This window comes from Cellulomonas sp. P5_C5, assembly GCF_054049655.1.
This window is the reverse complement of record NZ_JBFULY010000011.1, coordinates 56,770-110,601: the sequence shown is the minus strand read 5'-3', so window position 1 is coordinate 110,601 and position 53,832 is coordinate 56,770. Positions and strand designations below refer to the sequence as shown.

Sequence of the window (53,832 nt, the reverse complement as noted above, 5' to 3'; positions counted from 1 at the left end):
GCGCAGGACCAGCGCGAGCAGCAGCACGATCAGCGCGTAGGAGATCCCGTGCTTCCACGGGTTGACCGGGTTGGGCGGCTCCACCACGGCGAGCCGGGCGATGATCCCGGCCGCGGCGGCGAGCCCGACCACCCGCAACGACAGCACCGTGCGCGCCCACAGGATCAGCCCGATGCTGCAGAAGCCCCCGATCATCAGCAGCGTCGTGGAGCGCACGACCAGCGGGTTCACGGCGTGGTCCGAGGACGCGACAGCGCTGAGCCACAGCCCCGACAGGAGCGCGAGCGCACCCAGCCCGATGAGCACCCGCGCGCCGACGAACTGCTTGGTCGCCCGCCACCACACGGGCGCCAGCGCGACGGACACCAGCGTCGCGCTGGTGATCGCGTCCTTGACCGGGAACGCGAGCGTGATCGCCGCGACCCCGCCGAACGCCAGGATCTGGCTCGACGTCCACCCGGCGCCCTGCGTCCGCGGTCGGTGCGCGACCGTGACGGGGGCGTCGGCGATGCTCATGGCCGCCAGGGGGCCGCAGGCACGACCTGGATGCGGTGCTCGACCTCGTCGGCCGCGTCACGCTCGTCGAGGGCCCGCTCCGGCTCCGCCGCCGGGTCGTGCCCGTCGAGGGTCGGCTCGGCGGCGGACGCGAGCGTCGCGTCGGAGTCGTCGGGCTCGAGGACGGCGACGGTCGCCGGTCGCGGCTCGTCGAGTGTGGCGGCACGGACGTGGTGACCCGTCGGTGCGGCCGGCTGGTCGAGCGCGACAGTCGCGTGCCCGGCTGTCCGAGCGGGTCCTTCGACGGGCTGTTCCGTCGGCACGGTGGCCTGCTCGGCGTCGGCCCGCTCGGCCACCGGCTCGGCGTCGGCGGGCTGGGCGTCGGCCGGGCGGGGCTCCTGAGCGGCTGCGGCGACCTCCCCGCCGGTCTCCACCGGGACGGTCGCCACGCTCGACGGCGAGACCACCCGTGCGGCGACGTGCGCGGCGAACTTCGACGACGCGCGCGACGCGTCGAGCTCGTCCACGTCCCCGGCGGGCTCCGCGCGCTCGACGGGAGCCGGTACCGGGGTGGGCGTGGCGGTGGCGACGGGGATGTCCTTCGGGAACACCGGGCTCGTCCCGACGGCGGTGACCTCGCCGCGGTTCGCGCGCGGGCGCCGGGACACGCGCTGGGGGCGCGCGTCCTTCCCGTGCGTGCGGGCCGTCGCGTGCGGGGTGGACCCGTAGACGTAGGTGGCGCCGACGTCCTTGCCGGACACGCGGTTGAAGACGAGGCCCAGGACGCGGCCCCCGGCTGTCGAGAGCGTGGCGAGACCGTCGGCGAGCTGGTGGCGGTGCACCCGCTTGGACCCGACGACGACGAGCGCGCCGTCGGTGAGCCGGGACAGGACCGCGGCGTCGGTGACGGGCAGCAGCGGGGCCGAGTCGAGGATGACGACGTCGTAGGACGCGGCGAGGTCCGCGAGCAGGTCGACCATCGTCGTCGAGTCGAGCAGCTCGCTCGGGTTCGGCGGCACCTGGCCGGACGGCAGGACGTCGAGCATGTCGCCCCACCGCTGCACGACGTCGGCCACCGTGGCCTCGCCGATGAGCACCGTGGTGAGCCCGACGGTGCCCTCGATCCCGAGGTGCCGGGCGATCGACGGCCGGCGCAGGTCGGCGTCGACGAGCAGGACGCGCGCCCCGCCCTCCGCCATCGCCCAGGCCAGGTTGATCGACGTCGTCGTCTTGCCCTCGGTGGGCAGGGAGGAGGTGACGACGATCGAGCGGTTCGGTCCGCGCAGGTTCAGGTAGCGCAGGTTGGTGCGCAGCCGGCGGTACGCCTCGGCCTGGTCGCCGAACGGCTGGCTGCGCATGACGGCCGCCTCGTGCGCCGACTTGCGGTCGTAGCGCACGGTGCTGAGCACGGCGACGTCGCTGACGCGGCGGATGTCCTTCTGGGTCCGCACGCGGGTGTCCAGGATGGTGCGGGCCAGGGCGAGCACGACGCCGATGGCCAGGCCGACGACGAGTCCCGTCGCCGCGTTGAGCTTGGTGTTGGGCGTGAACGCGAACGACGGCGCCGTGGCGGGGGAGATGACCGTCATCCCGACGTGCGGGGTCGTGTCGTCGTCGCTGCCGGCGCCCTCGATGCGCTCCACGGCCCGCGCGAGCTCGGTGCTGACGGTGTTCGCGATGTCCGCGGACTTCGCGGGGTTCCCGCTGACCGCGGAGATGTCGAGGATCAGGCTGTTGATCGGGCTGGTCGCCTCGACCGAGTGGGCGAGCGAGCGGGCCGTCGTGTCCAGGCCCAGCTCCTGGATGACCGGGTCCAGCACATAGGCCTTGGTGGCCAGCTGGGCGTAGGACTCGATGCGGTTCTGCGCGTACGTGGACCCCTGGAGCGACTCGCCGACCGTGGCGCCCGCCTGCTCGGAGACGAACAGCGAGGCCGTCGCGCGGTAGCTGGGCGGGATCGTCTGGGAGTAGGCGTAGCCGCCGACGAACCCGATCACGCCGAGCATGGCGATCATCAGCCAGTGCTTGCGCAGCAGAGCGAGGTACTCGCTCGGTTCCATGGTCACCCCTCCTCGATCACGGACGGGATCGATGGTTCACGGCACCGGTATGGGCCCGGATCGATTGTCCAGGATGTGCCGACGCCATGGTGAGGGCGGATGGGGGCGATATGTGGAGATACGAGGTAATTCACCCGACCAGTGGAACGCCTGTTCACCAGCACCGACGTGCCCGTTGGGCCATCCGTGGACTTCGGGTGAAGTACGCCACGAACTATCCCCTTTGTCCGACTTGCACCCCTATCGTGAACGGGGTCGGGCCAGGTCGGTCGGACGTCCAGAAGAGCGGAGGCGACACGTGGCGCGAATCGTCGGGTACGCCCCGGGGGCGTACGACCTCTTCCACGTCGGTCACCTCAACATCCTCAAGCACGCCAAGCGGCGCTGCGACTACCTGATCGCCGGTGTCGTCGCGGACGACATGCTGGAGCTGACCAAGGGTCGCCGCCCGATCGTCCCGCTCGCGGAGCGCATGGAGATCGTCCGGCACATCTCCTACGTCGACGAGGTCGTCGCGGAGGTCGTGCCCGACAAGGTCGAGACCTGGCGGTCGGTCGGCTTCGACGTGATCTTCAAGGGCGACGACTGGCGCGGCACCCCGAAGGGCGACCGGCTGGAGCGCGACTTCGCGGCCGTCGGCGTCGAGGTCATCTACTTCCCGTACACGATGCACACGTCCAGCACGGCGCTGCGGCGGGCCCTGGCCGTCTTCGACGACGCGGAGCTGGTCGAGTCCGAGGTCGGCTGACCCGCACCCGGCAGGACCGCGGCGGCGGCCGCTCGCCCCGACGGGACCGTCGTCGGCGGTGCTGCGCACGCGCCGCTGCCCGTGTCGGTGGGGCGCCCTAGACTGACGACGCACCCCGGGTCCACTGGATCTGGGGCATTCGCGTTGCTCGGACGGTCCCGTGCGACGCCGACTGCTGCTCGCCGTCCTGTGCGCTACCGAAGGACCCCATGGACCTCACCGGCCTCCTGCCCGCCCTGCTCTCCGACCCCGCCGCCGCCGCTGCCGTCGAGAACGTCCGCGCGCGCGGCGAGCTCGACGTCGTCGGACCCGCGGGCGTGCGTCCGCCGCTGCTGGCCGCGCTCGCCGCACGACGACCGCTCGTCGTCGTGACCGCGACCGGCCGGGACGCGGACGAGCTGGCCGCCGCGATCCGGTGCTACGTGCCGGCCGACGACGTCGCGGTGCTGCCGTCGTGGGAGACGCTGCCGCACGAGCGGCTGTCGCCGCGCAGCGACACCGTGGCGCGGCGCCTCGCCGTCTTCCGCCGGCTCGCGCACCCGGAGACCGAGGGGCACGCGGGGCCGGTCCGGGTGCTCGTCATGCCCGTGCGGGCGCTGCTGCAGCCGGTGGTCGAGGGCCTCGGGGAGCTGGCGCCCGTCGCGATCAGCACGGGTGACCGGGTAGACCTGGCGGACCTCGCGGAGCGGCTGGTCGCTGCGGCGTACACGCGCGTGGACATGGTGGAGAAGCGCGGCGAGTTCGCGGTGCGCGGCGGGATCATCGACGTGTTCCCGCCCACCGAGGACCACCCGCTGCGCGTGGAGCTGTGGGGCGAGGACGTCGAGGAGATCCGCTGGTTCTCCATCGCGGACCAGCGCAGCCTCGAGGTGGCCGACCACGGCGTGTGGGCGCCGCCGTGCCGCGAGATCCTGCTCACGGACGCGGTCCGGGCGCGCGCCGCCGAGCTGGTGCCGCAGCTGCCCGGTGCGGTCGACATGCTGGACAAGCTCGCGGCCGGCATCGCGGTCGAGGGGATGGAGTCGCTGGCGCCCGCGCTGGTCGAGTCGATGGTGCCCGTGCTCGACCTGGTGGGCGACGACAGCCTGCTCGTGCTGGTGGACCCGGAGCGGGTGCGCCGCCGCGCGCACGACCTGGTGGCCACCACGCAGGAGTTCCTCGAGGCGGCGTGGACGTCAGCGGCGGCCGGTGCGGCGACGCCCCTGGACCTGTCGGCGGCGAGCTTCGCGTCGTTCGCGGAGGTCCGTGCGCTCGCGGCCGTGCGCGGCCTCGGCTGGTGGACGCTGTCGCCGTTCTCGCTGGACGTCGACGCGACCGAGGCAGCGAAGCCCGACGACTTCTACGAGGGCGACACGGGCACCGGCCACACCGCGGCACGCAATCTCGCACCTCATGAGCACCGCATGGCCGACGACCTGGCCGCGACCGCGCAGACCCTCGTGATCGCCGCCCGGGACGTCGAGCGCTACCGCGGTGAGGTCGCCCGGGCGGTCGCCGACGTGCGCGTCCTGCAGCAGGCCGGCTGGCGGCTGGTGCTGGCGACCGAGGGGCACGGACCGGCGCAGCGCATGGTCGAGCAGCTGAAGGCCGCCGAGGTTCCGGCGCGGCTCGTCGGCACCATCACCGAGGAGCCCGAGGGCGGGGTCGTGCTCGTCGTGCCCGCCCCCGTCGGCCCCGGCTTCGTCGCCGAGCCGCTGCACCTCGCCGTGTTCTCCGAGTCGGACCTCACCGGCCGCGCCGGGACGTCGACCCGGGACATGCGCAGGATGCCGAGCCGGCGTCGCAACGTGGTCGACCCGCTCCAGCTGCGCCCGCACGACTACGTGGTGCACGAGCAGCACGGCGTCGGGCGGTTCGTGGAGCTGGTGCAGCGGACCATCGGCTCGGGCGCCACCGCGGCGACGCGCGAGTACCTGGTGATCGAGTACGCGTCGAGCAAGCGCGGGCAGCCGGGGGACCGCCTCTTCGTGCCCAGCGACCAGCTCGACCAGGTCACCAAGTACGTGGGCGGCGAGGCGCCGACGCTGTCCAAGATGGGCGGCGGCGACTGGGCCAAGACCAAGGGCCGCGCCAAGAAGGCCGTCAAGGAGATCGCCGCGGAGCTCATCCGGCTGTACTCCGCGCGCATGGCGACCGCGGGGCACGCGTTCGGCCCGGACACCCCGTGGCAGCGCGAGCTCGAGGACGCGTTCGCGTACGTCGAGACGCCGGACCAGGCGGCGACCATCGACGAGGTCAAGGCCGACATGGAGAAGCCGATCCCGATGGACCGGCTGGTCTGCGGGGACGTCGGCTACGGCAAGACGGAGATCGCGGTGCGCGCCGCGTTCAAGGCGGTGCAGGACGGCAAGCAGGTGGCGATCCTGGTGCCGACGACGCTCCTGGTGCAGCAGCACCTCGACACGTTCAGCGAGCGGTACAGCGCGTTCCCGGTGACGGTGAAGGCGCTGAGCCGGTTCCAGTCACCGAAGGAGTCGAAGGAGGTCGTCGCCGGGCTGTCCGACGGTACGGTCGACGTGGTCATCGGCACCCACCGGCTCATCACGGGCGAGGTGCGGTTCAAGGACCTCGGGCTCGTGGTGATCGACGAGGAGCAGCGGTTCGGCGTCGAGCACAAGGAGACGCTCAAGGCCCTGCGCACCAACGTCGACGTGCTGGCGATGAGCGCGACCCCGATCCCGCGCACCCTGGAGATGGCGGTCACGGGCATCCGCGAGATGTCGACGCTGGCCACCCCGCCCGAGGAGCGGCACCCGGTCCTGACGTTCGTCGGCGCGTACGACGAGAAGCAGATCAGCGCGGCCATCCGGCGCGAGCTCCTGCGCGAGGGCCAGGTGTTCTTCGTGCACAACAAGGTCGACTCGATCGAGCGGACCGCGTCGCGGCTCATGGAGCTGGTACCCGAGGCCCGGGTCGCGGTGGCGCACGGGAAGATGAACGAGCACCAGCTCGAGCAGGTCATCGTCGACTTCTGGGAGAAGCGGTTCGACGTCCTGGTCTGCACGACGATCGTGGAGACCGGCCTGGACATCTCCAACGCGAACACGCTCATCCTCGAGCGCGCGGACCTGCTGGGCCTGTCGCAGCTGCACCAGCTGCGCGGCCGTGTCGGTCGTGGGCGTGAGCGCGCGTACTCCTACTTCCTGTACCCGCCGGAGAAGCCGCTGACGGAGACCGCGCACGACCGGCTGCAGACGATCGCCGCGAACACCGACCTCGGGGCCGGCATGGCGGTCGCCATGAAGGACCTGGAGATCCGCGGCGCGGGCAACCTGCTGGGCGGCGAGCAGTCGGGGCACATCGAGGGCGTCGGGTTCGACCTGTACATCCGCATGGTCGGCGAGGCCGTGGCCAACTTCCGGGGCGACGTCGAGGAGGAGCTGCCCGACGTCACCATCGAGCTGCCCGTCGACGCCCACATCCCGCACGACTACATCGCGCACGAGCGCCTCCGGCTGGAGGCGTACCGCAAGATCGCGGCTTCGCCGGACGCGGCGGCCCTCGGGGAGGTCCGGGCGGAGCTGGTGGACCGGTACGGCGCGGTGCCGGCGGCGGTCGACAACCTGTTCGAGGTCGCGGAGTTCCGCCAGCACGTGCGCGCGTCGGGACTGTCCGACGTCACCGCGCAGGGCAAGTTCGTCCGCTTCGCACCCGTCGACCTGCCCGAGTCCGCCCAGCTGCGGCTCAAGCGGCTGTACCCGGGCGCGGTCCTCAAGCCGGCCACGCGGACCGTCCTGGTGCCGTGGCCGATGACGGCGCGGCTGGGCGGCAAGCCGGTGCAGGGCCGCGAGGTCATGCTCTGGGCCCGGCAGTTCATCGACGCGGTCGTGCGCGGCGACGTGGCGGCGGCCGCCGCCGTGGGGACGGTGGGCACCGCACGCAGGTGAGGGCCCTACGATGACCCCGATCGACGAGCGACGACGCGGGAGGTCCGGCGGTGGCGGTGCGGTGGCGTGCGAGGGTGCGAGCAGCGGGAGTGCTGGTCGCACTGACGACGACGGCTGGTCTGGTGGGCTGCACGGGTCAGCCCGGGGCGGCGGCGGTGGTCGACGGCACGGCCATCCCCACGGCGGACGTCGAGGCCGCCCTGACGGAGCTCTCGCCGTACTACTCGGGCGCCACGACGACGAACCTGCTGGCCATCCTCGTGCAGGAGCCCACGGTCGTCGACCTGGCCGAGGAGAAGGGCGTCGGGGTCTCCGACGAGGACGCCCAGGCCCTGCTGGACCAGGTGGTCCAGCAGAAGGTCGAGGGCGGCACCGCCACGTTCACGGAGCCGTCGCTGGCGGTGGCCCGCTACTCGATCGCGTACACGAACCTCGAGGGTCTCCCGGACGCGGCCGAGATGGGTGAGGAGATCGACGCCCGGCTGCGCGACCTCGACATCGAGGTCAACCCGCGGTTCGCGTCGCTGGAGGACGGCTTCCAGGTCGCCGAGCCCGCGCCGTTCCCGTGGATCGTCGCCCCGCCGGAGGGCTCGACCGCCGACGACGGCAGCACCGAGCCGGCCCCGACCCCGGCGCCGACACCGACCGCGAAGTGACCTCGTCGCAGCCGGACGCCCTGCGCGCTCTGGTGAGCGTGATGGACCGGCTGCGCTCGCCGGGCGGCTGCCCGTGGGACGCCCAGCAGACGCACGAGTCGCTGGTGCCGTACGCGCTCGAGGAGGCCCACGAGCTGGCCGAGGCGATCGAGACGGGTGACCGGGCAGGGCTGCGCGAGGAGCTCGGGGACCTGCTGCTGCAGGTGGTGTTCCATGCGCGCATCGCCACCGAGCACCCGAGCGACCCGTTCGACGTCGACGACGTGGCGGCCGACCTCGTCGCCAAGCTGGTGCGCCGGCACCCGCACGTCTTCGAGGAGGCCGCGCTCGAGGGGGACGTGCACGTGCAGTGGGACCGCCTGAAGAACGCCGAGAAGCAGCGCGCGTCGGCGCTCGACGGCGTGCCGCTGGCCCTGGGTGCGCTGGCGCGGGCGCAGAAGATCGCCGGGCGGGCGGGCCGCGCAGGGCTGACGGCGCCGGTCCCCGCCGGGGACGGTCTGGGGGAACGGCTGCTCGCGCTGGTCCTGGAGGCCGACGCCGCCGGGGTCGATGCCGAGGGGGCGCTGCGCCGGTCGGCGGCCGGGTGGGAGGCCGACCTGCGAGCCCAGGAGATGTTCTGAGAATCCTCCGCAGGACGGAAGGAAAGCGCTTGCCGCGGACGTATCGGACCCCGTAGCCTGCCCGTGCCCGCCATGATGAGCGCGACACCGACCACTGGACGACGGAGGAACGCAGCGATGCGCATCGGCATCCCGATCGAGAGCCGGCCCGGCGAGCGGCTCGTCGCTGCGACGCCGAAGACGGTCGGCCAGCTCGTCGGCCTCGGCTATGAGGTGGTCGTCGAGAGCGGTGCCGGCGACTCGGCGACGTTCCGGGACGAGGCCTACGCGGCCGCGGGCGCGACGGTCGGGAGCGTCGCCGACGTCTGGCACAGCGACGTCGTCGCCAAGGTCAACCCGCCGACGGAGGCCGAGGTCGCCTCCCTGCGCGCGGGCGCCACGCTGGTCGCGATGCTCGCGCCCGCGGCCAGCCCGGGGCTCGTCGAGGACCTGCACGCCCGCGGCGTGACCGCGCTGGCGCTCGACGCGGTGCCGCGCATCTCCCGCGCCCAGGCGCTCGACGTGCTGAGCACCATGTCGAACGTGGCCGGCTACCGCGCGGTCGTGGAGGCCGCCGAGGTCTACGGCGGCATGTTCACCGGGCAGGTGACCGCCGCAGGCAAGACGCCGCCGGCCCGCGTGTTCGTCATCGGCGCAGGCGTGGCCGGGCTGGCGGCGATCGGCGCCGCGGGCTCGATGGGTGCCCGCGTCCGCGCGTTCGACGTCCGGCCCGAGGTCGGCGAGCAGATCGAGTCGATGGGCGCGGCGTTCGTGCAGGCCGAGGACGCGCAGCAGGCGGTCAGCAGCGACGGCTACGCCAGCGCGCTCACGCAGGAGCAGGAACGGCTGACCCAGGAGATGTACACCGCCGAGACGGCGGACGCGGACATCGTCATCACCACCGCGCTCGTGCGCGGGCACGCGCCGACCACCATCACCGCGGCGATGGTCGCCGGGATGCGGCCCGGCAGCGTGATCATCGACCTCGCGGCCTCCGGCGGCGGCAACTGCGAGCTCACCGTCCCCGGCCGGTCCGTGGTGACGGAGAACGGCGTGACGATCGTCGGCTACACCGACCTGACCAGTCGGATGCCGCAGCACACGTCCCAGCTGTTCGGCACCAACATCGTGCACCTGCTCCAGCTGCTCACCCCCGGCAAGGACGGTCGGCTGGTGCTCGACCTCGACGACCCCGTGCAGCGCGGGATGGTGGTGACGCGCGACGGCGAGGTGCTGTGGCCACCGCCACCGGTCCAGGTCTCCGCCGCGCCGGCCGCGGCAGCCGGGCCGACCGCGGAGGAGCGGGCCCTGGCGGCCACCGCCCTCGCGCAGGACAAGGCGCGGCGTCGGCAGCGCCGGTCGGTCGTCCTGGCCCTGCTCGCCGTCGTGGCGCTGTTCGCGATCTCGTTCGCGCCGGCCGTCATCCTCGGGCACTTCACGGTGTTCGTGCTCGCGGTGATCGTCGGCTACTACGTGATCTCCAACGTGAGCCACTCGCTGCACACGCCCCTGATGGCCCAGACCAACGCGATCTCCGGGATCATCCTGGTCGGCGCGCTCCTGCAGATCGGCGACGACAGCTGGCTCGTGACCGTGCTCGCGGTCATCGCCGCGTCGGTGGCCAGCATCAACGTCTTCGGCGGGTTCCTCGTCGCCAACCGCATGATCCGCATGTTCCGGAAGGACGCCTGACCCCGTGCTGACCTCCGTGGCCCAGGCTGTCTACCTCGCCGCCGCCGTCCTGTTCATCCTCAGCCTCGCCGGACTCTCGAAGCAGGAGACCGCCCGGCGCGGCAACCTCGCGGGCATGGTGGGCATGGCCCTCGCGCTCGTCGCGACCGTCGCGCTCGCGCTGGAGGGCTCCGAGCGGCCCGTCGAGGTCACCGCGTCGCTGATCCTCGTCGTGTTCCTCGTCGGGGCGACCGTCGGGACGTGGCAGGCGCGTCGCGTCGAGATGACGCAGATGCCCGAGCTCATCGCGATCCTGCACTCGTTCGTCGGGCTCGCGGCCGTGCTCGTCGGGTACAACTCGTTCCTCACCGAACCGGCCGACCCTGCGCACCTGGTCGAGGTGTTCCTCGGCGTGCTCATCGGCGCCGTGACGTTCACCGGCTCGATCGTCGCGTACCTCAAGCTGTCGACGAAGATCAGCTCCGCGCCTATGGTGCTGCCCGGCCGGAACTGGCTGAACCTGGGCATGGTCGTGGCGTCCGGGGTGCTGCTGGCCTGGTTCCTCGGCACGGGGAGCGTCTGGCCCCTGCTGCTCATGACGGTCGTCGCGCTCGCGCTCGGCTGGCACCTGGTGGCGTCCATCGGTGGCGGCGACATGCCCGTCGTCGTCTCGATGCTCAACTCGTACTCCGGGTGGGCCGCCGCCGCTGCGGGCTTCATGCTCAGCAACGACCTGCTCATCGTCACCGGCGCCCTCGTCGGCTCCTCCGGTGCGATCCTCAGCTACCTCATGTGCACCGCCATGAACCGGTCGTTCGTCAGCGTCATCCTCGGCGGGTACGGCACGGCCGGCGTGACCGTGGCGGCAGCGGACACCGAGCTCGGGGAGTTCCACGAGATCAAGCCGCCGGAGGCCGCGGAGCTGCTCGCCGACGCCCGTCGCGTGGTCATCACGCCGGGCTACGGCATGGCCGTCGCCAAGGCGCAGTACCCGGTCGCGGAGCTCGTCGCCAAGCTACGCGCCCGTGGCGTGGACGTCCGGTTCGGCGTGCACCCCGTCGCGGGGCGGCTGCCGGGGCACATGAACGTGCTCCTCGCCGAGGCCAAGGTGCCGTACGACATCGTGCTCGAGATGGACGAGATCAACGGCGACCTGGCGGACACCGACGTCGTGCTCGTCATCGGCGCCAACGACACCGTGAACCCAGCGGCACTCGACGACCCGTCGTCGCCCATCGCCGGGATGCCCGTGCTCGAGGTCTGGAAGGCCGCCCGCGTCATCGTGTTCAAGCGGTCCATGGCCACCGGGTACGCGGGGGTGCAGAACCCGCTGTTCTTCCGCGAGAACACCTCGATGCTGTTCGGCGACGCGAAGGAGCAGACGGAGCGGATCGTGGAGGCGCTCCACCAGGCCTGACCTGCACGTCCGCGCACCGGCGGCCGCGGACGGGATCGGCTCCTAACCGATTCGCCAGTGGCACGGCAGTGCGCCGCCTCCCTAGCGTCCGGCACGAGTCCAGGCGGTTCAGGCGCCGGGTCCCGTCGCGAAGGAGCGTCGTCATGCCTCGTCCTGCCCCTACGACAGCAGCGAGGCGCGCCCCGCTCGCCGTGAGCGTCCTGGCGGCACTGCTCGTCACCGTCCTGACGGCGCTCGTGCTGACCGCGACCCCGTTCGCCGGGCCGGCGCGCGCCGCGTCGCCCGCCGTCGTCGTGCAGGCCGACTTCGAGGACGGTCTCGACGGCTGGGTGGCCCGCGGGCCGGCGCCCACGGTCGCGCTGTCCACCGAGACGCCGCGCGGCACCCAGAGCCTGCTCGTCACCGGCCGCACGTCCACCTGGCACGGCGCCGGGATCGACGTCACCGACGCGTTCGAGCCGGGTGTGACCCACACGATCGGGCTCTGGCTGCGGCTGCCGTCCACCGGCACGGGCTACGCCGACCTGCGCGTGTCCGTGCAGCGCGACGTCGGTGGTGCCTCGTCGTACGACACCGTCGCGACCGCCACCGGCGTCACCAACGGTGCGTGGACGCAGGTCGTGGCCAGCTACACGCCGGGTCCGTTCGACACCGCGCTGCTGTATGTCGAGTCGACGTCGTCGCTCACCGACATCCTGATCGACGACGTCGTGGTCAGCGCGACGCGCGTGACGCCGGACCTCGCGCTGCCGCAGCTCGACCAGACGCTCGCGCCGTGGTTCACCTTCGGCCTCGCGGTCGAGCCGGCCGACGTGCTCGCCGGCCGCGGCGACCTCGTCGCCCACCACGCCGCGCAGATCACGCCCGGCAACCAGATGAAGCCGGACGCCATCCAGCCCACCGAGGGGACGTTCCGGTTCGGCGACGCCGACCTGCTGGTCGACTTCGCGCTGGCGCACGGTCAGCGCGTGTACGGGCACACGCTCCTGTGGCACCAGCAGACACCCGCGTGGTTCTTCCAGCGGGACGGCGCCGCGCTCACGACGAGCTCCGCCGACCAGGCGCTGCTGCGCTCGCGGCTGCAGACCCACATCGAGGCGATCGCCGACCACTACCGCACCGCGTACGGCGAGTTCGGCACGGCCGGCAACCCGATCTTCGCGTTCGACGTGGTCAACGAGGTGATCGACGAGAGCCAGTCCGACGGGCTGCGGCGCAGCGAGTGGTACCGGATCCTGGGACCGTCCTACATCGCCGACGCGTTCCGGTACGCCCGCGCGGCGTTCGGTCCCGAGGTCGAGCTGTTCATCAACGATTACAACAGCGAGTACCCCAACAAGCGCACGCCGTACGTCGCACTCGTCCGGTCGCTGCTGGCCGAGGGTGTCCCGGTGGACGGCGTCGGTCACCAGCTGCACGTCGAGGTCGGCCGGTCGTTGAGCTATGTCGAGGCGACGATCGCCGCGTTCGAGGCGCTCGGCGTGCGGCAGGCCGTCACCGAGCTGGACGTCTCGACGTACCTGAACGGTGGCGAGAGCTGGACGACGCCGCCGGCCGACCGGCTGCTGCAGCAGGCGCTGTACTACCGCGACCTGTTCACGGTCCTCAAGCGGCACGCGGCGTCGTTCGAGTCCGTGACGATCTGGGGTGTCGACGACTCGCGGACGTGGCTGCGGGCCGGTGCCGCGCCGCTGCTCTTCGACGGTGCGCTGCAGGCCAAGCCGGCTTTCTGGGGGATCGTCGACCCGTCCCGGATCGGCGTGACCCCGACGCCCACGCCGACCCCGACGCCCACGCCGACCGCGACGCCCACGCCGACGCCGACGCCGACGCCGACCGCGACGCCCACGCCGACCCCGACACCTACGCCCACGCCGACCCCCACCAGCGGTCCGGCCGCGTGCGCCGTCCGGTGGACGACGAACGCGTGGAACACCGGCCTCACGGCGAACGTCCGCGTCACGAACACCGGCACGACGACGGTCGACGGCTGGACGCTGACGTTCACGTTCTCCGGGGGGCAGCAGGTCACGCAGGGCTGGAGCGCGCAGTGGTCGCAGTCCGGCACGGTCGTCGCTGCATCCAGCGCGTCCTGGAACGGCCGGCTGGCCCCCGGCGCGAGCACGGAGATCGGCTTCAACGCCTCGCACCCCGGCGCGCCCACCGCTCCGAGCAACTTCCGGCTCAACGGCGCCGCGTGCGCCTCGTCCTGACCTGAGGTGACGCCGCGGCCGACCGCCCTGCATCGTGGGGCGGTCGGCCGTTGCGGTGTCGGGAACCCGCGCGACCGTCGTCGCCGGGCCGTCGTGCGGCACCCTCGACGGGTGTCCAGCGGACGAAGGTCCCGGTACGCCCCTCGTCGGACGCCACTAGGGTGAGGTCGTAAACCCACCCGCTTCCAAAGGAGCACCCATGGCCAGCATCGAGGCCGTCGGCGCCCGCGAGATCCTGGACTCGCGCGGCAACCCCACTGTCGAGGTCGAGGTCGCACTCGACGACGGCACCATCGCCCGCGCCGCCGTTCCCTCCGGCGCGTCGACCGGCGCGTTCGAGGCCGTCGAGCGCCGTGACGGCGACTCCGCCCGCTACCTGGGCAAGGGTGTCGAGGAGGCCGTCAGCGCCGTCATCGACGAGATCGCCCCCGAGCTCATCGGCTTCGAGGCCACCGAGCAGCGCCTGATCGACGGTGCGCTGATCGACCTCGACGGCACAGCCAACAAGGGCAAGCTCGGCGCCAACGCGATCCTCGGCGTCTCGCTCGCCGTCGCCAAGGCCGCCGCCGACTCGGCCGACCTGCCGCTGTTCCGCTACCTCGGCGGCCCGAACGCGCACGTGCTGCCGGTCCCGATGATGAACATCCTCAACGGTGGGTCGCACGCCGACTCCAACGTCGACATCCAGGAGTTCATGGTCGCGCCCATCGGTGCGTCCACGTACCGCGAGGCGCTGCGCACCGGCGTCGAGGTCTACCACTCGCTGAAGTCCGTGCTGAAGAGCAAGGGCCTGTCGACGGGCCTCGGCGACGAGGGTGGCTTCGCCCCGAACCTGGGCAGCAACCGCGAGGCGCTCGACCTGATCCTGGTCGCCATCGAGAAGGCCGGCTTCACGCCCGGTGTCGACCTGGGCCTCGCGCTCGACGTCGCCGCCACCGAGTTCTTCAAAGACGGCGCCTACCAGTTCGAGGGTCGCGCGCACTCCCCGCAGGAGATGATCACGTACTACGAGCAGCTGGTGCGTGACTACCCGCTGGTCTCCATCGAGGACCCGCTGTCCGAGGACGAGTGGGAGTCCTGGTCGCAGCTCGTGGCCGAGGTCGGTGACCGCGTGCAGATCGTGGGCGACGACCTGTTCGTCACCAACCCCGAGCGCCTCCGCAAGGGCATCGAGCTCAAGTCCGCCAACTCGCTGCTGGTCAAGCTCAACCAGATCGGCACGCTGACGGAGACGTTCGACGCCGTCGAGCTGGCCCAGCGCAGCGGCTTCACGACGATGACCTCGCACCGCTCCGGCGAGACCGAGGACACCACGATCGCCGACCTGTCGGTGGCCACGAACGCCGGCCAGATCAAGACGGGTGCCCCCGCCCGTGGCGAGCGCATCAACAAGTACAACCAGCTGCTCCGCATCGAGGAGGAGCTGGACGACGCCGCGCGCTACGCCGGTCGTTCCGCCTTCCCGCGGTTCACGGCCTGACGGTTGTGACGGAGGCCGGTCACCCGCTCGGGTGGCCGGCCTCCGGCGTGTCAGGGGTCAGCCGGCGCGCTGGGACACGGAGGGCGGCGGTGCGTCGACGGAGACGTTCGTGGCGAAGGCCAGCGTGGCGGCCCCCACGAGGCCCGCGACGAGCACCACCGGCGCGGCGAGCACGCACACGGTGCGCCACCCCGCGCTGCCGCGCGCCCAGCCGATCGCACCCGCGACCACCGCGGCGACGGCCAGGGGCGCGACGACCCACAGGACGACCGTGAGCGGAACGAGCGCGATCCCGAGCACGAGGCCACCGAGCGCGACGAGGACGATGCCCGTGCGTGAGTCCGTGGCCGACCGTCGGGCAGGCCGTGCGGGCAGGTCGGCGTCCTCGGGGCTCCAGGCCGCCGCGACGTCGTCGACCGGACCGAGGTCCGCGAGGATCTGCCGCACCTCGTCGGCGGTCGGCTCGTGGCCGAGCTCGTCGACGGCTGCGTCGACGTGCTCGCGGATGGCGTCGAGGATGTCCGCCCGCTCCGCCGGGTCGGCGCCGGACAGGCGTCGGTCGAGGTCGGCGAGGTAGGCCGCGACGAGCGGCGGGACCGTGCGCATCAGGCGACGCCCTTCATGAGGTGGTCGACGCCGGTGCGGAACGGCTCCCAGACGGCGACGAAGGAGCGCAGGGCGTCCCGCCCCTCGTCGGTGAGCGCGTGGTACCGGCGGGGTGGTCCGGTGGGGGACTCCTGCCAGGTGGTGTCCACCCAGCGGCGGCGGCGCAGCCGGGTGAGCAAGGGGTAGAGCGTGCCCTCCGACCCGAACAGGATGTCGTCCCCGCCGAGCGCGCGGGCGATGTCCTGGCCGTACGACGGCCCGCGGTCGAGGTGCGCGAGCACGCAGTACTCGAGCGTGCCGCGGCGCAGCTGGGTCAGGACGGCGTGCGCGTCAGATCCGTCCGGTTCCATGTGACGCATGGTACCGAGCGACGCATGGGACCTGTCAACGGCGGTCCGGCGCGCCACGGCATGCGATATCCGGGCAGGTCGGGGCGGTACGGGGCAGAATCGACGCCATGTCTGCCCCCCGACGCCCGGCGTCCCCGAGCGCCCCGGGTCGGCGCGCGGCGGCACCCCGGTCCGGGGGGACACCGACCCCCGCGGGCGGTGTCCCGCGCGGGAGCGCGGGCAGCAGGCCGTCGGCACCCCGCTCCGGCGCGACCCCTCGCGTCGGTCCCACCCCCTCGTCGTCGCCCCGACCGTCGTCGTCGCGACCCGCCGCCACCCGGCCCGCCACCCGCGGCACGCCGACCCCGCCGCGGGGGACCCCGCGCGCGGAGCGGGTGCAGGTGCGGGTCCCGCGGCTGTTCACCGTCCGCACGATGGTGTTCTCCTGCGTGCTCCTGCTCGCGTTCGTGCTGGTGTACCCGACGCTGCACGCCTACCTGCAGCAGCGCGTCGAGGTCGACCAGCTGCGGGCCGAGGTCGAGGCCGCTCGCGCGCGGAACGACGACCTCGAGGCGGACCTGCGGCGCTGGGAGGACCCGGCCTACGTGACGGCACAGGCGCGCGAGCGGCTGTCGTTCGTGCTGCCGGGGGAGAAGGCGTTCCGCGTCGTCGACCCCGAAACCGTCCCCGACACCCCGCCCGCCGCCGACGGCCCGGCCACCGTGCTGGACGCCGGCGCGACGCTGCCCTGGTACGCGAACGTGTGGGAGTCCATCGAGGTCGCCGGGGTGACGCCCGTGCCCGGTGCGGAGGATGCGGCGACGCCGGGCGACAATGGGACGCCCGCACCGCCCGCCGGCGGCTGACCGGACCCCCTGCACGAACGGACCGACCTGTGGCCCCCACCTTCGACGACGTGACCGACCAGGACCTCGCGGTGCTCGCCGAGCAGCTCGGCCGACCTCCGCGCGGCGTCGTCGGGATCGCTGCCCGGTGCGTCTGCGGCCGCCCGCTCGTGGTCCGCACCGCCCCCCGGCTGGACGACGGCACCCCCTTCCCGACGACCTACTACCTCACCTGCCCGCCGGCGGTCGCCGCGGTGAGCACGCTCGAGGCGGGTGGGCTGATGAAGGAGCTCACCGCCCGGCTCGCCGACGACGAGGAGCTCGCCGCCGCCTACCGTCGGGCTCACGAGGCCTATCTCGTGGACCGCGAGGCGCTCGGGCACGTCGAGGAGATCGCGGGCATCTCGGCCGGTGGCATGCCGACCCGCGTGAAGTGCCTGCACGTCCTGGTCGGACACGCCCTCGCGGCCGGCCCCGGCGTGAACCCGATCGGCGACGAGGCCCTGACCCTGATCCGCGACGACTGGCGCCCGGACCGCTGCACCTGCTGATCCCGCTGCTGCCGCGACACGCGACGTCCGGGCATCGCGAGGTTGGTCCCTGTGCGTCCGCGGACAAGTGAATGGCCACCCCGGGACGTCCGAGCTTGTGCGCGCTGGAGCAGCCACATCCTCGGACGCTGTGTGCGCCAACCTCGGGACGTCCGAGCTTTCGGCCGTTGGAGCAGCCGTTTCCTCGGACGCTGCGAGCAGCAACCCGGGGACGTCCGAGCTTGGAGCGAGCACGTCCTCGGACGGCCGGCGCGGGGCGGCGTGTTCGAGTGGCGTGGGGGAGCGGTGCGAGGATGTGCGCGTGACTCGTGTGGCTGCCATCGACTGCGGGACCAACTCGATCCGACTGCTCGTCGCCGACGTCGACCCGGACGCCGGGACGCTGGTGGACCTGGACCGCCGGATGGAGGTCGTGCGGCTGGGCCAGGGTGTGGACCGGACCGGGCGGATCGCCCCCGAGGCGCTCGAGCGGACCCTCGACGCCGCCCGCCGGTACAACGACATCTGCACGGGGCTCGGGGTGGAGGCGATCCGGTTCGTCGCCACGTCGGCGTCGCGCGACGCGGAGAACCGCGCGGACTTCGTCGACGGCGTGCACGCCGCGCTGGGCGTCGAGCCCGAGGTCGTCGCCGGTCAGGAGGAGGCCGAGCTGTCGTTCCGCGGGGCCACCGGCGTGCTCGGCGCGCGGCACCCCGGACCGTTCCTCGTGGTCGACCTCGGCGGCGGCTCGACAGAGCTGGTGCTGGGCACCACGACCCCCGAGGCGGCGTTCTCGATGGACGTCGGCTGCGTGCGGATGACCGAGCGGCACCTGCGCAGCGACCCGCCGACGGCCGCCGAGATCGCGGCGGCGCACACGGACGTCGCGGCGGCGCTGGACACCGCGTCGGCCGTCGTCCCGCTCGGCAAGACGGTCACGCTCGTCGGCCTCGCCGGCACGGTCACCACCGTGACCGCCCACGGCCTCGGGCTGCCCGCGTACGACCCCGACGTCATCGACGGGTCGGTGCTGCCGGTCGACGTCGTCCTCGCGGCGTGCGACGACCTCCTGGGACGGTCCCGCGAGGACCGCGCCGCCCTGGGCTTCATGCATCCCGGCCGGGTCGACGTCATCGGTGCCGGCGCCCTGGTCTGGGCGGACGTCATCCGACGGGTGCGCGACGAGGTCTCCGCCGCCGGAGGCCGGCTGACCGAGGTGGTCACGTCCGAGCACGACATCCTCGACGGCATCGCCTGGAGCATCGCCACCCGCTGACGTCCGCATTCCGGTGGGTCCCCACCCGCACGAGTGCGGACGTCCGGGGATCCGAGCGCTGGGGCAGCCACATCCTCGGGCGCGACGGCCGGGGCGAAGGCAACGTCCGAGGAAGTGCGCGCCTGGGCAGCCACTTGCTCGGACGTCGCGGATGGCCCGCGCGACACGCCGTGACGCGCGGCGACACGCCTGGCGCGTTCTGGACGGTAGTGCGCAATGTGTAATAGCGTCTCGCCTGCGGGAGCCGGAGGGGGTTCCCGCACCAGCTCGCCGGCCCGGCGCCGTCGGTCGCCCCGAAGGGCGGTCGGCGCCGCCGGGCGCGAACCCCGGAGGACCCATGGACACCACCCAGCTGCTCAAGGGCGTGCTCGACCTGGCCGTGCTCGCCGTCGTCTCGGACGAGGACGGGTACGGGTACGACGTCGTGCGCCGGTTGCGCGCCGCGGGCATCGAGGAGGTCGGGGACGCGTCGGTGTACGGGACGCTGCGGCGCCTGTACTCGTCGGGAGCCCTGACGTCGTACGTGGTGCCCAGCGACGAGGGACCGCACCGCAAGTACTACGGCATCAACGCGCAGGGTCGGGCGATGCTCGAGGCGCAGCGCAAGGACTGGCAGGAGTTCGCAGGCACCATGGGCCGCCTGCTCAAGACGGAGGTCGTGCGATGAGCGTGCTGGACACCACGGACGTCCTTGACGTCGCCGGCTACGCGGCGGCGGTGCGCCGCAGCCTCGCCGACCTGGGCCCGGAGCAGGTCGACGACCTCACGGACGACCTCGAGGCGGACCTTGCGGAGGCGCTGGACGACGAGCGGCACGTGGCGCACGGGCGCGGGGTCCTGGAGCAGTTCGGGCCGCCCGAGGACTATGCGGCGGAGCTGCGGGCGGCGGCCGGCCTGGCGCCCGCGACGGCCGACGGGCGGCGGGTCCGGCGGTTGAGCGACCCGGTGGAGGACACCCGGCGGTTGGGCCGCTGGATCCTGCGACGCCTGCGCGCGACGACGTGGTGGGCGCCGGTCGAGGCGTTCCTGATCGCGCTGCGGCCTGTCTGGTGGCTGCTGCGCGGCTGGGTCGTCTACCAGCTGGTGGCGACGTTCCTCGGGGTGTCCGGGTGGCTCCCGCGCAACCTTGCGGCGTTCCTCGTGCTCGTGGGCGCCGTCGTCCTCAGCGTGCAGTACGGGCGAGGGGAGTGGTTCCAGTCGCGTCGGGTGGCCTGGGTCGCGGTGACGGCGAACGCGGTCGCCGTGGTCGCCGTCCTGCCCTTGCTGGGGGGTGTGCACGACCGGGTGAGCGCGAGCGAGTCGGTCTACGCGGACTACACGGCCGGCCAGCTCGGCGGCGGGGGCACCCAGACGATCATCCAGGACAAGGCAGTCGACGGGGTCGTCGTCGACGGCATGCAGGTGAGCAACCTGTTCGTGTACGACGCCGAGGGCAACCCGCTGAGCGACGTGCAGGTCTACGACGACCGCGGCCGCCCGGTGCGCACGACGTTCGACAACGGCTTCGAGCAGTACTGGTTCCCCGAGGCCACGGAACCGTGGTCGTTCGTCAGCCGGGTGGACACGGACGGGCGTGCCCGCTGGAACGTCTACCCGCTGCAGGGTGCGCCGACGTCCGAGTTCACGTACGACGACGACGGCGCGCAGGTGCTCCCGATCGGGTCCAGCGCGATGACGCCGCCGTGGCCGTTCGCCAAGGCCCCGGCGCTCGACGCTCCCGCGGAGGCGGCGATCGGCGCGGAGGGTCCCGCCCCGTCACCGTCGCCCTCCAGCACGCCGTGACCTCCGTCGGCGGCACCTGACGAAACGGGTGCCGCCGACGCCCTCGTCCTGCGAGAATGCGTGGTGGGAACGCTCCCACCACTCGACGAGGAGAGGCATGCTGAATCGCCGCACGGTCCTGCAGCTCGGTGCCGGCGTCTCTGCCGCTGGACTGCTGGCGGCCTGCACGTCAGACGGGCCGGTCACGGCGACGCCGACGCCCACCGCACCAGGGTGGCAGCCGCCCGCCGAGCCCATGGCGTTCCCCGCGGGGTTCGTGTGGGGGGCGGCGACCTCGTCGTTCCAGGTCGAGGGCTCGACGACCGTGGACGGGCGCGGGCAGTCGATCTGGGACACGTTCGCGGCGACGCCGGGGCGGATCAGCGACGGGTCGACGGGTGACCCGGCCGCCGACCACTACCGCCTGTGGGAGTCGGACCTCGACCTCGTCGCGGACCTCGGGCTGCCGGCGTACCGGTTCTCGGTGGCGTGGCCCCGCATCCAGCCGACAGGTTCCGGGGACGTCAACCAGGCGGGCGTGGACTTCTACCGTCGGCTGGTGGACGGCCTGCTGGCCCGCGGGATCCACCCCGCGATCACGCTGTACCACTGGGACCTCCCGCAGGCACTGCAGGACGCCGGTGGCTGGGCGGTGCGCGAGACGGCGGACCGGTTCGGCGAGTACGCGGCGGTCATGTTCGACGCGCTGCGGGACGTCGACGCGACGTGGCTGACGATCAACGAGCCGAAGACGACCGCGTACGTCGGCCATCGGTGGGGGGTGCACGCCCCGGGGATCACGGACGTCGACCAGGCGGCCGCGGCGATCCACCACCAGCTCCTCGGCCACGGCCGGGCGGTGCAGGCGTTCCGGGACAGCGGGGCAGCAGGGGAGATCGGCATCGCGCTGAACCTGCTGCCCGTCTACCCGACGAGCCGCGACGCGGACCCGGCGGCGGTCCGGACGGACGCCGTCGAGAACCGGATGTTCCTGGACCCGGTCCTGCTGGGGCGCTACCCGACGGACGCGATCGGCCCGCTGCGGGGGCAGCTGCCGGCGGACGCGGCGGCGTTCGCGGACCTGGTCCAGGACGGCGACCTCGACGCCATCAGTGCGCCGCTCGACGTGCTGGCGGTGCAGTACTACGGCGTGACGGGGGTGGACGACGCCGGCAACCAGGTCGAGGCGTACCCGACGTCGGCGGCGGTGTGGCAGCAGGTCTACCCCGAGGGCCTCTATGACCTGCTGATGGACCTGCTCATCGACTACCCGGACGCGCCCCCGCTCGTCATCACCGAGAACGGGATCCCGGACCGGACGTCCGAGGGCACGACGGACGACCCGGAGCGGCTGGAGTTCCTCCGCGCGCACCTGCAGCAGGCGGCGCGGGCCATCGACGACGGTGTCCGGCTGGTCGGCTACTACGCGTGGTCCCTGCTGGACAACTTCGAGTGGGCCGAGGGGATGAGCCAGCGCTGGGGCCTGGTGCACGTGGACTTCGAGACCCAGGAGCGGACCCCGAAGGCGAGCATGGAGTGGTACTCGTCGGTGGTCCGCGCGAACGCGGTGGCGCGTTCCTGAGTTCCCACTGTGCGCATTATCACCGCCCTCTCGGGGCTTCCTGGAGCGCGTCAGCATGTCCGCGCCGCTACCGTTGAGGCATGCCTATCCCCGCCTCCGACGTCGCCACCACGACCAGCACAGCTGCGGCAGCCCGCCCGGGCAAGCCGCGCAAGGTGCCCCGTGTCGTGATCCTCGGCGGCGGCACCGTGGGCCTGTACACCGCGCGCCGGCTGCGCAAGCGGCTCGGCAAGCGGGAGGCGGCCATCGTCGTCGTCGACCCCCGCCCGTACATGACGTACGCCCCGTTCCTGCCGGAGACGGCCGCCGGGTCCATCGACCCCCGCAACGTCGTCGCCCCGCACCGCCGCGCCCTCAAGGGCATCGACGTGCTGCAGGGCAAGGTCAGCGAGATCAACCACGCCGGGCGCACGGTGCAGATCACGCCCGAGGAGGGTGAGCCGTACTGGATCACCTACGACCACCTGGTCGTCGGCCTCGGCTCGGTCGCCCGCACGCTGCCCATCCCGGGGCTCGCGGAGCAGGGCATCGGCTTCAAGAACGTCGAAGAGGCCATCGCGGTCCGCAACCACGTGCTCAACCGGATCGACATCGCCGCCAGCACCTGGGACCCCGAGCTGCGCAAGCGCATGCTCACGTTCGTCTTCGTCGGCGGCGGGTTCGCCGGCATCGAGGCGCTCGGCGAGGTCGAGGACATGGCCCGTGCCGCGGTGAAGTACTACAAGGCCATCGAGCAGGAGGAGCTGCGCTTCGTCCTGGTCGAGGGCTCGCCGCGGATCCTGCCCGAGGTCAGCGAGGAGCTCGGTGGGTACACCCTCGAGCAGCTGCGCAAGCGGCAGATCGAGATCCACCTGTCCACGTTCCTGAGCAGCTGCGTCGACGGCCACGTGGTGCTGTCGAACAAGATGGAGTTCGACGCCGAGACCCTGGTGTGGACGGCGGGCGTCAAGGCCAACCCGGTGCTGCAGAACTCGGACCTCCCGCTGGACAAGATGGGCCGCGTCACCTGCAACGCCGCCCTGCAGGTCGTCGACGCCGAGGGCACGGTCGTGGCCGACGCGTACGCCGCCGGTGACTGCGCGGCCGTCCCGGACCTGTTCAACCCGGGCCAGTTCTGCCCCCCGAACGCCCAGCACGCGCTGCGCGAGGGGAACCACCTGGGCGACAACCTGGCGCGCGTCCTGCGCTCGGCCGAGGTGACCGACTACAAGCACAAGAACATCGGTGCCGTCGCGTCGCTCGGCATGTACAAGGGCGTCGCGCAGATGTTCGGCCGGATCAAGGTCCGCGGCTTCCTCGCGTGGGTCCTGCACCGCAGCTACCACGTGGCCGCCATGCCCACGTGGAACCGCAAGATCCGCATCGCGGCCGGCTGGACGGGCGCGCTGCTGCTGCGTCGTGAGGTGGTCGCCCTCGGCAGCCTGCACGACCCGCGCGCCGAGTTCCGCGCCGCGTCGGTGCCTGCCAAGCCGCGCGCCGTCGAGCCGGGCGAGGGCGACCTGGCGCTGCCGCCCCAGAAGGCGGAGCCCGGATCGCCGGCGTCGAAGAAGTCCGCCAAGACCGCCTGATCACTCTCGACGCGAGCCCTCGACCCCCCGCGGGGTCGGGGGCTCGCGTGCTGTGCGGCTGGCAGGATGGCGCGCAGCCCCCGTAGCCCAACTGGCAGAGGCAGCCGGCTTAAACCCGGCACAGTCCGGGTTCGAACCCCGGCGGGGGCACCACGTGCGCGCGAGCCCATCTTTCCGCCGCGGCGGATCGGCGTCTCTGCGACCGAAAACACCGAAACCCATTGCGGTCGTTGCAGACCGTATGCGACGCTCCTGGCATTCCTCGCATTCTCAATGGAGAGAGGCGTTCCGGACGTGAAGATTTCGCTCCTCGCATCGGGCCGTGCCCGGGTGCTCGCAACCTCGTTTGTCGCCGTTTCGGTCGTCGCCGTGTCGTTGGTGCCGGTCGCGGCGTCGGCGGTCCCCGGAGCGGAGGTTCCGCAGAGCAGCCTGGGCATGCCGGTCTTCGAGGGATCCGACACCCCCGTCCCGGACACCGGCGTGGAGTACGGCCCGTCGCCGTACCTGCAGCGCGTGTTCGACGAGGACGTCGCCGCCGGCGCCGGCAGCGCACCCGGCACGGACTTCTGGATGGACCGGATGCTCGCGCGCACCGGGCCCGGGTTCGACGCCGACGAGAACCGCGTGGCGTTCACACGCGGTCGCGCCGTGTTCATGAAGAGCCACCAGCCGACCGCGCTCGGCTGGGACGGGGATGTCGCGTACTGGGAGTCGCTGGGCCGCGGGGGAGCGTTCACGTTCACCGTGCAGGCCGACGGCTCGCCCGTGACCCTCACCGAGCAGCCGTCGCAGCGCCGCCAGACCCCGTCGTACTTCTCGAGCGTGTTCACCGGCGGCGGGCTCACGCTGCGGCAGACGAAGTTCATCACCGACGACGACGTGCTGGTGGCCGACGTCGACGTCACCGACACGTCCGGCGCCGCACGCACGGTCACCCTGAGCGCCACGTCGCCGCTGACCACGCACGCCGAGGGCGACGAGCTGGTGGGGGCCGTCCGCGCGTTCAACTCGATCACGACGGTCTACCCGCGGCTCTCGGGCGACGGGTTCACCGCGGCTGCCGGCGCGCTCACGGCAGACCTGACAGTCCCCGCCAACGGCACGGCCGGCACCAAGCTCCAGCTCGGCATGCTCGTCGACGAGCTCCCGGGGTCCGCGTCCGGCTACGCCGCGTACCGCGCCGCGAGCCCGGCCGAGGCGTTCCGCACGCACGTCACGGCCTACAACCGGTGGTGGGCGGAGAACATCCCGTACCTCGACACCCCCGAGGACAACATCGACAAGACGCTCTTCTACCGCTGGTGGCTGATGCGTTACAACTACCTCGACGCCGACGTCCCGGGCAACGACTACCAGTTCCCGACGTCCATGGAGGGCGTGCTCGGCTACAACAACGCGATCGTGCTGACGGTCGGCATGTTCGTCGACGACCTCAAGTACTTCCGGGACCCGACGTACGCGTACGGCCCTGCGCTGTCCGTCGGCGAGGTGTCGAAGAGCGGGAAGTTCGTCGACAACCCGGGCGACCCGGCCAACTGGTCGAACTCGTACACGGAGTACATCACCGAGGCCGCGTGGCGGGCGTACGAGCTGCACGGCGGCCCGGGCGCGATCGGTGGCACCCTCGGCCAGCACTCGATGGACGACGTCGAAGGGCTGCTCGACGCGTACGACGGCAACGGCAACGACCTCATCGAGTACAGCTGGGGCGCGATGACGGGCAACGACGCCGACGCGGTGTCGTTCCACTGGCCGGGGCACGGCGCCAACATGGACCGCACCGAGAGCGCGTACCTGTACTCCAACGCGAAGGCTGCCGCCGAGTTCTTCCGGGTCGCCGGCGAGACCGAGAAGGCCCAGCACATGGAGGACCTGGCCGCGCGCGTGCGGTCGGCCGTCATCGACCTCCTGTGGGAGCCGGCCCAGACGACGCCGGACCAGGTGGGCCTGTACGGGAACCTGCTCAAGCACCGGATGACGCAGGACGGGACGCTCAACCCGTACAAGGAGATCAACAACTACTACCCGTTCACCGTCGGGCTCATGCCGAAGCAGGGTGACCCGGACTACGACGCGTCCTACGTCGAGGCGCTGCGCCTGTTCGCCGACGCCGACCAGTACCCGGTGTTCCCGTTCTTCACCGCCAACCAGGTGGACAAGGACGACTCCCCGGAGGCGGGCTCGAACAACTTCTCCGTCATCAACTCCACGGTGCTGTTCCGGATGTTCGCCTCGGTGCTGCGCGACTACCCGTCGGACTACGTGACCCCGGAGATGTACAAGCAGCTCCTCTACTGGAACGCGTTCGCGCACTACCAGGGCGGCGACAACCGGCTGCCCAACCAGAACGAGTTCTGGGCCAACGGCTCCGCGGCCGACGGCGGCTCCATCGGGTACCGCTCGTGGATCCAGCACACGATCCTCGGCGCGACCAACTTCACGGTCATCGAGGACGCGATGGGTCTGCGCAGCCGCGCGGACGGCAAGATCGAGCTCGACCCGGTGGACATCGACTGGCCGTACTTCACGGCCAACAACATCCGGTACCACGACCGCGACCTCACGGTGACGTGGGACGAGACCGGCGACCACTACGGCGCCGACGTGCCCGCCGGGTACTCGGTGTTCCTCGACGGTGAGCTCGCGTTCACGGTGGACGACCTGGCGCACGTGGTCTACGACCCGGCGACGGGCACGGTCGAGCTGCCCGAGGGTGGCGCGCAGGTGGTCACGGCGTCCGGGGCGGCGCTGGCTGCGGCGGCGGACGTCCGGTTCGCCGACGACGCCCGCGTGGTCGACATCTTCGCCAAGGCGGGCACCGACATCACGACCGCGTCGACCGGCTCGGCCAACCTGGCCGCGGGCCGGCCGGTGACGGCGACGTTCGAGGCGGCGGGCCGGGGTGCCGCGGGTGCCGTGGACGGGACCACCGTCAACGAGCCGTTCTGGGGCACGGCCGGGTCGCCGAACGCGACCGACTCGGTCGAGGTCGAGCTGGACGGCACGCAGACCGTCGACGACGTGCGGCTGTACTTCTACCGCTCGTCGTCCACCGCGACCGTGCAGGGCTACGCGGCACCCGAGCTGTACACGCTCGAGTACCACGACGCCGCGGGCTGGCACCCCGTCACCGGGCAGGCGCGCACGCCGGTCTACTCGACCGCCAACCTCAACCACGTGCAGCTCCCCGCCGTGCAGGCGGACCGGCTGCGCGTCACGGTCAAGCACGCTGCGGGCTTCCGCACGGGCATCAAGGAGATCCAGGCCTTCGCGACGGGGGTCGAGGCGCCGCCGTCGACCAACGCCGCCCCGAAGGTCACGGCCTACCAGGACCCGGCGTTCGACCAGCCGGGCCAGGTGCGGCTCATCGGGTCGGTCACCGACGACGCCCAGCCCGCCGGCACGCTGACCAGCGGCTGGACCGTCGTCAGCGCCCCCGACGGGGCCGAGGCCGTCATCGCGAGCCCCGCAGCGGCGACCACCGTCGTGCGGTTCGACACCACCGGCCGCTACGTCCTGCGCCTCACGGCCTCGGACGGCGAGCTGAGCACCGGCACGGACGTCGTGGTCGACGCCGTGGTCAGCGGCAGCGCGAAGACGAACGTCGCGCCGGATGCCACCGCGACGGCGTCCGCCGTCACGGGCTGGAACAGCGTCGCCGCCATCAACGACGGCAACACGAACTACCCGGCCGCGGCCGAGTCGGACGCGTGGGGCACGTGGGGGACCGCCTCCGGGGCGGGCAACACGTACTGGGCGCGGCTGACCTGGCCCGAGCCGGTGCGCGTCGACGAGTCGCGCATCCTGTTCCACTCCAACCGGGACCCCGGTGGCGTGCTGCCCCCGTCGTCGTGGTCGCTGGAGTACCTGGCGTCCGACGGCTCGTGGCTGCCGGTGACGGGTGCGAGCGACTACCCGACGGAGGACGGCTCGTTGAATGCCGTCACGCACGACGCGGTCACGACGACGTCGCTGCGCGCCACGCTGGTCCGCAACGGCGCGAGCTACCCCGGCATCATCGAGTGGCAGGCGCTCGCGGACGAGCCCGTGTCGGTCGAGCCGGTGGCGGTGCGCACGCTCGTCGGGGTCGCACCCGTGCTGCCCGACGAGGTCGAGGTCGTGTTCGCCGACGGCACCCGCGTGCCCCGGGCGGTCACGTGGCAGGACGTCCCGGCCGAGGCCTATGCCGCGCAAGGGGACTTCACGGTGCCGGGCTTCGTGCAGGGGACGTCGCGGCTGGCGCGGGCGACGGTCTGGGTGCGCCCGACCGACGCCGTGCAGGTCAACACGTTCGAGCCGCTCGCGGTGACCACCGTGGCCGAGACCGCACCGGTGCTCCCGGCGCGGGCGATCGCGGTGTACAACGACGGGTCGCAGGCCTCCGTGCCGGTGACCTGGGACGCGGTCGACCCGGCGTCGTACGCCGAGGCCGGTGAGTTCACGGTCGAGGGGACCGTGGTCGGCACCGACAAGCGGCCGACGGTCGTCGTCACCGTGACCTCGGGGGCGCCCGCGCCACCGGTGGTCACGGCCACCACCGAGCCGGCGCGTCCGGCCAGCGGGTGGTTCACCGGCCCGGTCGTCGTCACGGTCACCGCGACCGACGAGGACGACCCGGCACCCCGCGTCGAAGCGCAGGTCGACGGGGGTGTCTGGACCGAGGTCACCGGTCCGCTCACGGTCAGCGGCGACGGGCGGCACACCGTGCGCGCCCGGGCCACCGACGACGGCGGGCTGGTCTCGCCGGTGCAGTCGGTCGCGGTCGACATCGACGGCACGGCACCGGTGGTGGCGGCGAGCTTCGACGAGTCGCGGCGACGCCTCACGGTCACGACCACGGAGACGGGCTCCGGCATCGCGTCGATCGAGTACCGGGTCGACGGCGGCGCGTGGACCACCTACGGCTCCGGTGCGACGATCGCCCAGGCGGCGACCGTCGAGTACCGGGCGACCGACCGGGCGGGGAACGTCTCGACCGTCGGCACCCTGGAGGTGCCGCCACCGGACCCGAACGCCCCGGTGAACATCGCGCCCAACGCCGTGGTCAGCGTCTCGGCGTCGACCACGTGGAACCGCGCGGCCGGCATCACCGACGGCGTCGCCGTCCACCCGGTCACGTCGCAGGCCTCGGCCTGGGGCACGTGGAACATCGCGGGCGCCACCCAGTGGGCCCGGCTCGACTGGCCGACGCCCGTCACGACGACGACGAGCAGGATCCTGTTCTTCGACGACGGCGGAGGCGTTCGACTGCCGGCGTCGTGGACGCTCGAGTACCTGCTGGACGACGGCACCACCTGGGCACCCGTGCCCGAGCCGTCGGGGTTCACCACGACGCTCGGCCAGTTCGACACCGTCACGCACGCCCCGGTCACCACGACGGCGCTGCGCGCGACCCTGACCAAGCCCGCCAACGGGTGGGTCGGGATCGTCGAGTGGGAGGTCGACAGCGCGAGCGTCGCGCCGCTCGTCCTCACCGTCCCCACCGGTCCGGTGACCGCGGGCGACGCGTTCGACGCGACCCTCGCGGGCGGTACGGCCGACGCCGACTACGCGGTGACGCTCGAGCCGGGCGGCGTCGCGCTCGGCACGCTCGCCACCGACGCCGACGGAGCCGGCTCGCTGCGCACGGCACCGCTGCCGGCCACGCTCGACGCGGGGTCGTACACGGTGCGGGCCACGAGCGGGGAGTCGGTCGCCGAGGCGCCGCTCGAGGTGGCCGCCGGACCCGGCGAGGCCGTCGTCACCGCGGGCACCGTCGAGGTGGTCGGCATCCCGACGGTCGGGCAGGTGCTGCTCGCGCAGACCGCCGGCTGGGGACCCGACGGCGTCGAGCTCGCCTACCGCTGGTCGGTCGGCGGGAAGCTGGTCAAGGACGCGACCGGCTCCGAGTACGTGCCGACGTCGAAGGATGTCGGCAAGACCGTGACCGTGGAGGTCACCGGGTACCTGGACGGCTGGGAGAGCGTCTCGGTGACGTCCGCGGAGTCCGCGGCCGTGGTCCGGCCGACGGTGCAGGCGGGCACGGTCGCGCTCGGCGCGGCGGTCGTCGGTCAGCGGGTCACCGCGCAGACGACCGGCTGGCCGGCGGACGCACGGCTCGAGTACCGCTGGATGCTCGACGGGAAGTCGGTCCGGGGAGCGACGAGCAGCAGCTACGGCCCGCGTCCCGCCGACGTCGGCAAGGCGCTCGCGGTCGACGTCCGGGGCGCCGCGGCCGGGCACGACCCGTCCGCGTGGGTCTCGTCGCCACCGACGACGGTCCAACCCGGGCAGCTCGGCGCGCACGACGTGCGCATCGTGGGCATCGCGAAGCCGTGGTTGCCCGTCGTCGCGGTCACGACGCCGTGGTCACCGTTCCCGGTGTCGACGAGCTACCAGTGGTTCCTCGACGGCAAGGCGATCAAGGGCGCCGACCTCCCGGTCTACCTGGTGCGCACCGCCGACAGGGGCAAGGTCCTCACGGTCACGGTGACCGGCACCAAGGACGGCTACACCCCGACCAGCCGCACCTCCGACGGCACGAAGGTGGGACGTTGATCATGAGGAAGACACTCACCACCGTGCTCGCCGGCGCTCTCGTCGCGACGGCCCTGACGGCCTGGCCGTCGGCTGCCGTCGCGGCGGACCCGCCCGCCACCCGGTCGTTCCACACCGAGGGCAACCCGATCCTCGGCGACGGGACGTACTACTCCGCCGACGCGGCACCGCTGTCGGTGGACGGGACGCTCTACGTCTACGGCGGTCACGACGAGGCGGCCGAGCAGCAGGGCGGCTTCGAGATGCACGACTACGGCGTGCTGACCACGGCCGACCCGACGAGCGGCGACTGGAACCTGTACGCCGACAACCTGGACCCCGACGAGGTCTTCGACTGGGCCACCGGCGACGGGGCGTACGCCGGGCAGGTCACCCGCGGCGCCGACGGGAAGTTCTACTGGTACGCGCCGGTGCAGTGGGAGAACACGGAGGTCCCCAACCGGATGGCGATCGGCGTCGCGGTCTCCGACGGCCCGCTGGGCCCGTGGACCGACGCGGTCGGCGAGCCGCTGCTCACCTGGACCGACGTGTTCGGCACGTCGACGAACGGCCAGGAGGTCATCGACCCGCACGTCTTCACCGACACCGACGGCCGCGTGTACCTGTACTGGGGCTCGTGGGGCGTCGCGCGGGTGGTCGAGCTCGAGCCGACGATGACCGCCACGACCGGCGCAATCTCGACCCTGGGCGGGCTGACCGGCTTCTTCGAGGCGCCCTGGGTGGTCGAGCGCGAGGGCACGTACTACCTGGCGTACGACTGGAAGCAGGGCGGCTCGGAGTGCACGCCGTCGAACTACCAGGCGTGCATCGCGTACGCGACGGCGCCGTCGGCCCTGGGCCCGTGGACGTACCAGGGGATCATCCTGGGCGGCACGTCCGCGACGACCGTGCACCCGTCGATCGTGGAGCACGACGGCCGCTGGTGGATCACGTACCACACCAAGGACGCGGTGGGCGGGGGCCACTTCCGTCGCTCGATCGCGATCGACGAGGTGCAGTGGGACGGTGACCGGATCCTGCCGGTGGTCCCGACGCGTGCGGACGACCCGGCGTTCCGGCTGACCGACAACGTCGCGCTCGCGGCGACCGCGGCCGCCTCGTTCACCGAGCAGCCGCCGATGACGCTCCGCTCGATCAACGACGGCTTCCGCGCCACGACCGCGCTGCTGCCGCCCGACCAGTGGGGCAACTACCGCGGCGTCACCAGCTCGAACGCGACCGACTGGCTCCAGTACACGTGGGACGCCCCCGTGCGCACCGGCAGCGTCGGCATCGAGCTCCACCGCGACGGCAACTGGATCCGTCCACCCGCCTCCTGGGTGGTCGAGTACCGCGACGAGGCCGGCGACTGGCAGCCGGTGCAGGGTGCGACCTACCCGACGGCCACGGACGAGTGGCACACGGTGACGTTCACGCCGGTGACGACGACCGCGCTGCGGGCGACGTTCCGCGGTCAGGACGAGGGTGCGTACGTGCACTCCGTCGCGGTGTCCGAGTGGGAGGTCTACGCGGTCCAGGCCGGCGCGCTGCCGGACGTGGATGTCGCGACGCCCGTCGGCACCGCGCCCGTGCTGCCCGAGGCGGTCCGCGTCGACGGCCTCTGGACACCCGTCAGCTGGCGCCCGGTCGACCCGGCGCAGTACGCCGCGGAGGGCACGTTCACCGTCGAGGGCCGCGCGCTGGGGCAGTCGGCGGCCTACCTGACCGCGACCGTCCACGTGGGCGGCACGGTCGACCCGGGCGGCGACGACACGACGGCTCCGACGGTCACGGTCGCCGCGTCCGGCACGTCGGGCGAGGACGGCTGGTTCTCCTCGCCGGTCACCGTCCGGGTGGCCGCCGACGACGACACCTCCTACCGGACGGTCATCGAGACGCGCACCGGGGCCGGTGCCTGGACGGCCACGCCGGACGCCCGGTTCGTCGACGTCCCGGTGGACACGCAGGGCGAGTCGACAGTCACCGGCCGCGCGACCGACGCGGCGGGCAACGTGTCCGCCGAGGTCACCCGCACCGTCAAGGTGGACACCGCCGCACCGACGGTCACCGCCACGCTGGACGCCGCGACGCGCGCGGTCACGGTCGGCGGGTCGGACGTCCTGTCCGGTCTGGCAGCCCTGGAGCACCGGTTCGACGGGGCGGGTGACTGGGTCGCGGTCGAACCCGGTGCCGTCGTCGAGGCTCCGGACATGCTGCCGCACGAGCTGGTGGTCCGGGCCCGCGACCGCGCCGGGAACACGGCGACCACCACGGTCTCCGTGCCGCTCGGCGACGGCGCCCAGCTCGAGGGCAACGTCGCGCCGTACGCGACGCCGACCACGTCGTTCACCTCCGGGTGGGAGGCCGTCGGCGGGCTCGTCGACGGCACGAACGCCTGGGGCGAGGACGACGCGAGCAAGTACGGCGCCTCCTGGGGCACGTGGGACCGCGTCGGCGAGCAGTGGGCGCAGCTGACGTGGGACTTCGACGTGACGGTCGACCGGGCAAACGTCTGGTGGTACCAGAACGTGCCGGACGCCCAGAACGAGGGCCTCATCGCGCCCCGCTCCTGGGTGCTCCAGTACCTCGACGGTTCGACGTGGCACGACGTGACGCTGACGGACGGTGAGTACGGCCGGAACAGCGAGGGGTTCGAGCCCGTCGGGTTCGAGCCCGTGACCACCCGGGCGCTGCGGATCGTCGCGCAGTCGTGGGGTGCGGCCGCCGGGCAGGGCTCGGTGGGCATCCGCGAGTGGCAGGTCGGGGCCGCGGAGGCCGACGGCGTGGTCACGCCCGTCGCGCCGACGTTCCAGGCCGCGCCGGTCTGCGACGGGACCGCCACGGTCACGATCCCGGACGTCGAGGGCGTGCTCTACGCGATCGACGGTCAGGACGTCACCGGCACGGTGGAGGTCGCGGCGGACGCGCAGGTCGTCGTCACGGCACGCGCGGCCGACGGCTTCGAGCTCGCCGCCGGCGCCGTCGCCGAGTGGGAGCACGCGTTCGTCGCCCCCGGGTGCGCGGACGTCGTCGTGACCCCGCAGGCGCCCGTGTTCACGGCTCCCGCGTGCACCGGCGACGGGTCGCTCGCCGTCCCGACCGTCGAGGGTGTCGCGTACACCGTCGGCGGCGCGGCGGCCGAGGGCACCGTGCCCGTCCCGCTCGGCGGCACCGTCACCGTGACGGCCCGCCCGCTCGACGGGTTCGCGTTCCCCGCCGGTCCGCAGGTGGCCTCGTGGGCGTTCCGGGCCGACGCCCCCGACTGCGCACCGTCGCAGACGGTGGTGCCGGGGACGGTGAAGGTCACCGGCGACGCCCGCGTCGGCAAGACGGTCCGGGCGACGACCTCCGGCTGGCAGCCCCGCGACGTGCGCCTGGCGTACGCGTGGTTCGCCGACGGGGTGCGGCTCGACGGGGTGACGGGGGAGCGGCTCGCCGTGACCCCGGCGCTGGAGGGCGCGACGCTCACGGTGCGCGTGACGGGGTTCGGGGCGGGCCTCGTCACGGCATCCGCGACGTCGCAGCCGGTCGGTCCCGTGGCGCCGGAGCGGGGGTCGCTCTGGCCCTGGGACTGAGCACGCAGGAGGCCCCGGTCACGCCGACCGGGGCCTCCTCGCGCGTCAGCTGACGACCGGCCAGCCTGCCGAGTCCCAGCTCAGCCGGTTGATGCCGAGCCGGGAGTCACCCGCGTCCGTGTAGTAGTGGTAGAAGAGGATCGTCCCGTCGCCGTCGGTCAGCGTGGCGGAGTGGCCGGGGCCGTGGATGGACCCGTGACCTGCGAGGATCTGCGTCCCGCCGCCGCTGGTCATGGCGGTCCCGTTGCGGTCCACGTACGGCCCGGTCACCGACGTCGAGCGCCCGACCATGATCCGGTACGTGCTCTGCGCGCCCTTGCAGCAGTTGTCGAACGAGGCGAACAGGTAGTAGTACCCGGCGCGGTAGTAGATGTCCGGCGCCTCGATGCCGCTGCCGTTGCGTGACGCGACCGACGTCAACGACGTCCCGGACCGCAGGCCGGTCGACGGGTCGATCGCGATGACCTTCAGCCCGGACCACCACGACCCGAAGCTGAGGAACCACTTGCCCTGCTGGTCGACCACCAGGTCCGGGTCGATCGCGTTGTAGTTGCTGGAGCTGGTGGTGCTCACCACCAGTCCGCGGTTGGTCCAGGTGCCCGCGTTCCCGCTCGGGCTGGTGGCCAGGAAGATCGCCGAGCTCATGCTGCCGAACGTCGAGGCCGAGTAGTACAGGTAGTACTGGCCGTTGCGGTACGACAGGTCCGGCGCCCACAGGTCACCGGTGGTGTAGCTCGACGTCCACGGGGTGCCGTTCGGGAACGCGGAGCCGACGTCGCTCCACGCGGTGCGGTCCGACGAGGTCTTGAGCGGGATGCCGCGGCCCGTCGTCGCGACGAGGTACGTCCCGTCGGGACGCTTCACGACGGTGGGGTCATGGGCCCAGGTGGCGCCCGTGATGTTCCCCGGCCCGGGGTAGGCAGCAGGAGCCGACCAGCGCTGGTTGGCGCCGCCGTTGCACGTCCACAGCGCGACGGGGGTGCCGTTGGCGGTCTTCGATCCGGTGACGTCGATGCAGAGCTTGGACTGCTGGTGGACCAGCGAGCCGTTGGACCCCCAGGCGAACCGCTGGTTGGCGCCGCCCGTGCAGCTCCACGAGATCAGCTTGGTGCCGGGCGTCGTGCCCCAGTTGAGAGCGTCGAGGCAGCGGGTGCCGTCGAACGTGCGCAGCTCGCCGGCCGACGTGAGCGTCCAACCCTGCCCGGCGACGCCGTTGCAGTCCCAGATCTGGATGCCGGCGCCGGGCGTGGCGTCGTTGCCGTTGACGTCCAGGCAGCGCCCGGACTGTGCGGACACCAGGGGCGGCGCAGCGGCCTGCGCGGCGGGTGCGAGTGCCGTGATCGCCGCTCCGGCGACCAGGGTCGCGACCGCCGCGAGAGCGGCGAACCGTCTGCGGCTGCGGGTGCGTGCTCGGATCATGGGTCTTCCTCCGTGACGTCGTCGTGACGGCTCGTCCCCGCGGAGCGCGGCGCACCCGCACGGACGCACGGCGTCGTCGCGACGCCGTGTGAGCGCTAACATCGCGCCTCGCGGGGGTGACGGCAAGGCGTGAAGCGGTTAGGCGCGCGCACGTGGGGGAGCGCTTACCCGCGGCGCCGAGCCGCACGTCCGGCGCAGCAGCGCGAGCGGTACGTCGGCCAGCCCTGGGGCGCCCACCCTGAACGCCCCGGTGGCCACCGCGTACGCACCCCAGAGCGGTCACCCGGACCCCCGGGGGTCAGACCACGCAGAACTCGTTGCCCTCAGGGTCCGCCAGCACCACGTGGTCGAGCCCGTCGCGCCCGGGGTGCTCGGCGAGCACGGTGGCGCCCGCGGCGGTCAGCCGGTCGACGGCAGCGCGGATCAGGGCCTCGCGCTCGTGCTGCGGCACCGACCGCCCGCCGGACACGCGCAGGTCGAGGTGCAGCCGGTTCTTGACGACCTTGCCCTCGGGGACCTTGAGGAACGACAGCGACGGCAGCACCCCGGCGGGGTCCGCGAGGTAGGCGCCGTCGTCCAGCTCGTCGTCGGGCACCTCGTGGTGGCGGGCCCAGTCGTCCCAGGTCGCGAACCCGTCGGGCGGGGGCGGCTCGACGTAGCCGAGCGCCGGACCCCAGAACCGGGCCATCGCCGCCGGGCTCGCGCAGTCGAACGTCACGCTCCACATGGGTCAGTCGAGCCCTTCCGCCGCCTCGGACTGCTCGATCGTAGCGAGCCAGTCGCGCTTGGTGGCCCGCCAGCCCTCGTCGTCGGCGCCCAGGCGCCAGTAGCCGGACACCGAGAGCTGGTCCCGCGTGATCCCGCGGTCGGCGCGCACGTGCCGGCGCAGCTCGCGCACCACGCCCGCCTCGCCGTGCACGAACGCGCTGACGGGCGCCGGCAGGTCGGGGAGTGCCGTCACGGTGTCGACGAGCGCGAGACCGGCGACCGAGAAGCCCTGGTGCACCCAGAGCACCTGGACGCCGGCGGGGGAGGCCAGCGGGATCTCGTCCTCGGGGCCGTGCACCTCGATCACAGCGTGCCCGACCGCGTCGGCGGGCAGCCGTTCGAGGGCGACCGCGATCGCGGGCAGCGCGCTCGCGTCGCCGGCGAACAGGTACGACGCCGCGTCGGGATCGGGCGACCACGCGCCGCCGGGGCCGACCACGAGGACCTCGTCGCCAGGCTGTGCAGCCGCCGACCACGGTCCCGCGAGGCCCTCGTCGCCGTGCACGACGAAGTCGAGCGTCAGCTCGCGCGAGACCGGGTCCCACGCGCGGACGGTGTAGGAGCGCTGGCGGGGCTGCTGCTCGGGCGGCAGGCTCGCGCGCACCGCGTCGAGGTCGAGGCGGCCGTCCGCGCGCAGCGGGCGGTCGGTGCCGGCCGGCAGGAAGACGACCTTGACGTAGGAGTCGGCGTGCGGCGACGGCTCGAACGCCGCCAGGCCCGCGCCGCCGACGACCACCCGGACCATCGTCTCCGCGAGCCGTTCGGTCCGGACGACCTCCCCGACGAGCGGTGCGGGGCGGGTGCGGGCCGGTGCGTCGGTCATCGAGGTCCTTCGTCGTGGTGGGCGTTCCTGCGGCGGCCCACGCTAGCCGGTGTCAGGTCCTGCTGCCCTGGGCGTCGAGCTCGTCGTTGAGCCGGGTCAGCAGGTCCGCGAGGAGCCGTCGGTCGTCGTCGGACCAGTCGGCTAGCAGGTCCGCGTAGACCTCGGCGCGAGCGGCGCGCGTCTCGGCCAGCGCCCGCACGCCGGCGGGGGTCGTGGTGACGACGGCGCGGCGACCGTCGCGCGCGTCACGTAGCCGGCGCTCGGCGAGGTCGTCTGACATCGACGAAGGGGGCGGTCCGCAACCGGACCGCCCCCTTCGTCGTGCGTCAGGTCAGGCGTCGCGCTTCTTCAGCAGCACGGCGGCCGCCCCGAGGACGATGACGACCCACAGCACGAGGACGCCGTAGCCCTCCCAGGCGCTCAGGTCGGCCCCGATGTCCGAGAACTCGGCCGCGGCCTCGAGCTGGCTCTGCGTCTGCGTGAGCTGCTGCCCCGCGATGCCCGGGAGGAACGGGAACATCAGGGTCAGCGGCTTCCACGGGATCGAGCTGAAGAGGATCGGCGCGACCAGGAGGAGGCCGAGCACGGTCGCGATGGCCGCGGCCGAGTGGCGCATGAGCGCCCCGAGGGCGAACGCGAACAGCGCGATCGTCGCCAGGTACACGGCGGTGCCGACGAGCGGCCGAATCATCTCCGGGTCGCTGAAGTCGACCGAGAGCCCTTGGCCGTCGAAGAAGAGCCACTGCAGGGCCGTCCCGATGGCGACGCCCACGACGCTCGCCCCGAGGACCGCGACGATCAGCACGATCGCCTTGGACCACAGGACCGGGAGGCGCTTGGGCACGGCGGTCAGGCTCGAGCGGATCATCCCGGTGGTGTACTCGCTCGTGATGGTCAGCGCGCCGAGGACGGCCAGGGCCAGCTGGCCGAGGGTCACGGCGAAGCTCAACGGCGCCAGCGCGTCGGTCGCGTCGGGCGGGCCGCCCTGCTCGGGGCCGGGGGCGTTGACGTACGCCAGGCTGATCAGCACGACCAGGCCGACGGTCGCCAGCAGGAAGATGCTGATCGTCCAGATGGTCGAGCGGACCGACCAGAACTTGATCCACTCACCGCGCAGCAGGTGGCCGAAGCTCAGCCTGTAGTCCTTCAGCGGGGTGGCGTGGCGGTGGGGCTCGGTGGCGACGGCGGTGCTCATCGGGCGTCCTCTCCGGTGGTCGTAGCAGAGGTGGCGGCGTGGGCGCCCGCCGAGTGGGACTCCTCGCCGGGGAGCGCGGCCGAGTGGTACTCGACGGAGTCGGACGTGAGGGACATGTAGGCGTCCTCGAGGGAGCCCTGGAGCGGCGTGAGCTCGTGCAGGACGATGCCCGATGCCGCCGCGATCTCGCCGACCTCGACGGCTGTGGCCCCGTGCACCTCGATCAGGCCGTCCTCGGCGGGGGTCACCGTCACGTCGGGACCGGCCAGGCGGGCCGCCAGGTCGGTGGCCTGCGGCGACCGGACGCGCACGGTGGACCGCGTGGCCTCGGAGATGACGGTCTCGACCGGTCCGTCGGCGATGATCTTGCCGCGGCCGATCACGATGAGGTGGTCGGCCGTCACCGCCATCTCGCTCATCAGGTGCGAGGAGAGGAAGACCGTGCGCCCCTCGGAGCCGGCCAGGTACTTGACCAGGTTGCGCACCCAGAGGACACCCTCGGGGTCGAGCCCGTTGACGGGCTCGTCGAGGATCAGCGTCTGCGGGTCGCCCACCAGGGCGGCCGCGATGCCGAGGCGCTGCCCCATGCCGAGCGAGAAGCCGCCGACGCGTCGCTTGGCGACGGTGTCGAGCCCGGTCATCGAGATGACCTCGTTGACGCGCTTGTTGCCGATGCCGTGCGTCGCGGCGATGGCGCGCAGGTGGTTGCGGGCGCTGCGGCCCGTGTGGACCGCCTTGGCCTCGAGCAGGGCGCCGACCTGCGTCAGCGGGGAGTGGTGCTCCGCGTAGGGGCGGCCGTTGACGGTGACGGTGCCGTGCGTCGGCCGGTCGAGGCCGACGATCATGCGCATCGTGGTGGACTTCCCGGCACCGTTCGGGCCGAGGAAGCCGGTGACCCGGCCGGGCTGCACGGTGAACGAGATGCCGTCCACCGCCGTCTTGCTGCCGTATCTCTTCGTGAGGTCGTGGGCCTCGATCATCACTGTTCCTCGTCAGTCGGGAAATGGAGCCGTGACGACCCTAGAGGTGTCCGGCAAGGCCATACATCGGACCAAGGGGGGATCCGCCCCCGCCGAAAGGCCGAGGCGTACGAGGCGTGGGAACGAACGCGCCCCCGTCGACGTTCGCTACGGTGACAGCCTTGTCTGACAGCGCCCGATCCGTCCAGGAGGACGCCATGGCCAATCCGATCTTCAACAACAGTCCGGTGTTCCAGGACCCCGTCCAGCGCAAGGGCCAGAAGACGCCCACGTCGACGGTCTCCTACGGGACCCCCGGCCCTCAGGTGGCCGACGCCGCCACCCTCGACCAGATGTACGCCGCCCCCGCCGCGACCACGCGCGAGACGGGCCGGCTGACGTACGACGACGTCATCATGAAGACCGCGGGCCTGCTGGCCGTGCTGGTCGTCACCGGTGCAGCCACCTGGGTGCTCGCGCCCGGACTGTGGATCGTCGGCGCGATCGTCGGGCTCGTGCTCGGCCTGGTCAACGCGTTCAAGAAGGAGCCGAGCCCGCCGCTGATCCTGCTCTACGCCGCGGCGCAGGGTGTGTTCCTCGGTGGCCTGAGCCAGTGGTACGAGTCGTTCTACAACGGCATCGTCGGCCAGGCGGTGCTGGCCACCATCTCGGTCTTCGCGGTCTCGCTCGTCCTGTTCAAGTCCGGCAAGGTCCGGGTCACGCCGAAGTTCCAGCGCACCCTGCTGATCGCGATGGTCGGCTACCTCGTGTTCTCGCTCATCAACCTCGGCCTCATGCTGTTCGGGGTCGGCGGGGGCGAGTACGGCCCGCTGCGGTCCGGCTGGATCGGCGTCGCCGTCGGTCTCATCGCCGTCGTGCTCGCGGCCGCGATGCTCATCGTCGACTTCGACTCCATCAAGCGCGGCGTCGAGGCCGGTGTCCCGGCCAAGCTCGCGTGGACGGCGGCCTTCGGCCTCGTCGTGACGCTGGTCTGGCTGTACCTGGAGCTGCTGCGGATCTTCGCGATCCTGCGTGGCGACTGACGCCTGACCTGACTGCCGTGGGCCCGGGTGCGATGATCGAACGCACTCGGGCCGACGTGCGTCTGGCCCACCCCAACACCCCTGGGAGCAGTCGGTCGTGAAGTACGCGAAGCACATCTCGGAGCTCGTCGGCGGCACCCCGCTCGTCCAGCTCACGTCCGTGACGGCAGGCCTGACGGCGACGATCCTCGCCAAGGTCGAGTACCTGAACCCCGGCGGCTCCGTGAAGGACCGCATCGCCCTGAAGATGATCGAGGCCGCGGAGGCGAGCGGCGAGCTCCTGCCCGGCGGCACCATCGTCGAGCCGACCAGCGGCAACACCGGCGTCGGCCTGGCGCTCGTCGCCCAGCGCAAGGGCTACCGCTGCGTCTTCGTCTGTCCCGACAAGGTCAGCCAGGACAAGCGCGACGTGCTGCGCGCCTACGGTGCCGAGGTCGTCGTGACCCCCACCGCGGTCGCCCCCGACCACCCGAACTCGTACTACTCGGTGTCGGACCGCCTGGCGAAGGAGATCCCCGGCGGCTGGAAGCCGAACCAGTACGCCAACGTGAACGGCCCGGCCAGCCACTACGAGACGACCGGCCCGGAGATCTGGGCGGACACCGAGGGCCGCGTCACGCACATGGTCGCGGGTGTCGGCACGGGCGGCACGATCACCGGCACCGGGCGGTACCTGCACGACGTCTCCGACGGACGGGTGGTCGTCATCGGCGCCGACCCCGCCGGCTCGGTGTACTCCGGCGGCGACGGACGGCCGTACCTGGTCGAGGGCGTCGGTGAGGACTTCTGGCCCACCGCCTACGACCCGACGGTGCCCGACGAGATCATCGCGGTCTCCGACGCGGACTCGTTCGCGATGACCCGTCGGCTCGCCCGCGAGGAAGGGCTGCTGGTCGGCGGCTCGTGCGGCATGGCGGTCGAGGCGACGCTGCGGTTCGCCCGTCGGCTGCAGGACGAGGACCCGTCGGCGGCGGCCGCGGCCGTGATCGTCGTGATCCTGCCCGACAGCGGACGCGGCTACCTGTCCAAGATCTTCAACGACAAGTGGATGCGGTCGTACGGGTTCCTGGCCGCCGACGAGGGCGCCACCGTGGCGGACGTGCTGCGCACCAAGACCGGCACGCTGCCCGACCTGGTGCACACCCACCCGAACGAGACGGTCCGCGACGCCATCGAGATCCTGCACGAGTACGGCGTCTCCCAGATGCCCGTCGTCGGTGCGGAGCCGCCCGTGAAGATCGGCGAGGTGGCCGGCGCGGTCAGCGAGCGCGAGCTCCTCGACGCGGTGTTCTCGGGGGACGCGGAGCTCTCCGACCGGGTGGACCGGCACATGTCCGCCGCGCTGCCGCTGATCGGCTCGGGGGAGAGCGTCGAGTCGGCGAGGTCGGCCCTGCAGAAGGCGGACGCGCTCATGGTGGTGGACGACGGGTCGCCCGTCGGGGTGCTGACCCGGCATGATCTGCTCGGATTCCTCGCCCGCTGACTCTTCCCGCTAGGAGCACGATGGCCCTGTTCGACCTGCCCCTGCCCGAGCTCGAGCGCTACCTGCCCGTGCTGGACGAGCCGGCGGACTTCGACGAGTTCTGGGACACCACGCTCGCCGAGGCGCGTGCGTTCGACCTCGGGCTGACCGTGACGCCCGTCGACTCCGGGCTGACGGTCATCGACGCGTTCGACGTGACGTTCGCCGGGTTCGGCGGGCACCCGATCAAGGCGTGGGTGACGCGCCCCACGGGGGTGGCCGGGGACCTGCCCGCCGTCGTCGAGCTCATCGGGTACGGCGGCGGGCGCGGGTTCGCGCACGAACGGCTCGCCTGGGCCGCCGCGGGGTACGTGCACCTGGTCATGGACACGCGCGGGCAGGGCTCCACGTGGGGCAACGGCGGCCACACGCCGGATCCGGCGGGCTCGGGACCGGCGTCGCCGGGCGTCATGACGCGCGGGATCCTCGACCCGCACGACCACTACTACCGCCGGCTCATCACGGACGCGGTCCGCGCGGTCGACGCCGTGCGGGCGCTGCCCGGTGTCGATCCCGCACGCGTGACCGTCGCGGGGATCAGCCAGGGTGGCGGGCTCGCGCTCGCGGTCGGCGGACTGGTCGACGGGCTCGCCGCGGTCATGCCGGACGTGCCGTTCCTGTGCCACTACCCGCGTGCGCTGGGGATCACCGACGCGTTCCCGTACGGCGAGCTCGTCCAGTACCTCGCCGTGCACCGCGACCAGGAGGCGACCGTCCTGCGGACCATGTCCTACCTGGACGGGGTGCACTTCGCGCGGCGCGCCTCGGCGCCGGCCCTGTTCTCGGTCGCGCTGCGGGACCAGACGTGCCCGCCGTCCACCGTGTTCGCGGCCTACAACCACTACGCCGGGCTGTCGGCTGCGGACCCGGCGACCGAGATCGAGGTCTACGCGTTCAACCAGCACGAGGGCGGTCAGGCCCACCAGCTCGACCGCCAGCTGCGCTGGCTGCGAGCGCTGCTGGCGTCGCGGGCCGTGCTGGTCTGAGACGACCTCAGGGGGCGAGCCCGAGGCGGAACCACTGCGGTGACGTCCTCGACATGGGCCACCCGAGCCCGGTCGTGCTCGCGGGCTCGGCCGCGAGCAGGTCCCAGCCCGCGAAGGCCGACTGGATCTCCGCCCGGGTCACGCCGCCGACGAACGAGCGCAGCCGGGTCGCCCCGAACTCGAGCATCAGCAGCGTCGCGCCCGGGTTCGCGAGCGCGGTGACGCCGCGGCCCATCGCCGTCCGCTCGGCGAGGTCCAGGTGCTGGAAGCAGCCGACGTCGAGGAAGAGGTCGAACCTGCCCAGGTCGGTGGCCAGCGCGGTCACGTCCCCCACCACGAAGCGCGCCCCGGAGGGTGCGCCCCGGCGCGACCCCTCGATGGCGTGCACGGCCGTGTCGACGCCGACGGCGTCCCAGCCCCGGCGGGCGAGCTCGTGGGTCTTCTGGCCGCGGCCGCAACCGAGGTCGAGCGCCCGACCGGGCGGGTGTGGCCGGTCGGCCTCCTCGCGGTCCAGGAGGGCGGCGACGGTCGACGCCTCGACGCGGCCGTAGTGCTCCCACGGCGTGAACCCGATGCGGTACGCCAGGCCGTACCCCGTGCGGACACCCTTCATCGCCCGACACCTCCCCGCCCCCATCCCAGCACCGGACGGGCCGGGTGCACAGGGCTACCGGACGCTGAGGCGCTCCAGGCCGCCGACGAGCCCGGCGACGAGGAACTCGAAGCTGGCGTCGACGTCGTCGGGCATCCCGAAGCCGCCGTCGAGCTCGAGCACCACGAACCCGTGCACCGCGGCACGGACGGCGCGCACGGCGTCGATCCGGCGGTCGTCCGGGACGCCGAGCGCGGTGACGGCGTCGGCGATCTCGTCGACGACCCGGATGCTCGCCTCGCGGACGGCGTGCGCGTCGGGGTCGTGCACCCAGGCCGCGCCCTGCACCGCCTGGTAGCGGCCGGGGGAGCGTCGGGCAAGGCCGCGGATCGCCCGCGCCATGGCGGGGACCAGGTCGGTGCCGGAGTGGTCCGCGCGGACGGCCTGGAGGGCGGCGTCGTACTCCTCGATACAGACGAGCGCGACCTCGCGGCGCAGGGCAGGCAGTCCGGCGACGTGCTTGTAGAGGCTGGGCACCGCGACGCCGGCCCGGGCCGCGACGGCGGCGAGAGTCAGGTCCGCGAAGCCCGTCGCGCCGCCGTCGTCGACGACCGCGAGGGCGAGGTCGACGACGGCGGACCGGTCGAGCCCCGCCCTAGGCACGCGTGCTCGCGCGGACCTGGAACCGGCCGGTCGCGTCGCGGGGGAGGTCCGCGAGGAACGCCAGCGTGCGGGGGACGACGACCTCGGGCGCCTGGTGCTGCGGGTAGTGCGCCACGTCCGGGATGAGCGTCACGTCGGCACCGATCGCGCCGCGCAGCCACTCGGCCTCCGCCGCGGGGTCCGGGAAGTCGGGGTCGATGGCGCCGACGAAGGCGACGGCCGGAGCGGTGATCTCGCCGACGCGGGCCTCCACCGGCGCGTGGGTCAGCTGGACGGTGAGGTGCCGGAACGAGCGCAGGTGCGCGGGGTCCTTCATCGCCGACCTCAGGTCCGCGACGTGCTCGTCGAGCCACGGCGCCTTGGTTCCGCGGTTGAGGTACCCGCGGTAGTAGGACGCCCAGAGGGCCGCACCCCAGGGGCGGGAGAACAGCACCCGCTCGAGGCCGTGCAGGACGGCGACGGCGATCGCCGGCATCGGGCGCTCGCGCAGGAACGGGCCGGTCAGGACCAGGCCCGCGACGAGGTCGGGTCGCTCGGCGGCGGCCCATGCGGCGGCGCCGGCGCCCATCGAGTTGCCGACGAGGACCGCCGGGCCGCCCAGGTGCTCGACGAGCGCGAGGGCGTCCTGGCCGGTCACGACGTCGCCGTGCGTGGCGAAGGTGGTGTCGGATTCGCCGTGGCCGCGCAGGTCCATGACGGCGACGCGGTGGCCGGCCTCGGCGAGCGGGCCGACGAGCTCCCGCCAGGTGCTGCGCAGGTCTCCCATGCCGGGGACGAGGACGACGAGCGGACCGGCAGCCGGGCCGTCGAGCGAGTAGGCGATGCGCCCTTCAGGGCGGCTGAGGAACTGGGTCATGACGGTAAAGCTAATGGCATTAGCCAACGCCGTCAACCCGTCGGTTCGGCGCCTGTCGGTCGGGGTTGGCAAGATGGTGCGCGCACTGTCATCCACCGAAGGAGTACGTCATGTCCGCAGCGCTGCCCGAGGTCTCGGGTTCTTTCGGCCAGAAGCCGACGCTGACCTTCCCTGACGCCAGTGCGTCCGGTGAGCTCGAGGTCCTGGTCCTGTCCCGCGGCGACGGCGTCCTCGTCGAGGCCGGCGACGAGCTCGAGGTGCACTACCTGGGCCAGTCGTGGCAGGGCGGCATCTTCGACAACTCCTACGACCGCGGCGCCACGACCAGCTTCCCGATCGGCGTCGGCATGGTCATCGCCGGGTGGGACCAGTCGCTCGTCGGCCAGCAGGTCGGGTCGCGCGTCCTCGTCTCGATCCCGTCGCACCTCGGCTACGGCGACCGCGGCGTGCCGCAGGCCGGCATCAAGGGTGGCGCCACGCTCGTCTTCGTCGTCGACATCGTCGGCACCAGCGCCGCCTGATCGCCCGCGACGGGCCCCTGCGCTCCGGCGCAGGGGCCCGTCGCTATCCTCGGCCCGTGGCGGACGGCGAGGTGACCATCGGCGAGTTCGCGCGCCGGTCGGGCCTCTCGCTCAAGGCGCTACGGCTCTACGACGCCCGCGGGCTCCTGCAGCCGGTGCGCGTCGACCCGGGCAGCGGGTACCGCTACTACGACCCCGAGCAGCTGGGCAGGGCACGCACGATCTCGCTGCTGCGGCGGCTGGAGATGCCGCTCGGCACGATCGCCGACGTCCTCGCCGAGCCTGCTGGACAGGCGGCCGCGATCCGGGCCTGGTGGCAGGACCGCCAGCGCGACCTGGCCGACCGAGGCCCGGAGCTCGACCTGGTGCTGCACTCCCTGGGCACCCCGGACCGTGTCGGGCACCCCGGGCAGTTCGGCGTCGACGACGTGGTCGTCCGGCAGGTCGAGGCACGGACGGTCGCGACGATCCGCCGGCACGTCCTGCAGGAGGACCTCGTCGCCGCGTTCGCATCGGACGTGCTGGAGCTCCGCGCGTACCTTCACGCCGGCGGTGCGTCGTACGGCACCGAGTTCTGGGTCCTGTTCCACGGTGCGGTGGGGCACGACGGCGACGGCCCGATCGAGACGTGCGTGCCGTACGAGGGTGCGGTCGTCCCCGTCGGCCCGGTCGTGCTGCGGCAGGAGCCGGCGCAGACGATGGCGTTCGTGCCGGTGACGGCCGCCGACTGCCGGTACCCGCAGATCATCGGCGCCTACGTGGCGCTGGAGACCTGGTTCAGCACCGACGGCCGTCGAGCGGCAGGACCCTCACGCGAGATCTACCCCGTCCCGTGGTCCGACGAGGGCGTCGTCGCGCACGTCGCGCAGCCGGTCGCTTGACCCTCCCCCAGGGGCAGACGCCACGCTGAGGCCATGCCCGCTCTCGACGCGTACGCCAGCCACAGCCCGTTCACCGACCCCGGAGCCCACGGTCCGCTGCTCGCGGCGGTCGGCACCGACCCCGCGGCGCTGCACCTGGCCGCCTGCAGCACGGTCGTCCACTACCGGGCCGGCGCCGAGCAGCTCGCACCGGGCCAGGACGCGGACATCGACCTGCGCTGGCTGTCCGACATCCTCGGCGAGGCTCAGGAGCGCGCGGCCGGACCCCTCGACGCAGCCCGGCCGCCCGCGCAGCAGATCGCCGGCTGCTGCCGCGACCACACCCTGTTCGCGATCGGGGTCCTGCGCGAGCACGGCATCCCGGCGCGCAGCCGCGTCGGGTTCGCGGGGTACTTCCGCCCCGGGTTCCACCACGACCACGTGGTCGCCGAGCGCTGGGACGGGTCGCGCTGGGTGCGCTTCGACGCAGAGCTGAACATGGCCGAGAACTGGTTCGGCTTCGACTCGCACGACATGGCGACCGGGCTCGGCGCACCGTTCGAGACCGCGGCGGAGGTCTGGCTGGCGCTCCGTCGCGACGGGCTCGACGTGTCGACCTACGGCGTCGACCCGTCGCTGCCCGAGCTGTGCGGCCCCGAGTTCGTCCGCGGGTACGTGGTCACCGAGCTCGCGCACCGCCAGCGCGACGAGCTGCTCCTGTGGGACGTCTGGGGCGACACGCTGCCCGAGACACCGACGCCCGCCGAGGAGCTCGACCGGCTGGCCGATGAGGTCGCGGAGCTGCTCGTCGCCGCGGACGCCGGCTCGGCCGCGGCCGAGGCGGAGCTGGAGGAGCGGTACGCGAGCGACCCGCGACTGCAGCCGGGCAGCGGTGTCGTGACGCTGTCGCCCACCGGCCGGGTCGGCGACGCGGACCTCGTCGCGAAGGTCAACCGCTGGCGGTCCTGACCTGACGCCGCGACGTCCGAGGATGTGAGCGCCATGACGCGAACATCCTCGGGACTAGAGGACGTGCCGCTCCAGGAAGTCGTTGCGGAAGACGCCGTCGGGGTCGGTCCGTGCGACCAGGGCCCGGAAGTCGTCCCAGTGGGGGTAGAGGCGGGCGAGGTCGCGGTTCTCGTCGGCGAAGAGCTTGCCCCAGTGCGGTCGTGCGCCGAACGGCGCGAGCGCGGCCTCGATCGTGGGCAGCACCGCCTCCACCTCGGCCTGCCGCGGGAGCCAGGTGAAGTGCAGGCCGACGCGGGGGCCGCCCTGCGCGCCGGAGAGCCACAGGTCGTCGCCGGCCATCGTGCGGACCTCGGTGACCTGCAGCAACGGGGAGACGAGGCTGCTCAGTGCCCGGACCGCCTCCAGCGCGGCGACCGCGTGCGCGCGGGGGACCAGGAACTCCGACTGGAGCTCGTCGCCGTTGCTCGGCGTGAAGTCCATCCGGAAGTGCGGCAGGCGGTCGTGCCACGGGCCGGGCTCGCCCAGCTGCGCGGTGCAGTTCACGGGGTCGATGCCGGGCAGCGGATGGCGGGGGCCGTCGGCGGGGGTGGTGCCGAACAGGTCGGTGCGCAGCGTGTAGCCGGGCGTGACGCGCGTCTTGCGCCAGACCTGCTGGATCGTGTCGCCCGTCCAGTCGGTGAAGAGGCTCACCGAGTCGGCGCTGCTCGTGATCTCGTCGAGGTGCTCCAGCGCCGCCGTCCACGGCAGGTCCAGGTGGACCTCCTGCGCGACGTCGTAGGTGGGCTCGATGTCGAGGGTCACGCGGGTCGCCACGCCGAGCGCACCCAGCGCGACGACGGATCCGGCGAAGTCGTCATCACCGCGGCGGACCGTCCGCAGCGTTCCGTCCGGGCCGACGATCTCCAGCGCCGCGACGGCGGACGCCAGGTTCTTGCTCGCGTCGCCCGAGCCGTGCGTGGCTGTGGCGACCGCACCGGCCACCGAGATGTGCGGCAGGGACGCGAGGTTGTGCACCGCCCAGCCGGCGGGGTGCAGGTGCTGCGCGAGCGTCCCGTAGCGGGTGCCGCCGGTGACCGTGACGGTCCGCGCCTGCTCGTCGACCTCCGGCGCCGCCTCCAGGCCGTCGAGCGCGACCAGCGCGGCGGGGTCGTCGGCAAGGTCGTTGAAGCAGTGCCGGGTGCCCAGCGCGCGGATCCTCGGGGAGGCCGCGACGAGCTCCTGCAGCTCCTCGACGGAGCCCGGGTGGTGCACGACCCCCGCGCGGTAGGTGTAGTTGCCGGCCCAGTTCGTCAGCGTCACCGGACCAACCTACGGCGCTTCGCCCGGGGTGGGTCCGGTGATGAAGATGTCGAACATGCTCGGGTCGTGCGCGTGCACCAGCACCATGAACACGAAGAGGTCGAACAGCAGGTGCACCGCCACCACGTAGGTCAGCGACGTGGTCCGACGGAAGATCCAGCCCTGGATCAGTGCGAACGGGACGGTCAGCAGCGGCCCCCACTCGCGGTAGCCCAGCTCCCACAGGAACGACACGAACACCGTCGCCTGCAGCAGGTTGGCCAGCCAGAACGGGAAGTGCGGTCGCAGCAGCGCGAGCACGACGCAGATGAAGAACAGCTCGTCCCAGATGCCGACCGCGTTGACGCCGACGAACAGCCGCGCGACGTCCCCCGTGCCGTCGAGGTCCGGCCAGTTCTGCCACACCCCCGACCCCAGGAAGTACGCCGGCAGGATCAGGTACGCCGCGAACGCCACCGCGACCAGGTACAGCGCCTGCCACCGGTCCCAGCGCCTGCCCGTCCGGACGGGGAAGTGGATCTTGTCGTCGTGGAACACCCGGCTCGAGATGAGGGTCGGCACGATCACCGCCAGACCCAGCGCCACCGTGAACCGGAGCATGCCCACGTTGGACAGGTCGGCCTTCAACGAGATCGTGCTGATGATCACCTGACCCAGCGCGATCAGGGCGAGGTCCCGGCCGAGACGCTTGTCGACGACGAGCCCGAGGGCGACGCCCAGGACCAGCGGCACGTACCCGAGCGGGCGGACGTGGACTGCGAACAGCAGGACCGCCGCACCGCACACGAGCGCGGCGGCGAGGATGCGGAGAGCGTCCTGGCCTCGCGTCCGGTCGACGACCTGGGTGGTGCTCGCGCTGAGCGGGTCTGTCACGGGGGAGCCTCCGGGGTGTCGAAGCAGCAGTCTGACTGCTCGTCGGCCGCTGGGCGACACTTGCCCCATGGACCTCCCGCGCGTCGCGATCACCTACTGCACGCAGTGCCGCTGGCTCCTGCGCGCCGCCTGGTACCAGCAGGAGCTGCTGACCACCTTCCACCGCGAGCTCGGGGAGGTCGCGCTGCGGCCCGCGACCGGTGGGGTGTTCCGGGTCGAGGTCGACGACGTCCTGGTCTGGGACCGGTCGGAGCGCGGCGGATTCCCCGACCTGCCCGAGCTGAAGCGGATCGTGCGGGACCTCGTCGCGCCGGACAAGCCGCTGGGGCACACGGACCGGGTGGCCGAGGGCTGACCGAGATGGACGTTTGTGCAGGTGGACCGGGGTCCAGCGCCAGATGGACGACCGTGGACGGTGTCCGTCCGGCGTCGATAGGTTCGCGGCGGACCGGTAGGGAGAGCGACCCGGCCGGTCCGCCACAGACGTTCCCGAGGGCGGCTGGCCGGGAAACACGGGGGACTCCGGCCGGCCCCATGACGGGCGGGTGACCGACAGCGGGGGCTCCTCGGTCACCCGCCCGTACATCTGACGGCGACGAGCCAGTCACGATGCCGGGCCGCGACGGACGTGCGACGACGCCGGCCCGCCGCTGATCAGCGACGGGCCGGCGTCGGTCGGGTGACGGGTCAGGCGTCGGTCGGGCGGGGGCAGGACACGCCGGTGCCGCCGAGCCCGCAATAGCCTGCCGGGTTCTTGTCGAGGTACTGCTGGTGGTAGCCCTCGGCGTAGTAGAACGTGCCCGCCTCGTCGGCGGACCGGATCTCGGTGGTGATCTCCCCGAAGCCGGACCTGGTCAGTCGCGGCTGGAACTCGTCGCGGGTGCTGCGTGCGGCGAGCTCCTGCTCGGGCGTGGTGGTGTAGATCGCCGACCGGTACGTGGTGCCGACGTCGTTGCCCTGCCGGTACCCCTGCGTCGGGTCGTGCGACTCCCAGAAGGTGCGCAGGAGGTCGCCGGCCGAGACGACGGTGGGGTCGTACGCGATCATCACGATCTCGGTGTGCCCGGTCTGCCCGGTGCACGTCTCCTCGTAGGACGGGAAGGGCGTGAACCCACCCTGGTAGCCGACGGCGGTCGTGACGACGCCGGGGATCTTCCAGAAGGTGCGCTCCGCGCCCCAGAAACAGCCCATCCCCACGTAGAGGACCTCGGTGCCCTCGGGCCAGGGGCCCTGCAGGGGGGTGCCGAGGACGGTGTGGGTGGTCGGGACGGTGTACGCGTACCGGTCGCGTCCGGCCAGGGCCTTCTCGGGGGTCACCATCGTGGTCTTGAGGGCGGAACCGAACAGCCAGTTCATGGTCGTGATCCTCTCCGGGAGCCCGGTGGGTCAACCCGGTCCTCCCGGGATCTGCAACGGTACGCACCCCGTCCGTGTTCCCGCGGAGATGAAGAAGTCTTGACCGAACCAATACCAGACCGATAGCGCACCACCCCATGACCAGGAGCGCACCCGGCGTTGCCCGCCCGAGCACGAACGCACGGAGCGCCTAGCCTGGGACGCGTGACGAACCACGCGCACCCCCACGACGACGACTGGTCCTCCGCAGGCTTCTCGACCCGCGCCATCCATGCAGGTCAGGAACCGGACCCGGCCACCGGGGCGGTCGTCCCGCCCATCTACGCGACCTCGACCTACAAGCAGGACGGCGTGGGAGGGCTGCGGGGCGGGTACGAGTACTCGCGCTCGGCCAACCCGACGCGGACCGCGCTGGAGTCGGCGCTCGCCGCGGCGGAAGGGGGCGCCGCGGGCTTCGCGTTCGCGTCCGGCCTCGCCGCCGAGGACACCCTGCTGCGGGCTACCCTGCGGCCCGGCGACCACGTCGTCGTCCCGAACGACGCGTACGGCGGCACGTACCGGCTGATCGCGCGGGTGTTCGGACCGTGGGGCATCGAGCACACCCCCGTCGACCTGTCCGACGCCGACGCGGTGGTCGCCGCGATCCAGCCGGGGCGCACCAAGGTGGTCTGGGTCGAGACGCCCACCAACCCGCTGCTCGGCGTCGCCGACATCGCGGTCCTCGCCGCGCACGCGCGTGCGGCCGGTGCCCTGCTCGTCGTCGACAACACGTTCGCGACGCCCTACCTGCAGCAGCCGCTCGCGCTGGGCGCCGACGTCGTCGTGCACTCCACGACCAAGTACATCGGCGGGCACTCGGACGTCGTGGGCGGCGCGCTCGTCGTCGCGGACGGTGCGCAGCTGCCCGTCGGGCTGGAGGCGCCGACGGGGACGACGAGCCTCGCCGACGCGGTGCGGTTCCACCAGAACGCCTCGGGTGCCGTCGCGGGCCCGTTCGACGCGTGGCTCACGCTGCGCGGGCTCAAGACGCTCGCGGTGCGCATGGACCGGCACCAGAGCAACGCGCGCGCCATCGCCGACTTCCTCGTGGCGCACGACGCGGTGACGTCGGTCATCTACCCCGGCCTCGACAGCCACCCCGGGCACGAGGTGGCCGCCCGGCAGATGACCGGGTTCGGCGGGATGATCTCGTTCCGGACGGGCTCCGAGGCCTCGGCGCTGGCGGTCTGCGCGGCGACGCACGTGTTCACGCTCGCGGAGTCCCTCGGCGGCGTCGAGTCGCTCATCGAGCACCCGCACAAGATGACGCACGGCTCGGTGGCGGGTACCGAGCTGGAGGTCCCCGACGACCTCGTGCGGCTCTCCGTGGGCATCGAGGACGTCGCCGACCTCATCGCCGACCTGGACGCCGCGCTGGCTTCTGGACGCGACGCGTGAGCGCCGCCGAGCCACGCCTCCCGAACCCTGACGGCACCTCGGTCCCCCCGTCGGTCCGCAACGCCGCCGCGTGGTCGTGGCGCCTGCTGCTCATCGGTGCCGCCCTCGCGGTGCTCCTCTGGCTCCTGAGCGAGCTCAAGGTCGTCGTCGTGCCGATCGCGGTGGCCCTCCTGGTCACGGTGCTGCTCGCCCCGTTCGTCGGCTGGCTGGACCGGCGCGGGCTCCCGCGGGTGGCGGCCGTCGGCCTCTCGCTCGCCGGCCTCGTCGTCCTGGTGGCCGGGCTGCTCACCCTGGCGGGCCGCTCGATCGTCAAGGGCTTCGGCGAGCTGTGGGACCAGGCCGCACAGGGCATCGACAAGCTGACCACGTGGCTCGCGGAAGGCCCCCTCCAGCTCACGACCACCGACATCTCCGGGTGGATGGAGAAGCTCCAGGGGTCGCTCAGCGGAGGCAGCTCCGAGCTCGTCACCGGCGCGCTGCACGCCACGACGACCGTCGCGCACGTCGCCGCGGGATCGCTCATCGCGCTGTTCTGCACGTTCTTCTTCCTGCTCGACGGCCGCACCATCTGGGCGTGGATCGTCGGGCTGCTGCCGCGCGGCTCCCGCGAGCACGTGCACCAGGCGGGCCGGCGCGGACTGGTCACGCTCGGCGCCTACACGCGCACGCAGATCCTGGTCGCGGCCGTCGACGCCGTCGGGATCGGCCTCGGCGCGGCGATCCTGCAGGTGCCGCTCGCGCTGCCCCTGGCGGTCCTGGTCTTCCTCGGCTCGTTCATCCCGATCGTCGGAGCCGTCGTCACGGGCTCGATCGCGATCCTCGTCGCGCTCGTGTCCAACGGCCCGGTGACCGCGCTCTGGATGCTCATCGTGGTCCTGGCCGTCCAGCAGATCGAGGGGCACGTCCTGCAGCCGTTCCTCATGGGCCACGCGGTGTCGCTGCACCCCGTCGCCGTCCTGCTGTCGGTGGCGGCGGGCTCGTTCGTCGCCGGGATCGTCGGCGCGCTGTTCGCGGTGCCGATCGCCGCGACCCTCAACACCGTCCTGCTCTACCTGCACGGGCACGACAAGTTCCCGCAGCTGGGCACCGACGACCACATCCCCGTGCGCGGTCGAGGCCATCCCGTGCTCGACCGCGCCATCGCGCAGGTGGCGGAGGCGACCTCGGAGCGGGTGGCGACCGAGGCGGAGACCGCCGAGCGCCTCGACGCCGACGAGCCGCCCGCCACCGTCGACACGGTGGCGGAGGAGGCCGGCGAGCCGGGTGGCCCGGACGACGCGCCGACGACGAGCCCGCGATGACCGACCTCGCCGACGTCCGTGCGGCGGCGGTGCTGCTCGACGGGGTCGCCGACCGCACCCCGGTGCAGCTCAGCCGCGCGCTGTCGCAGGCGTGCGGGGCCGACGTCTGGCTCAAGTGCGAGAACCTGCAGCGCGCCGGCTCGTTCAAGCTGCGTGGCGCCTACGTCCGCATGGCCCGGCTCTCGCCCGAGGAGCAGGCGCGGGGTGTCGTCGCGGCCAGTGCGGGCAACCACGCGCAGGGGGTCGCGCTCGCGGCGCGCATGCTGGGCCTGACCGCGGTCGTGTTCATGCCCGCCGACGCCGCCCTGCCGAAGATCGCCGCCACCCGCGACTACGGCGCCCGGGTGGAGCTCGTCGGCGCCAGCGTCGACGAGGCCCTCGTGCACGCCCGCGAGTTCGCGGAGCGCACCGGCGCGGTGCTGATCCACCCGTTCGACCACGAGGACGTCGTCGCCGGGCAGGGCACCATCGCGCTCGAGATCGTCGAGCAGGTCCCCGACGTCGCGACGGTCGTCGTGCCGATCGGTGGTGGTGGGCTGGCCGCGGGCGTGGTCGCCGCGCTCGCCGAGCTGCGTC

The 53,832-nt window shown here is 72.7% G+C and carries 43 protein-coding genes and 1 tRNA gene (1 of these 44 only partly in view); 28 read left to right on the top strand and 16 right to left on the bottom strand.

Going from position 1 to position 53,832, the window contains the following annotated elements; translation table 11 throughout:
• Positions 1 to 516 (bottom strand): hypothetical protein (locus ACXJKF_RS11970; RefSeq protein WP_456787941.1); only part of this gene is annotated, 516 nt, incomplete at its 3' end.
• Entirely contained in the window at positions 513 to 2,555 is a 2,043-nt protein-coding gene (locus ACXJKF_RS11965) for a polysaccharide biosynthesis tyrosine autokinase (RefSeq protein ID WP_456787940.1), read from the bottom strand. The genes ACXJKF_RS11970 and ACXJKF_RS11965, both read right to left, overlap by 4 nt.
• A 298-nt stretch (positions 2,556 to 2,853) precedes the next feature.
• Here ACXJKF_RS11965 and ACXJKF_RS11960 point away from each other — a divergent pair, with 298 nt between their 5' ends.
• The 8 genes from ACXJKF_RS11960 (at position 2,854) to eno (ending at position 15,226) form a co-directional block, all read left to right on the top strand.
• A complete protein-coding gene (locus tag ACXJKF_RS11960) occupies positions 2,854 to 3,303 on the top strand; it encodes an adenylyltransferase/cytidyltransferase family protein (protein WP_456787939.1) in 450 nt (149 codons plus the stop codon).
• A gap of 209 nt (positions 3,304 to 3,512) precedes the next feature.
• Positions 3,513 to 7,190 (top strand): transcription-repair coupling factor, encoded by a 3,678-nt coding sequence (gene mfd / locus ACXJKF_RS11955; RefSeq protein ID WP_456787938.1) that lies wholly within the window; start codon positions 3,513 to 3,515, stop codon positions 7,188 to 7,190.
• 89 nt (positions 7,191 to 7,279) lie between these two features.
• Positions 7,280 to 7,846, top strand: coding sequence for a hypothetical protein (locus tag ACXJKF_RS11950; protein ID WP_456787937.1), 567 nt, complete (start codon positions 7,280 to 7,282; stop codon positions 7,844 to 7,846).
• Positions 7,843 to 8,466: a MazG family protein gene (locus ACXJKF_RS11945; RefSeq protein ID WP_456787936.1), complete on the top strand. Its 624-nt coding sequence runs from the start codon at positions 7,843 to 7,845 to the stop codon at positions 8,464 to 8,466. The genes ACXJKF_RS11950 and ACXJKF_RS11945 overlap by 4 nt, the downstream gene beginning before the upstream one ends.
• A gap of 117 nt (positions 8,467 to 8,583) precedes the next feature.
• Positions 8,584 to 10,137 carry a Re/Si-specific NAD(P)(+) transhydrogenase subunit alpha gene (locus ACXJKF_RS11940; protein ID WP_456787935.1) on the top strand — a complete coding sequence of 518 codons (1,554 nt, stop codon included), beginning with the start codon at positions 8,584 to 8,586 and terminating at the stop codon, positions 10,135 to 10,137.
• Between the two features lie 4 nt (positions 10,138 to 10,141).
• Positions 10,142 to 11,533 (top strand): Re/Si-specific NAD(P)(+) transhydrogenase subunit beta, encoded by a 1,392-nt coding sequence (gene pntB, locus ACXJKF_RS11935; protein WP_456787934.1) that lies wholly within the window; start codon positions 10,142 to 10,144, stop codon positions 11,531 to 11,533.
• A 143-nt stretch (positions 11,534 to 11,676) separates the two neighbouring features.
• Complete coding sequence (locus tag ACXJKF_RS11930) at positions 11,677 to 13,746, top strand: endo-1,4-beta-xylanase (protein WP_456787933.1); 2,070 nt, start codon at positions 11,677 to 11,679, stop codon at positions 13,744 to 13,746.
• A gap of 199 nt (positions 13,747 to 13,945) precedes the next feature.
• Positions 13,946 to 15,226, top strand: a complete 1,281-nt coding sequence (gene eno, locus ACXJKF_RS11925; protein ID WP_456787932.1) for a phosphopyruvate hydratase — start codon at positions 13,946 to 13,948, stop codon at positions 15,224 to 15,226.
• Between the two features lie 57 nt (positions 15,227 to 15,283).
• Here eno and ACXJKF_RS11920 read toward each other — a convergent pair whose 3' ends face one another.
• Together ACXJKF_RS11920 and ACXJKF_RS11915 are read right to left on the bottom strand one after the other, a co-directional pair.
• Positions 15,284 to 15,832 carry an HAAS signaling domain-containing protein gene (locus ACXJKF_RS11920; protein WP_456787931.1) on the bottom strand — a complete coding sequence of 183 codons (549 nt, stop codon included), beginning with the start codon at positions 15,830 to 15,832 and terminating at the stop codon, positions 15,284 to 15,286.
• On the bottom strand, positions 15,832 to 16,182 hold the full coding sequence (locus ACXJKF_RS11915) for a PadR family transcriptional regulator (protein ID WP_456787930.1): 351 nt from the start codon (positions 16,180 to 16,182) through the stop codon (positions 15,832 to 15,834). The genes ACXJKF_RS11920 and ACXJKF_RS11915 overlap by 1 nt, the downstream gene beginning before the upstream one ends.
• 107 nt (positions 16,183 to 16,289) lie before the next feature.
• Between ACXJKF_RS11915 and ACXJKF_RS11910 the strand changes: the two genes are divergently transcribed.
• The 10 genes from ACXJKF_RS11910 to ACXJKF_RS11865 all read left to right on the top strand — a co-directional run bounded on the left by ACXJKF_RS11910 (position 16,290) and on the right by ACXJKF_RS11865 (position 33,814).
• Positions 16,290 to 17,027, top strand: a complete 738-nt coding sequence (locus ACXJKF_RS11910) for an FtsB family cell division protein (protein ID WP_456787929.1) — start codon at positions 16,290 to 16,292, stop codon at positions 17,025 to 17,027.
• 29 nt (positions 17,028 to 17,056) lie between these two features.
• Positions 17,057 to 17,557, top strand: coding sequence for a DUF501 domain-containing protein (locus ACXJKF_RS11905; RefSeq protein WP_456787928.1), 501 nt, complete (start codon positions 17,057 to 17,059; stop codon positions 17,555 to 17,557).
• A gap of 301 nt (positions 17,558 to 17,858) precedes the next feature.
• On the top strand, positions 17,859 to 18,812 hold the full coding sequence (locus ACXJKF_RS11900) for a Ppx/GppA phosphatase family protein (protein WP_456787927.1): 954 nt from the start codon (positions 17,859 to 17,861) through the stop codon (positions 18,810 to 18,812).
• A 337-nt stretch (positions 18,813 to 19,149) separates the two neighbouring features.
• The gene (locus ACXJKF_RS11895) at positions 19,150 to 19,479 is read left to right on the top strand and encodes a PadR family transcriptional regulator (protein ID WP_055917522.1); all 330 of its coding nucleotides are present in this window, start codon (positions 19,150 to 19,152) and stop codon (positions 19,477 to 19,479) included.
• Positions 19,476 to 20,594, top strand: coding sequence for an HAAS signaling domain-containing protein (locus ACXJKF_RS11890; protein ID WP_456787926.1), 1,119 nt, complete (start codon positions 19,476 to 19,478; stop codon positions 20,592 to 20,594). Before ACXJKF_RS11895 ends, ACXJKF_RS11890 begins: the two co-directional genes overlap by 4 nt.
• 97 nt (positions 20,595 to 20,691) lie before the next feature.
• Positions 20,692 to 22,155 carry a GH1 family beta-glucosidase gene (locus ACXJKF_RS11885; protein WP_456787925.1) on the top strand — a complete coding sequence of 488 codons (1,464 nt, stop codon included), beginning with the start codon at positions 20,692 to 20,694 and terminating at the stop codon, positions 22,153 to 22,155.
• 80 nt (positions 22,156 to 22,235) lie between these two features.
• Positions 22,236 to 23,723 (top strand): NAD(P)/FAD-dependent oxidoreductase, encoded by a 1,488-nt coding sequence (locus ACXJKF_RS11880; RefSeq protein ID WP_456787924.1) that lies wholly within the window; start codon positions 22,236 to 22,238, stop codon positions 23,721 to 23,723.
• Between the two features lie 76 nt (positions 23,724 to 23,799).
• Positions 23,800 to 23,876 (top strand) — tRNA-Leu (locus ACXJKF_RS11875).
• Between the two features lie 216 nt (positions 23,877 to 24,092).
• Positions 24,093 to 30,260: an Ig-like domain-containing protein gene (locus ACXJKF_RS11870; RefSeq protein WP_456787923.1), complete on the top strand. Its 6,168-nt coding sequence runs from the start codon at positions 24,093 to 24,095 to the stop codon at positions 30,258 to 30,260.
• A 2-nt stretch (positions 30,261 to 30,262) separates the two neighbouring features.
• Positions 30,263 to 33,814, top strand: a complete 3,552-nt coding sequence (locus tag ACXJKF_RS11865; RefSeq protein ID WP_456787922.1) for a family 43 glycosylhydrolase — start codon at positions 30,263 to 30,265, stop codon at positions 33,812 to 33,814.
• A 45-nt stretch (positions 33,815 to 33,859) separates the two neighbouring features.
• Here ACXJKF_RS11865 and ACXJKF_RS11860 read toward each other — a convergent pair whose 3' ends face one another.
• From ACXJKF_RS11860 to ACXJKF_RS11835, 6 genes are all read right to left on the bottom strand, one after another.
• Complete coding sequence (locus ACXJKF_RS11860; protein ID WP_456787921.1) at positions 33,860 to 35,233, bottom strand: family 43 glycosylhydrolase; 1,374 nt, start codon at positions 35,231 to 35,233, stop codon at positions 33,860 to 33,862.
• Positions 35,234 to 35,531: 298 nt separating this feature from the next.
• Positions 35,532 to 35,960: a VOC family protein gene (locus tag ACXJKF_RS11855; protein WP_456787920.1), complete on the bottom strand. Its 429-nt coding sequence runs from the start codon at positions 35,958 to 35,960 to the stop codon at positions 35,532 to 35,534.
• Between the two features lie 3 nt (positions 35,961 to 35,963).
• Entirely contained in the window at positions 35,964 to 36,824 is an 861-nt protein-coding gene (locus ACXJKF_RS11850) for a siderophore-interacting protein (protein WP_456787919.1), read from the bottom strand.
• Positions 36,825 to 36,876: 52 nt separating this feature from the next.
• Positions 36,877 to 37,104 carry a hypothetical protein gene (locus ACXJKF_RS11845; protein WP_456787918.1) on the bottom strand — a complete coding sequence of 76 codons (228 nt, stop codon included), beginning with the start codon at positions 37,102 to 37,104 and terminating at the stop codon, positions 36,877 to 36,879.
• Between the two features lie 51 nt (positions 37,105 to 37,155).
• A complete protein-coding gene (locus ACXJKF_RS11840; RefSeq protein WP_456787917.1) occupies positions 37,156 to 38,019 on the bottom strand; it encodes an ABC transporter permease subunit in 864 nt (287 codons plus the stop codon).
• Positions 38,016 to 38,999, bottom strand: a complete 984-nt coding sequence (locus ACXJKF_RS11835) for an ABC transporter ATP-binding protein (protein ID WP_456787916.1) — start codon at positions 38,997 to 38,999, stop codon at positions 38,016 to 38,018. The genes ACXJKF_RS11840 and ACXJKF_RS11835 overlap by 4 nt, the downstream gene beginning before the upstream one ends.
• A gap of 197 nt (positions 39,000 to 39,196) precedes the next feature.
• Between ACXJKF_RS11835 and ACXJKF_RS11830 the strand changes: the two genes are divergently transcribed.
• The 3 genes from ACXJKF_RS11830 to ACXJKF_RS11820 all read left to right on the top strand — a co-directional run bounded on the left by ACXJKF_RS11830 (position 39,197) and on the right by ACXJKF_RS11820 (position 42,529).
• Complete coding sequence (locus ACXJKF_RS11830) at positions 39,197 to 40,021, top strand: Bax inhibitor-1/YccA family protein (protein ID WP_456787915.1); 825 nt, start codon at positions 39,197 to 39,199, stop codon at positions 40,019 to 40,021.
• Between the two features lie 97 nt (positions 40,022 to 40,118).
• Positions 40,119 to 41,504 carry a cystathionine beta-synthase gene (locus ACXJKF_RS11825; protein ID WP_456787914.1) on the top strand — a complete coding sequence of 462 codons (1,386 nt, stop codon included), beginning with the start codon at positions 40,119 to 40,121 and terminating at the stop codon, positions 41,502 to 41,504.
• 20 nt (positions 41,505 to 41,524) lie between these two features.
• Positions 41,525 to 42,529, top strand: a complete 1,005-nt coding sequence (locus ACXJKF_RS11820; protein ID WP_456787913.1) for an acetylxylan esterase — start codon at positions 41,525 to 41,527, stop codon at positions 42,527 to 42,529.
• 7 nt (positions 42,530 to 42,536) lie between these two features.
• On the opposite strand, the gene ACXJKF_RS11815 is transcribed toward ACXJKF_RS11820, so the two are convergent.
• The 3 genes from ACXJKF_RS11815 to ACXJKF_RS11805 are packed head-to-tail and all read right to left on the bottom strand — an operon-like array spanning position 42,537 to position 44,640.
• Positions 42,537 to 43,142, bottom strand: a complete 606-nt coding sequence (locus ACXJKF_RS11815; protein ID WP_456787912.1) for a class I SAM-dependent methyltransferase — start codon at positions 43,140 to 43,142, stop codon at positions 42,537 to 42,539.
• A gap of 54 nt (positions 43,143 to 43,196) precedes the next feature.
• Positions 43,197 to 43,784, bottom strand: coding sequence for a TetR/AcrR family transcriptional regulator (locus ACXJKF_RS11810; RefSeq protein WP_456787911.1), 588 nt, complete (start codon positions 43,782 to 43,784; stop codon positions 43,197 to 43,199).
• Positions 43,777 to 44,640: an alpha/beta fold hydrolase gene (locus tag ACXJKF_RS11805; RefSeq protein WP_456787910.1), complete on the bottom strand. Its 864-nt coding sequence runs from the start codon at positions 44,638 to 44,640 to the stop codon at positions 43,777 to 43,779. Before ACXJKF_RS11805 ends, ACXJKF_RS11810 begins: the two co-directional genes overlap by 8 nt.
• A gap of 110 nt (positions 44,641 to 44,750) precedes the next feature.
• Here ACXJKF_RS11805 and ACXJKF_RS11800 point away from each other — a divergent pair, with 110 nt between their 5' ends.
• The 3 genes from ACXJKF_RS11800 to ACXJKF_RS11790 are packed head-to-tail and all read left to right on the top strand — an operon-like array spanning position 44,751 to position 46,990.
• Complete coding sequence (locus ACXJKF_RS11800; RefSeq protein WP_456787909.1) at positions 44,751 to 45,161, top strand: FKBP-type peptidyl-prolyl cis-trans isomerase; 411 nt, start codon at positions 44,751 to 44,753, stop codon at positions 45,159 to 45,161.
• 56 nt (positions 45,162 to 45,217) lie between these two features.
• Complete coding sequence (locus ACXJKF_RS11795) at positions 45,218 to 46,042, top strand: MerR family transcriptional regulator (RefSeq protein WP_456787908.1); 825 nt, start codon at positions 45,218 to 45,220, stop codon at positions 46,040 to 46,042.
• A 33-nt stretch (positions 46,043 to 46,075) separates the two neighbouring features.
• Positions 46,076 to 46,990: a transglutaminase-like domain-containing protein gene (locus tag ACXJKF_RS11790; RefSeq protein WP_456787907.1), complete on the top strand. Its 915-nt coding sequence runs from the start codon at positions 46,076 to 46,078 to the stop codon at positions 46,988 to 46,990.
• Between the two features lie 54 nt (positions 46,991 to 47,044).
• On the opposite strand, the gene ACXJKF_RS11785 is transcribed toward ACXJKF_RS11790, so the two are convergent.
• Positions 47,045 to 48,289 (bottom strand): D-arabinono-1,4-lactone oxidase, encoded by a 1,245-nt coding sequence (locus ACXJKF_RS11785; protein WP_456787906.1) that lies wholly within the window; start codon positions 48,287 to 48,289, stop codon positions 47,045 to 47,047.
• A gap of 9 nt (positions 48,290 to 48,298) precedes the next feature.
• Complete coding sequence (locus ACXJKF_RS11780; protein ID WP_456787905.1) at positions 48,299 to 49,162, bottom strand: CPBP family glutamic-type intramembrane protease; 864 nt, start codon at positions 49,160 to 49,162, stop codon at positions 48,299 to 48,301.
• A 67-nt stretch (positions 49,163 to 49,229) separates the two neighbouring features.
• On the opposite strand from ACXJKF_RS11780, the gene ACXJKF_RS11775 reads away from it, so the two are divergent.
• Positions 49,230 to 49,517 carry a SelT/SelW/SelH family protein gene (locus ACXJKF_RS11775; protein ID WP_146845625.1) on the top strand — a complete coding sequence of 96 codons (288 nt, stop codon included), beginning with the start codon at positions 49,230 to 49,232 and terminating at the stop codon, positions 49,515 to 49,517.
• 332 nt (positions 49,518 to 49,849) lie between these two features.
• Here ACXJKF_RS11775 and msrA read toward each other — a convergent pair whose 3' ends face one another.
• Entirely contained in the window at positions 49,850 to 50,518 is a 669-nt protein-coding gene (gene msrA, locus ACXJKF_RS11770; protein ID WP_456787904.1) for a peptide-methionine (S)-S-oxide reductase MsrA, read from the bottom strand.
• A gap of 204 nt (positions 50,519 to 50,722) precedes the next feature.
• Here msrA and ACXJKF_RS11765 point away from each other — a divergent pair, with 204 nt between their 5' ends.
• The 3 genes in view from ACXJKF_RS11765 to ilvA are tightly spaced (each overlapping or abutting the next) and all read left to right on the top strand, a layout consistent with a single transcriptional unit that may run on beyond the window.
• Positions 50,723 to 51,955, top strand: coding sequence for a cystathionine gamma-synthase (locus tag ACXJKF_RS11765; RefSeq protein ID WP_456787903.1), 1,233 nt, complete (start codon positions 50,723 to 50,725; stop codon positions 51,953 to 51,955).
• Positions 51,952 to 53,256: an AI-2E family transporter gene (locus ACXJKF_RS11760; protein ID WP_456787902.1), complete on the top strand. Its 1,305-nt coding sequence runs from the start codon at positions 51,952 to 51,954 to the stop codon at positions 53,254 to 53,256. Before ACXJKF_RS11765 ends, ACXJKF_RS11760 begins: the two co-directional genes overlap by 4 nt.
• On the top strand, positions 53,253 to 53,832 hold the start of the coding sequence (gene ilvA, locus ACXJKF_RS11755) for a threonine ammonia-lyase (protein WP_456787901.1). Its footprint extends 620 nt past the window's final position; the window shows 580 of its 1,200 coding nt (coding positions 1-580); it begins with the start codon at positions 53,253 to 53,255; its stop codon lies beyond the right edge, outside the window. The genes ACXJKF_RS11760 and ilvA overlap by 4 nt, the downstream gene beginning before the upstream one ends.

Bases quoted from the DNA above. Each gene is read 5' to 3' on its own strand.
- ACXJKF_RS11965 (WP_456787940.1), bottom strand. From the start codon at position 2,555: ATGGAACCGAGCGAGTACCTCGCTCTGCTGCGCAAGCACTGGCTGATG.
- mfd (WP_456787938.1), top strand. From the start codon at position 3,513: ATGGACCTCACCGGCCTCCTGCCCGCCCTGCTCTCCGACCCCGCCGCC.
- ACXJKF_RS11940 (WP_456787935.1), top strand. From the start codon at position 8,584: ATGCGCATCGGCATCCCGATCGAGAGCCGGCCCGGCGAGCGGCTCGTC.
- ACXJKF_RS11930 (WP_456787933.1), top strand. From the start codon at position 11,677: ATGCCTCGTCCTGCCCCTACGACAGCAGCGAGGCGCGCCCCGCTCGCC.
- eno (WP_456787932.1), top strand. From the start codon at position 13,946: ATGGCCAGCATCGAGGCCGTCGGCGCCCGCGAGATCCTGGACTCGCGC.
- ACXJKF_RS11920 (WP_456787931.1), bottom strand. From the start codon at position 15,832: ATGCGCACGGTCCCGCCGCTCGTCGCGGCCTACCTCGCCGACCTCGAC.
- ACXJKF_RS11915 (WP_456787930.1), bottom strand. From the start codon at position 16,182: ATGGAACCGGACGGATCTGACGCGCACGCCGTCCTGACCCAGCTGCGC.
- ACXJKF_RS11910 (WP_456787929.1), top strand. From the start codon at position 16,290: ATGTCTGCCCCCCGACGCCCGGCGTCCCCGAGCGCCCCGGGTCGGCGC.
- ACXJKF_RS11895 (WP_055917522.1), top strand. From the start codon at position 19,150: ATGGACACCACCCAGCTGCTCAAGGGCGTGCTCGACCTGGCCGTGCTC.
- ACXJKF_RS11890 (WP_456787926.1), top strand. From the start codon at position 19,476: ATGAGCGTGCTGGACACCACGGACGTCCTTGACGTCGCCGGCTACGCG.
- ACXJKF_RS11885 (WP_456787925.1), top strand. From the start codon at position 20,692: ATGCTGAATCGCCGCACGGTCCTGCAGCTCGGTGCCGGCGTCTCTGCC.
- ACXJKF_RS11880 (WP_456787924.1), top strand. From the start codon at position 22,236: ATGCCTATCCCCGCCTCCGACGTCGCCACCACGACCAGCACAGCTGCG.
- ACXJKF_RS11865 (WP_456787922.1), top strand. From the start codon at position 30,263: ATGAGGAAGACACTCACCACCGTGCTCGCCGGCGCTCTCGTCGCGACG.
- ACXJKF_RS11860 (WP_456787921.1), bottom strand. From the start codon at position 35,233: ATGATCCGAGCACGCACCCGCAGCCGCAGACGGTTCGCCGCTCTCGCG.
- ACXJKF_RS11855 (WP_456787920.1), bottom strand. From the start codon at position 35,960: ATGTGGAGCGTGACGTTCGACTGCGCGAGCCCGGCGGCGATGGCCCGG.
- ACXJKF_RS11850 (WP_456787919.1), bottom strand. From the start codon at position 36,824: ATGACCGACGCACCGGCCCGCACCCGCCCCGCACCGCTCGTCGGGGAG.
- ACXJKF_RS11845 (WP_456787918.1), bottom strand. From the start codon at position 37,104: ATGTCAGACGACCTCGCCGAGCGCCGGCTACGTGACGCGCGCGACGGT.
- ACXJKF_RS11840 (WP_456787917.1), bottom strand. From the start codon at position 38,019: ATGAGCACCGCCGTCGCCACCGAGCCCCACCGCCACGCCACCCCGCTG.
- ACXJKF_RS11835 (WP_456787916.1), bottom strand. From the start codon at position 38,999: ATGATCGAGGCCCACGACCTCACGAAGAGATACGGCAGCAAGACGGCG.
- ACXJKF_RS11830 (WP_456787915.1), top strand. From the start codon at position 39,197: ATGGCCAATCCGATCTTCAACAACAGTCCGGTGTTCCAGGACCCCGTC.
- ACXJKF_RS11820 (WP_456787913.1), top strand. From the start codon at position 41,525: ATGGCCCTGTTCGACCTGCCCCTGCCCGAGCTCGAGCGCTACCTGCCC.
- ACXJKF_RS11815 (WP_456787912.1), bottom strand. From the start codon at position 43,142: ATGAAGGGTGTCCGCACGGGGTACGGCCTGGCGTACCGCATCGGGTTC.
- ACXJKF_RS11805 (WP_456787910.1), bottom strand. From the start codon at position 44,640: ATGACCCAGTTCCTCAGCCGCCCTGAAGGGCGCATCGCCTACTCGCTC.
- ACXJKF_RS11800 (WP_456787909.1), top strand. From the start codon at position 44,751: ATGTCCGCAGCGCTGCCCGAGGTCTCGGGTTCTTTCGGCCAGAAGCCG.
- ACXJKF_RS11790 (WP_456787907.1), top strand. From the start codon at position 46,076: ATGCCCGCTCTCGACGCGTACGCCAGCCACAGCCCGTTCACCGACCCC.
- ACXJKF_RS11775 (WP_146845625.1), top strand. From the start codon at position 49,230: ATGGACCTCCCGCGCGTCGCGATCACCTACTGCACGCAGTGCCGCTGG.
- msrA (WP_456787904.1), bottom strand. From the start codon at position 50,518: ATGAACTGGCTGTTCGGTTCCGCCCTCAAGACCACGATGGTGACCCCC.